Origin of the sequence: Desulfosporosinus acididurans (genome assembly GCF_001029285.1) — a bacterium.
Taxonomy (GTDB): domain Bacteria; phylum Bacillota; class Desulfitobacteriia; order Desulfitobacteriales; family Desulfitobacteriaceae; genus Desulfosporosinus; species Desulfosporosinus acididurans.
Window position 1 is genome coordinate 346029 of record NZ_LDZY01000001.1, and the last position, 57671, is coordinate 403699.

Here is a 57671-nt window from a genome sequence, read left to right on the forward strand (position 1 = left end):
TAAGCAATACTAATTCATCTTTAACAGAATCAAGAACAAAATCAAGCGGCGAATGTCTTCAATATAGGCCCGTCCCGTGGATTCCCCGTTGTTAGATTGGGCATAAAAACAACAGCGATCTCTCGCTGTTGTTTTTATGAATCCTTAATAACGTGTCTAATTGACTCGACGGGCACCCAAATAACGGCTTGCGTAATAGTTATCACTCAGACTTGTAACCCGAATCCCTTTATTCGAAGCATGAACAAAGCGTCCTCCTCCAATATAAATACCCACGTGAGATGCTCCTGAAGCGTAGGTGGAGAAAAATACTAAGTCACCTGCCTGTAGCTGCCCTCGACTGATACCGGTTCCAGTTCTAAATTGCTCTGCGGCAGTTCTCGGCAATGAAGTGTTCGAGGATCGATAGACATATTGAGTAAACCCTGAACAATCAAAGCCGTTTCGACTTGTCCCCCCAAAACGATAGGGAACACCCTGCAGGCTTAGAGCATTATTGATTAATTGAGAGGTAACCGAACGCGATACTTGTTTTTGGGACGCAGCAGCGACTTGAATAGCTTTTGATCGTGCCGCTGACACCGGGACAACTCTTGATTGCAGTTTATCAGCCGATTTTGTTACGTTATTTGGTGTACTTGAAGCCGATAAAACGGGTTTTGAATCGTTACTATCCTGAGAAGAGGTCAGGGAAGCAGTGTGCCACTGCAACTGTGTGCGGACGATGTTAGTATAGGGCCCAGTCGGAATGGAAATTAAAGTTGTCTTGGCTGCAATTTTACCCGCCGCCGGAACTGACAAACTGCCAGCCAACATTAAACCTGCCAGGACTGTGCTTCCTAACCACATCCGTCCAGATGAGGAAATTAGCAATGAGAGTCCACCTTTCATTTGCTTACGAGGTTAGTTGACGGATTCGGGCTAAAGGTGTAAGCCCTACACGAGAAATCGTGATTCACCCCAAGAAAATCCCCCGCTCCTAACATAAGTTCGGATTCAGCATTTTATATTAGTCTATTCGCCTATATTAGGCTATTCGCCAGTATGTCTAAAAATCCCTGCAATAATTCATGGAATTATTATCCACTATCAGACTCCATGCCGCTAGGCAGCACCACTGATGGATAAAAATTGTGTCCATACTGTTTCTATGACTGGCGAAGGTAGGTCGAGATAGTAGGACAAATAAAAACCGCCTCTCAATTTGAGAGACGGACTTTATTTGGACAATAGGAGGCTAAAGAGTCAATATTGAGGCTTAGGTCAAGTAGGTTTTCCCACTAAGTTCCTTCGGTTTCCCTAAAGGCGATTTCTCCTTTTCCCCAGCCTGGGATGTCGCCATCACCAGAACTTGATCACCACTTAGTCCTCACTTCAATCCTCTTTAGTTAACGTTCTAGAAGTTTCCTTAACACTCCTAGACAATCTAGCCTCTTTTGCAGAAAAGCATTTCCGGCAGTTTGAAAAGCATCGGCCAACACCCTCCAAACCTCTTAAAGCCTTCCCAACTTTTCCACCTCAAGGCAGGCTACACTGCACTAAGTTCCTTCCTAATGCAGGTTCTACCCTAAGCCATAGCTATAAAAGCCACGCACTTAGGCCTCCACGGAAAAGGGTAGCGCCCGCATGCCATTGCGGATCCCCCTCATTCCTTAACTCCCAGCAACAGCCCTCGACTGGGCGTCGAAAGCCACCACCAGGAACTTCATCGGTATGCCCTCGGCGGATTATTAGGCCCGCCTTCGATTGCCAATCGTGCACTAGAATAACGCTCCATAGCCCAAAGCAAAATTAATTGTTGTGATTACATTGCCTATTGTACCTGATTATCATAACTTTGTAAAAAACCTTTTAGCCATTTATACCGTCGCTTGATAAAGTAAAAAGATAATTAAAGATTCTTTTGTCATCTAATCTAAGTTTTTCTGACAAAATCAGTTATTTAGACACCAAAAAGGCAAAACTATCAGTTGGATAAACTTGTAATTGGGGCAGGTATTCTGCCGCCGCGATTAATAAAGGTTTTTGAGGAAAATGGATGAACATTCATGACCGGAGCTCCGCCCAATAGACCTCCAAATTCCACACGTTCCCCAGCTTTTTTACCAATAGCAGGAATAATTCTGACAGCAGTTGTTTTTTTATTAATCATCCCAATGGCAGCTTCATCAGCGATAATTGCCGAGATAGTTTCAGAACTCACATCCCCTGGCACGGCAATCATATCTAATCCAACAGAACAGACACAGGTCATGGCTTCTAGTTTATCCAGATCCAGAGCCCCAACCTCCACAGCTTTAACCATTCCAGCATCCTCTGAGACAGGGATAAATGCGCCGCTTAAGCCTCCCACATGAGATGAAGCCATAGCGCCGCCTTTTTTTACCGCATCATTTAACATGGCTAAAGCAGCCGTCGTTCCATGCGTTCCACAACGTTCAAGGCCCATATTTTCCAAAATCTCTGCCACACTATCCCCAATAGCTGGTGTTGGAGCCAAGGACAAATCAACAATTCCAAAGGGAACTTGTAAAGCTTTCGATGCTGCTCGACCAATCAGTTCGCCCATTCGTGTAATTTTAAAAGCAGTCTGTTTAATAAGATTGGAGAGTTCCCCAAAATCTGCATCAGGAAATTCCTTAACAACTTTTGCCACAACGCCCGGACCGCTTACCCCAACATTGATCACGCAATCTGGTTCGCCAACACCGTGAAATGCCCCTGCCATGAAAGGATTATCTTCCGGGGCATTACAGAAGACAACAAGTTTGGCTGCACCAATTCCATCTTGAGCAGAAGTTTTTTGAGCGCAATTTAAGATAACTTCTCCCATTCGTTTGACTGCATCCATATTTATTCCGGCTTTAGTCGTTCCGATATTAACCGAAGAACATACAAAATTTGTTTCACTCAAAGCCTGAGGAATAGCATCAATTAAAGCTAAGTCTCCCTCTGTAAATCCCTTCTGCACTAGAGCAGAAAACCCACCAATGAAATTTATTCCCAACGTCTTGGCAGCTCGATCCAAGGCCTTGGCAATTCTCACCATTCCTTCCGAGGATAAATGAGCTGCCGCGATAGCTATGGGTGTAACTGAAACACGTTTATTGATTATGGGAATTCCATAACGAGATGAAATTTGTTCTCCCACAGTCACTAAGTGACTTGCTTTTTTAGTAACCTTATCATATATTTTTCGTTCTAAACTATTTATATCCTCTGCCACACAATCCAACAAACTAATTCCCATAGTAATAGTTCTAATATCAAGATTTTCTTCATGAATCATCTTGATAGTTTGTTGAATTTCTTCACGAGCAAATGTAATCGTCATAAACGATTTCCCTCCACAATTACCTTCTTTAAAATTCTTTTGTGCTAAATGCGATGCATATAGGTAAATATATCCTCGTGCTGAACTTTTACTTGTAACCCTTTAGTGAGTCCCTCTTGTTCAAGACTATTGGCTAATTCAACTAATTCCAACGTTGCCGATTTTAAATCGACTACCATGATCATTGTAAAAAATTCCTTGAGGATTGTCTGACTAATATCTAAAATATTCACGTTATATTCAGCAAGTTTCGTTGCAACCCAAGCGATGATACCAATCTGATCCCTGCCGATAACCGTAATTATGGCACGTCCAGACTCTTCGCGAATCATTGTCATAAGTGTTTTCCTCCCTATATTACTTTAATAAGCTTTCCGGGCAGACTTACATAATTATTTTAGCGTAACAATCGTTCATCAATATCCAAGGTAAATGCCGAGAACCGATTATGCTAAAAGAGAGCCCCCGAGAGCTCTCTTTGAAAAACACATATCAGGAACAACCGCCGCCGCAGCTTCCACAACCGTCACTGCTAGGGTTGGCTGTGCGGATTTCGAATCCTCCGCCTTGCTTAGAATCAATGAAATCAATTGTAGCACCCTCTAAATAAGAGGAAAGTTTCTTGTCGGTGAGTATTGATACGCCGTAACCTTCATCAAGTATGTCATCTGTTGTCTTTGACTCATCCAGAGTCATGCCGAAATTCGGCCCACCTCAACCAACACCTGCTAAATAAAGTCTAAGAAATGCATTTTCTTTATTTTGACTTTTAAGCACTTCTTTAACTTTTTGAGCTGCGAGTTCTGTAATCTCTACCATAAATCTCACTCCTTTTTTTCTCGCTAGTCCTAAATATACCATATTTTTAGCGTTTGACCAAGGGAAATTAAAATAAAACCGAAAGGCATAATATACAATCGAAAACCTAGACTTCTTCCCCGCTTCCGGACACACGAAAATCCTTTAAAAATTGTCGTACTTCGACTTCCAAACTTTCTGGAAGGTCCTGCGTAATAGCTTGCCAATGTTTTACTTCAAAGTTTAATTTCTGGGCCCAATCTCCTTCAGGCCAAGAAATAAACGTTTTTTTTTCTGTCAACGTGTAAGTTTTTAGAACAGCTATAAACCCTATGAGAAGTAAAACACGCCAAAACCAACGCATTCAAATCAATCCTTCCAAATAAGCTAATATACATAGCTTATCCAAAAGGAATAATTTAAATCATTTCTTTATGTAATTTATGCCAAAATTCTTCCATATAGGAAAATAATGGCTTAAAATAATTTAGAGCCGACTTGGTAAACAAATGCTCATGGTAACTTCGAATTTTCTCTTGATAGAAGGATTCACAGGAATTTTCCCCCACAAGGGGCCAACCTTGTACTCCACCTAAGGTAAATAGGCGGCCCAAACCGATGGCACCTACAAAATCCAATTTATCCGCATCATATAATATTTTTGCCTCAAGGGTTTTAGGCTCATACCCCTCTTCGCGAGAATGTGCAATAATAGCTTCTTTTACCCTTATAATAACAGTCTCAGGATATCCTGCTTTGTGAAGAATGTTATCTGCAAGTCCTGCGCTGCTTTGGGCATGGGTTTTTTCTACAGCACCTGATCTTCCAATATCATGTAATAAAGCCGCAAGTTCTATAACTATTACATCTGCGCCTTCTGCCAGAGCCAACTTTTTACCCCACTCTCTAACCCTTAAAGCATGGTCTAAGTCATGGGCCCGATCTTTGCGCGCATAGAAACCTTTGGCAATTTGGACAACCTGTTCAAAATTTCCTTGACTTGTTAGAAAATCCATGTTGTCCACCCCCATTCAGCGTTCAATACCCCTGGCGTGTACTATTGCCATTAATATTACTCCTCAAAATCTTGCGTTGTCAAGTAAGGAGACCCTCTAAACGACCAATGAGTTCTTCAAAAACTAAAAGGGCTTCGCGAACCGGTTGCGGCGTCTCCATATCAACGCCGGCTTTTCGCAGCAATTCTATGGGATAGTCTGAACTGCCGCTGCTTAAAAACTTAAGATACTTAGCTAAAGCTGGTTCGCCTTCCTTTAAAATTGCTCTTGCAAAGGCTATAGCTGCCGAAAAACCAGTAGCGTATTTATAGACGTAAAAGGAATTATAGAAATGGGGAATGCGAGCCCACTCAAGGGCAATTTCCTCGTCTAATATTATATCTTCTCCATAATAAGCCGCATTTAAGTCGCGATAAATTTCAGAAAACTGATCTGCAGTCAAAGCTCCACCTTCTTCGACAATTGCATGGGTCTTCTTTTCAAATTCGGCGAACATTGTTTGTCGGAAAATTGTACCTCTGAATTGCTCAAGATAATGGTTTACTAAATAGGCAAGAGTTTTGGTGTCTTTAGTTTCATCCAGAAGATGCTCCATCACGAGAGCCTCATTCAACGTTGAGGCCACTTCAGCAACAAATATTTTATAACCTGCATAAAGATGAGGTTGAGTATGATTAGATAAATAGGTATGCAGCGAATGACCCATTTCGTGAGCTATGGTAAACATAGAATCAAGAGTATCCTGATGATTCAATAAAACATAGGGATGAGCACGATAAGTGCCCCAAGAATAGGCCCCACTCGTCTTACCTTCATTCTCATATACATCAATCCACCGATTGTCAAATCCCTCTTGCAAAACCTTGAGATAATCTGCTCCCAAAGGTTTTAAACCTTTAAGAACCATTGATTTAGCCTCATCATAGGAAATCTTCATCGTTGTTTCAGGTACGATAGGAACATAAATATCGTACATATGTAATTCTGTGAGATTCAAAGCTTTCTTACGCAGTCGAATATATTTATGCATTTGGGGAAGAAAATCATGAACAGTATCAATTAGAGAATCGTACACCTTTAATGGGACACGATCATCGTCTAAGGATGCCTCTATTGCTGAATGATAATTACGCGCTTTGGCAAAAAATACATCTGACTTGATGTTGGAATTTAGAGTTGCTGCCCAAGTATTACGCTGCTTGCCGTAGGTTTTATAGAGAGTTTCAAAAGCAGCTTTACGCACGTTTCTCTTTGAACTTTCCATAAAATGAATGAAATTCCCTTTCGTCAACTCGACCATTTGACCTGTTTCATCTTCAATTGCTGGAAATTTCAGATCTGCATTATTAGCCATTGTAAAAATTGCACCCGGCGCTTCGGCTAATTCGCCAACTCCAGCCAATAATTTCTCTTCACTTGAGCTAAGAATATGGTCTTTCTTACGCAGAATATCTTCAAGAGCATGATGATAGAGTTTTAACGTTTCAGATTCGGCCCGAAATTCATTCAGTCTTCCCTCGGGCATTGCTAACAATTCAGGAACAACAAAAGCAACTGCACCGCTTACCTTTACTGCAAGAGATCCTGCACGGTCCGTCATTGCTTGATAATTTGCCTGGCGATTATCCTCATCCCTGCGCATTCGGGCATATGAGTAAACTTCTTCAATTCGTAAACTGAGGTCATCCATCCAATCAAAACAAGAAACTAAAACACTCGAAGAATCTCCAAGGTGACCTTCGAATTTTTTACCTTCATCTAAAAGCCTTTCGATATTGGCATACTCCTGTTCCCATAAGTCATTCGTCTTGAATATATCTTCCAGTCGCCATTTTGAGGTCTCAGGAAGTTCTTCTCTGAGCTTAAGTCGTCGCTGTTCCACAAAATTCCCTCCTTGATGTTCGTCACACTTATTATATACATACCCAACAAAAATACCATTTTCCTAATTAAGTTTATGTGAAAGGTCTTAACCACTTCTCGAATTAGGAAATCGCCCACGTCGTATATGGCTTTCTAGCTAAATTTACGTTAAAGTATTTTGAATCATTGGTGATTTCCCGTTCCCAGTTAACCCAGTTTGGAAACGTTAAGGGATAACCCACTTCAGGTATTTCAACGTCAACCGTTATTAAGCCCTGATTTTCCATTTGATATACATCAACTTCCCAGATCAGGCTTCCATAAGGCAGCCTATACCTGATTTTTTCGATTGGAGGGGCAAGAGATATCCTCTTTAGAGCATCCCGCTCTTCTTGAGTTGAAGATGGATTGGATGTTTCAATCTCCTGACGGCTGCCATCAGACCGTAATTCTTTAACGGTTATCGTAATAGAATCCTCAAGAAAACGGTAGCGTATTGACGGCAGTTCTGATAAATATCCTTGAATTATGTATTGACCTCCGTGCAATTCCGGTAAGTTCTCTTGTATCACCAAAAATTTCCGTTCAATTTCCAATGCCAACGTTACATCTCTCCATATTCAGCATTTTCTTATAGTCAGCACTCATTAACAGGATAAAAGTGAAGCAGGCAGCGTACGTTCCACTGCCTGCTTCTTCACCTTGTCCACTGATCCCCTAGAAGGTTCCCCAACCTTCTGATTCAATTTTACTAAATTCTTTCTCTCTGCGCAAGTATCTTATTAAACAAAGTGACTATTAAAATACTTTTATTGTACGACTTGCTGGCATGGTTTATCTGTATTATGATAAGAGATAATGAGGATATTCTCGAAGTCTGTTTCATCTTTTAGAAAGAGGGGACAGATGATTTTTTATAGAGGAAGGAGACAACATCATGTCTACGATGGGTTATCTGGGCCCAAAAGGAAGTTTTTCTGAAGAGGCAATCCATCTTTTTCTAACAGACCATTCTGAATTTAGCCTATCCCCGCCGCAGTTGATCCCCTTTCCCACCATTTCGCGCCTGCTTCTTGCTTGTGAAGAAAAGAAGATTGACTGGGCTTTTATTCCTTTAGAAAATTCAACAGAAGGACAAGTTGGCGTAACCATGGATATCCTTGGCCAAACAGAACATCTCTTTATCAGCTATGAATTTGTCCAACCCATTGACCAATGCCTCCTAACTCACGAGCCGATGCCTTTGCAACAAATTGAACGCATTTACTCTCACGAACAGGCACTTGGCCAATGTCGAGATTTTTTGGAAACGCATCTTCCTCAGATTGAACAAATTACTTGTCTTAGCACGGCAGAAGCTGCACAAAGAATCTCTTCAATTCGAGAAAATTGGGCCGCTATCGGTCCGCGGCGAGCTGCCAGCCTCTATAACCTCCACATTCTCGCGGAACGTATTCAAGACGTCGTTCTTAATCCTACCAGATTCGTCCTCGTAGGCCATCGCCTGGCAGATATGTCTGATGGAAACGACAAAACTTCATTGCTCATCGTTGCCAATAATACTCCGGGATCCTTATATTCGATCCTAGGCGAATTTTCCAAGCGCCTTATTAACCTTACGAGAATTGAGTCTCGTCCCTCTAAACGAAAACTTGGCGAGTATGTCTTCTTCATTGATGTGGATGGCTATGTGTTTGCTCCCCCCATCCAAGAAGTTCTCTGGGCCCTACGGGAAGAAAATATCTCCGTTAAATTGCTGGGTTCCTATCCCAAAGCCCTTCCTGATGAAACTATTTTTTAGGAGTCTTAAGCAGCAAAGAACCTTTTAGTATGATAATGATACTAAAAGGCTCTTTTTATATCTTCACAGTCATCCTTCTTAAACTTAGTTCCCAGAAAATATTTACTTGATAAATAATCCTTGTAACATTTCTACAATCTTCTCCGGTTGACAGGAATCAACGATCTTTGCTTTCTTTTTATCTAAACCCTGTAATCCTTGAGGAATTTCCCAGTTTGTTAATTGACTCAAACCTTTCAAGGCCTGCCATTCATCTCTCTGCTTCCCTTGAGTTCCCTCTAAGGCAATTAAAACATTAGATGCAAATTTAAACGGACTGGCCGTTGATGCGATGACAGTGAAGGTCGTGTCATGACTCGAAGTACAATAGTCTTCATAGACTTTCATACCCACAGCAGTATGAGGATCAAAAACATATTGATATGCTTTAAAACTATGGGAAATCGTGGCTAAGGTTTCATCTTCATCTGCCCAGCCGGCAAAAACAATCTCCTGGCAATTTTTGAGAGTTTGGGGATCAACCTTAAAGGATCCCAGGTTTTTCTGATCATACCAGCTGTTAATGAGGTCAGCGTTTCGTCCGTTCATCTCATACAAGAAACGTTCAAAATTACTGGAAATTAAAATATCCATAGATGGAGAAATTGTTTGATAAAATTGACGTTGGCTTTGATATTCGCCCGTTGCAAAAAAACTAGTTAAAACGTTGTTTTTATTGGATGCACAAATAATTTTGGCAATAGGTAAACCCATGCGCCGAGCATAGTATGCTGCCAAGAGGTTTCCAAAATTCCCGGTTGGCACAACTACATTGATTACTCCGCCGGGAGCGACCTTTTGCTGTTCAACCGCCTGTAAATAGGCCCAAAAATAATAAACAATTTGCGGCAAGAGCCTCCCCCAGTTAATGGAGTTAGCCGAAGAAAACACTAACTTGTTTTCCCACAACTTGGCTTTCAAAGCTTCCGAGGCGAACATTTGTTTAACCGCGGTCTGGCATTGATCGAAATTACCTTTGACAGCAATAACATGGGTATTAAATCCTTCAGTAGTGGTCATCTGCCGCTCCTGCACAGGACTTACTCCTCCTTGAGGATAAAATACGGCGATATGCATACCTTCACGATTTTTAAAACCTTCCAAGGCAGCTTTTCCTGTGTCTCCCGACGTTGCAACTAATATTAAAACTTCCGCATCAAGGCCTATATGTTTTAGACTAACGTTCAATAAGTCAGGTAATACTTGTAAAGCCATATCCTTGAAAGCCGAAGTTGGACCATGCCAAAGCTCAAGCACTCCAAAATTGCCCACTGAAGCGAGAGGCGCTGGATTTTGCCCGTCAAAGGTTCCATCATTGTAAACATTCACAATTTTATCGAGAGTTTCTTCAGGAAAATCCGGTAGATAATCCGCCATAACCCGTTTGGCCACTTCACGATAGGACAATCCTTGAAGTTCTTGCCATTTTAAGGCGGGAAACGTCGATGGGACAAATAGACCTCCTTTGGGTACCATACCTAATGCTATTGCTTGGGAAGCACTTTGCCCCGATAAATTACCCCGAGTGCTTTCATACATTTCATTTCCCTCCTTGACTTTAATTTTGTTTTTTATGTACCATCTTATTCGCAGTATATTCGCGGTAAGCGGCCAAATTCCTTCTAAATTGACAAACCTAGCTGAGTTCCTATTATTAAAGGCAATTCTCTGCTTATTTCTTAAAGGAAAGTTGAGACATTATGTGGAATATTATGTGGAATATCAGAATGACAACTTCATCACTTGAAAGGCGGTGCCAGAATGTCTGATTACTCAATTCGCAGATATCGTCAGAGTTCGATCCTTGGCCTAATCGGAGCTGCAAAAAAGCTCTTTCCGGATGAACAGCTTAAAATCTCCCACTCTATCCTTGATGGAGTCTATTGTGAACTTGAAGATTCTTTAATGTCATCAAGGGAAGTCATGAGACTTGAGGAAACTTTAAAAAACTGGGTTTTAGCGGATCAGCCCATCTCTTTTGAGTCAAATCGAGATAACTCATATCATTGCCGCTTGGACAATCTAGAAATTAAAACACTTTATCCTCCTCTTAATCGTTCAGGTTCCTTAAAGTACTTCCAATTGATTCATTTCCCTCCGGGTTTTATTTTACTCTTTCCCAATGCTAACCATCCAGAAACCCTAGCTCCCTTTGTGCCACCGGAAAAACTGTCGTCAACCTTTTCAGAAAGTCAGCGTTGGCTGGAAAATTTACATCTCACTAAAGTAGACGATGTCAACTCGATCATATCTGCGGATGGTTCAAATGACCTTATATGCTTAGCAGAAGCCCTACACGAAAAGAAGATCTCTTCTATTGCTGACCGAATTTATGAACATCGGCGTAATGTCCGTATCATTCTCATATCAGGTCCTTCTTCTTCCGGAAAAACAACCTTTGCTCAACGATTGTCAACACAGCTGCGTGTCAGCGGCTTACGGCCAATCGCTCTCTCTTTAGATAATTACTTTCTTTCGCGAGAAGAAACTCCGCGTGACGCTAATGGGCAATATGATTTCGAATCGTTAAGAGCTCTAGATTTACCTCTCCTTGCAGCCCATATTAATGCTCTGATTCACGGCGAACATGTCGAAACCCCCATCTTTGATTTTGTCAGCGGTCATAGGTCTCCGGTTGGCAAGCCATTACACCTTAGCCCTGACGAAATCCTCGTTATCGAAGGAATTCACGCTCTCAATCCAAGTTTAATACCCTCGCTGGACAGAAACCAAATGTTTAAGATCTATGTCAGTGCCTTATTCCAGTTAAATATTGATGACTATACCAGAGTCCCAACAACAGAAGTCAGACTTATTCGCCGTATCGTTCGTGACAATCAGTTTCGCGGTATTGATCCTGAGCGAACACTGGCACAATGGGAGAGTGTTCGACGCGGGGAAAACCAAAATATTTTCCCCTATCAGGAGGAAGCAGATGTTATGTTTAACTCGAGCCTTCTCTATGAATTGAATGCCCTTCGACCCTATGCTGAACAGCTTCTGCATTTGATAGCTTCCAATTCCCCTCACTATCAAACAGCGGCTCATCTCTTAACCTTGCTTTCGTTTTTCAGTCCCCTGGATGTTACTTCAATTCCTTTTATCTCGATTCTCCGAGAATTTTTAGGTGGAAGTATATATAACGTTTAACCTCTATTCTAAAATAAAGGTCGACGCTCAATTAAATCATAAATAAGCTCTTAGACATCCCGGCAAGAAAACTCCGCACACATTCTGGCGGAGTTTCTTAATGACACAATCCTAATTCGTTTCTTCAAAGCGTTTGACTTGATTTAACCTGCAGCTCTTCTAAGCAAAGTTTTACATAAGCCATTAAAATTTCCGCACTTTTTCGATTCGTCGCCAAGGGAACATTGTGTACATCACATACTCTTAACAAAGCCGCAATGTCCGGTTCGTGAGCTTGAGCCGTTAAAGGATCACGCAAGAAAATAATCATATCCAGATTTTGGGTCGCAACGAGACTGCCAATCTGCTGATCTCCTCCGATCGGACCTGACAACAGCGCTTGCACAGGCAAACCTACATGCTGTTGAATTAATTTCCCCGTTGTTCCGGTGCCTGTTAATTGACATTGAGCTAAAAGATCCTTATACGTTTTAGCAAATTCTATCATTTCTGCTTTTTTTTCATCATGGGCGATTAAGGCAATTCTCAAAATATCCACCTCATTCTTGGTAAATAGTCTTTAACCCTTATACTTTAATCAGCACGATGTTCAGCTTTACCTGAACGAGTTCACTTGATGTAGTTCTTTTGTCGCGACTGAAATGCAGAAGGTCAACTGTCGTCTTTCAGCAACACGGCAAATTTCCCAAGGTTCTTTTGTTAGACGAAGTTTTTCCGCTCGATCACACCGTTTAATAGCATACTCCAAACGCAGAGCATTCCCCCAAGAGTTGACCTCCCAAGCCTGAACCAAGGATACTGGGCCATGAGACGCAGTATATTTTGCCCCTTGCCTTCCAGAACCCTTCCCATTATGTTCGCGCGCTCTTCGTTCGAGATCCGTAGTTGCACCAGTATAGATTGTATCATCTCCACATCGAGCAAGATACACCCAATACCCCATACCTTATTCCTCCGGCCAACGCTCAATAATTGGACGGCTAGGCAGTAATTTTTCCTCATAACAGAGATCTAAATATTTATGCAGCCCTGACAATAATGCAGGGTCTAAATCATAATGAAACTGTGTAAAGTAATCCTTCCAAAAATCAATGGATCCGCCGAGCATCACCTGGCAAGCCTGAACGATATCCTCCATTTGCTTCAAGGCTTTAGATTTTGCCTCCAACAGCAGATGATAAACATTCTTAATTTCTTCAGCCTGCTGAGTCAACAACTTTTTCGGAAAAGCCCAGACAGCATAAGTCATAGAATGACCTGTTTGTTTTAACCATTCAGCCCCCAAATCGTAAATCAAACAATCCGGCTTCGCTTGTGCTGACCGAATTGCAGAATCGGCTATCAATAGAGCCGCGTCTGCCTGCAGGAACATATCGCTTAAATTTGAAGGCAAGGTTACATACTTGGGAAAGACTCCATAAAAGCGATGGAGTAGGATCTTCGTCAGATTAACCGAGGTTGCTGACATATCTGTTAGCGCAACGGTCAGACCATCCAGATTCTCTAAAGGAACTTTAGAAAACAAAAGAATTGACCCAACTCGTCCCTTCGTGGAAACCGAAAGGTTAGGCAGAATAAAATAATCTTGCCAATGCTCGCCATAAGAAAATGCACTGATTGGCGCCATATCTATCTGACCCTTAGCCAACATAGCATTATGCCCAGTAGGTTCTGCTGTAACCGAGGTCAGAAGTGGATGTTCTTTAGGCAAAAAATGAAACATCGGTAACATGTTTGTATTTGGGTTATGTCCAATTCGGATCATATCATCACCCCTATATAGGTTCTACCTTAGCAAGTTAAACGTTCTTAGGAAACTCATTCAGCAATTATTCTATTGTGTAATTCACCGATCGCCGGAATTTTAACAACGACCTCATCTCCAGGCTGCATCGGGCCAACACCTTCTGGGGTGCCAGTAAGTACAACATCACCTGGGAACAGGGTCATAACTTGGGAGATAAAGCTTACAAGCTTAGGTACAGAGGCCATAAAATATTTTGTATTTGAAGATTGCTTGATTTCTCCATTCAGGGAAAGTTGAATATCCAGGTTGCTTGGGTCAACATCCGTCGCAACCCAGGGACCAAGCGGGCAAAACGTATCAAAGGATTTTCCGCGAGTCCATTGACCATCCTTTTGCTGTAAATCCCTTGCCGTTACATCATTGGCGCAGGTATATCCCAAGATGGCGTCAAAGGCTTCCCCCTCATTTACTCCTTTAATGGTTTTCCCAATTACTATAGCAAGCTCGGCTTCAAAATCGACTCTTTGACTAATTTTGGGATAAATAACATTGTCTTCGGGACCTATAACACTGGTTTGAGGTTTCAAAAAAATAACAGGATCGTTAGGTGCCGAAGAATCCTTTTCTTTAAGATGTAATGATTGCTTTATTTCTTCGACATGTAATGAATAATTTAAGCCAACACATACTACTTTACTAGGTTCAACCGGCGCTAAGATACGAACTTCTTTTAGTTCCGCCCATTGATTAGTCAATTGCCTTTGAGAATCCAGAAACGTTCGATCAAGTAATTGAATTCTTGTGCCTTCTAGAACTCCAAATCTAATATCGTTCTTCTGATCCAAAAAGCGTATAAATTTCATAGTTCCAACCCTTTCGATTCTCAGATAGATTTACTTTCCTATTTCTTTCACGCTGCAAACCACTTTTTGTTCCCTAACTTTTATCTAACTAATAGGAAGTTCCCCTTCAAAACACTATCTATGTGTTTAGAAATATATTCTAACATGAAAGGCCTTTAAAAAGAAGATTAAAGAATATTGTCATATTAGAGTTCAGTACTCTTGAACATTTTACAAACCGATGGGAGAGGACACTCCGGGCAATTCGGTTTTCGAGCAAAACAAATGCGTCTGCCTAAGAAAATAAATAAATGATGAAGATCCGACCAACGTTCACGCGGAAATACATTCATTAATTCTTTTTCCACTTTTTCTGGGGTATTGCCTTCCGCTAAACCTAACCGATGAGCTACTCTAAACACATGAGTATCTACCGCTAAGGCCGGAACTCCATAGGCGTTACTTGCAACAACATTTGCCGTTTTACGTCCTACACCAGGGAGCTTTCTCAATAAATCAATAGTGTTGGGAACTACTCCTGAGTATTTTTCAACCAATAGTTGTGAAGCAGCAAGAATGTTTTTGGCCTTGTTATGATATAAGCCCAAAGACCGAATTTCACGTTCTAGATTATTTAAACCTAAAGCAAGAATGCTTTCAGGGGTATTTGCGCTTTGGAATAGCGCTGCCGTAACTTGATTCACCCTCTCATCTGTACATTGAGCCGATAAAATCGTTGCGATCAGCAGTTCATAAGGTGTATGAAATTCAAGCTCGCAGTGAGCATCAGGGAACGTTTTTTGCAAGGCAGTAAAAATAAACTCCAAATCAGAAGCTTCCATTATTTTACCCATTATTTTATCCATTATTTTTCCCTTTCTTACCTCCACCCGACGTCATGAGACAATTCCATAATCCGCAGAGTTAACTTCCATATTAGCTTTACAACAACTTCGCTTATCCCATCAGTAGGCCTACAATGTGCCAGGCTACTTGCCAAAGGATAAAATATGATGACGAATAGTCTCTCTAGCGGTATACTAAAGAAGCCTTCGGCAAATTGGTTAAAGAGAGGTATTTATATGTGGCTTAATCTTCTAATTATCAGCGCTCTGGGTTTTTTTGCTGCAGCAGTTGATGCAATTGCTGGGGGCGGAGGACTCATTAGCCTTCCCGCATTATTAGTAATTGGAGTCCCTCCTCATCTTGCCCTTGGAACTAATAAATTTGCTGCCTGCACTGCTTCCCTAAACAGTTCCATAACCTTCGCACGTTCAGGAAAAGTACATTTTCCTTTAGTTAAATGGCAGATTCCTTTTACCTTTATCGGTGCTTTACTGGGAGTCTGGGCTGTTCTCAGCGTCAGCTCTCAATTTCTTAATAAAGCTGTTTTAGTCTTAGTCCTGATTGTCGGTATTTATACGATACTACATAAAAACTTAGGCATGGAGAACAAATTTCAACAATTGATACCTGCAAAACTTATAGCCGGCTGCTTCTTTGCTTTAGTTTTAGGTTTTTATGATGGTTTCTTCGGGCCAGGAACCGGATCCTTCTTAATCTTCTCCTTCATATCCCTCTTCGGTTTCGATTTTGTTGCCGCATCAGCAAACTCGAAGGTATTGAATTTTGTTAGTAATTTTGCCTCGTTGATACTATTTGCATGGAATGGAAAAATTCTTTTCCTCTACGGAATTCCAATGGCAATTTCTATGATTCTTGGTTCACTCTTAGGAACAAAACTTGCAATTCGTCGCGGTGCGGCTCTTGTAAAACCCATTTTTATCACAATGTCACTTTTAGTTGCTGTTAAATTAATAGCGCAATATCTCTGAGATAGTGTACTCATTCCACTAAAGCTACACATCGAAGCTTTCACTTGTAAAAAGTCTTAAGATTGGATAAAGATCTGAATTTTCTCAACCATACATTGTTCGCAGGTGAAAATAGATACTCCCTAGTCAAGGTCTTAACCTTCTAACTAGGGAGCTTTCTATAATCCCTCAATTATCTTGAAGGATTATAGAGACTATTTAAAATCTTCATTGAAGATATCGGGGCGAACCGGATAGCCATCCGGTTGTTGAGCAGGGTGATTAGCATCAGCCACTCCAAATAGTCTTATTCTCAACCAATTTTCACCTGTAAGTGCGCTGACGAGAAGATAACCCTTCGTATCATTTTGAAAACGGAAGTCAAGCAAGCCATAGGCAACCGTTGCATCTTGACCCTTAGCAACATAGGATACCGGCAAAGAATGCATATGCCTTTCCACTACTTTCAGATTTGCCTCGCAAACCGCTTGAAATAAGGTACTGGAGTCTTGACATACGCCTCCTCCATCACCCTTTATCTCTTCCTGACCCACAAAAATATATGCTGGTCGATATCCTGCCGCCTCGGTACGTTCCCCAACTACTTTATTATAGGAAAAAACCTTTCCAGGAGCAATTAAGTAATTATTGATGGCATTAGCCGCTAATCTTACATTTTTGGTTCGAGGAGCATCTTGAGGGTTGAAATAGGTAGTATAATCTCCTAAAACATCTTTTATCTTGTCGATTTCGACTGGAGTAGGCTGGACCGGGATTTCTTGAACTAGTGCTTCAACTTGTTTGTTTACATGATCATTGGTAATTTTATGAAAAGTCGCATCAATATCTAGAGCTTGACCATTTTGGCCTGAAGTTTTTTCGAAATGCCGATTCAAATAAGAAATTGTTGCAGGAATCATGGGTTTATTAATTTGAGCCCCTATAGCCTTTAATTGAGAAACGATATCATCTTGATCTAATTCGAGAACTGGATTCAAAACAGGTTTATGCATTAAACTTTGTAATACATCCAAGTACCATACCCCGGAAACGGGTGGGAATATCTGGTTTAACCAGTTATCAATTTTAGCGTAAAAACGTTCTAATTTTAAAGGAAAACTCTTCCCTTGATAGACAATAACATCGGGAATTTCCTTTTTTAATTCGGAAGCTATTTCAGCTCGATTCAAACCAGAAAAATTCCGGCCCCAAATTATTAAACCTGAAGGTGCGCGATCGTGTGTACTCGCATAAGTTGCAACGCTCCCCAAACTTAAAGTTACACATAATTGAACGAGTAACACAGTCAGAATGAACCCAGCCCTTTTCATTGTTTTTCAGTTCCTTAGTTTTTCTGTAAATGAGATGTGATTTCCATAAGGGTGCTGCGTGAAGTGATAAACGATATCATCTCCGGAGTAATCCGTTCACCCGCTCGCAAGACATTTCCGTTATCCAAAGCAATATCTTTCTCAACCATTTTGCCGATAAAATATTGCAGTTGGCGTTGTTCAAAAAGGTTAAACCCTTTATCCCCTTCTTCAACTTTAGCTGAAGTTACCTCTTGTACACCTGTAGCGGGAGTTACCTCTTGTACACCTGTAGGTTCAGTAATGCTGTTGACTACAGGATCAACGTTGCTAAGTTGTTGCTTCTCTTTCTCCCCTTCTGCAGAAAATCCTTCAATAATGAGTAACTCTTTTCCTAAAGTTATGACTTTCTCGGCTCCGATCTCATGGACCTGTCCATTAGACTCGAAGATACAAGCAGAAATCCGTCCTGTTTCTTCATCGAGGAGTATTTCCGTTACTTCTCCAATCAACTGTCCTTTTTTGGTTAATACTTTTGTGCCTATAACTCTTGTATCAAGATTTAATAATTTTTGAGCCTCCGTATTTTGAGCAACATCTTGAATAACACCAGGGTTGGGAATTGTCATTGCAAATTCACCTATACCCAGAATATCTTTAAAGGCGATAATTTTCGCTCCCAAAAAATCTGTAGGCTGATCAACAATCACAAAGTCTAATGTTTTTTCTTGGGGATTAAGAACGATATCTTTTACAGCTCCTGCTTGAGTACCATCGGCAATACTAATAATCCTTAATCCAATAATTTCTTTCGTAGGTTTCATTTTAAAAACCAGCCCCCTATTAATATAAATATTTCTCGAGATCTTCTTTCTTTAACCAGACCTCAAATTGAAATTGTAAATCCGAACTAAATTGCGGTCTATATTTCTGGGCGTAACCCATGATCCTAGAAATTGCGTAATAAGATTCCCCAATATTTTTCCAGAGCCAATAGCAATCAAGGATTAAATAAAATGCTATATCTGGCTTAGGTTCTAGACATAACGCTTGAAGAAAATAAACAGCTGCCTGAGCAAAATTCCCTGCAAATTTTTCGTTAAAGCCTAAGTTAAGAAGCTCATCTAAAGTTAATTGATCTAAATGCTCATCTAAATTTGCTTCTTTAGGTATCTCTTCTCCCATAACAGATTTTTCAGATACCTCGGTTTCCATTATCAGCTCTCCGAGGGCCTCGACTTCCTCTACCGGTTCTTCCGGCACCTCGGTTTCCATTATCGGTTCTTCGAGGGCCTCGACTTCCTCGACTGGTTCATCCGGCACCTCGGTTTCCATTATCGGTTCTTCGAGGGCCTCGACTTCCTCTACCGGTTCTTCTGGCACCTCGGTTTCCATTATCGGTTCTTCAAGGGCCTCGACTTCCTCTACCGGTTCTTCTGGCACCTCGGTTTCCATTATCGGTTCTTCAAGGGCCTCAACTTCCTCGACTGGTTTTCTTTCTTTCAGCACGTTGATCAATTCTATCCTAGAACTCTCTATACTATCGGTACTTTCAAAGGTGATGAATTCAGAAGGCTTTTGAATTTGTTGAGAACCGCTTTCCTTCCTATTACCTTCTGATTCACTAAAACTTTGATAGTCATTAAAAGGTTCTTTATCATCATGAGGCCCATCGTTATCATTGATTTTAAGTCCTTTTAAACAAATACTTTGGTCTAGTAAATTCATAGGATTAAGATTAATTTGTTCATTTCTGAGGTCTCTATTCTCTGTTTCAGCATAGGCGTCTTTCTGGGAATTCGTATTCTGCTTTCTCACGATTTTCATAATACTCGGCCAAGCAGCGCCCGCGAATATGAGAATCGTGGTTAAAATCAACCATAGCCCTATTCGTCCAGACTGAAGGACAAAAGGGAAAACCATAACATCTCCACACAATAAGAAGGCTATTAGAATAGCACTTCTTTTGGTCAATCCCCAAGTATTTGCTCGAAAAGTGATAAAGGCTATGAATGGAAGACTTCCCAAAAAAACAATAACTTCATATGCCAGAATACGGGTCCCCCCTCCATCTGTACAATCCTTAATTAGATTCGACAGAAAATTACTTTCTCCTTCTTCTTTCAGCTATAGTTTGCTGGCATTCCAAGATAATAGCGAATTAATGTCATAATTTAAGATTTAGAAAGAAAAAAACCCCGCTGCTTTAAGAATGCGGAGTTTTGGATTCATTCATTCTCTTATATTCTACTTTAAATTGCCATAATTACCTGTATCAGGCTTCTTGAGTCTGTGAAACAAAACCGCCATCAATAGGAACTTTACGGATAGATCTTAAAATTTGTACACCAGATGTTACAACTACTGCGGTACAACTTAAAAGAAAAGAACCGATCATTACTGTTCCTACCCAAGTTAACATATACACACGCTCCTATAAATATATTAAATAGTTCCATGTTTCACTTTAATAATAACAGATTACCCCCAAAAAGAAAAGTGATTGTATTCACTTTCTCAAAGTTTTACTCTTTTAAATATTTACTAAAATTTAACTTTTTGAAATTGTTTTTATATTTTTAAATTAAATATTACTCTTAATCTATTCCCACACAAGTCCTTTATCTTCATATTTAACTTGATTTCTAGTGAAATCAGCTAACCATTTCAAGAATAAATCCGTTTGATTTTCCGGAACAGAGATTATGAAATGAATGAGCTCCAGGAATTCTTCATCGCGGATACGCCAATTCCGTTGCTCAAATTGATACTTCAATGAAGAATACCATTCGTAAGATAGAGATAATTGATATTGATGAAAAAGGGTCAATTGAACTAATTGACCCCCCTCAAAAACCTGTTTGGCAGTGCTGCCGTATGCTCTTGTCAGGCCTCCCGTACCGAGAAGTACTCCCCCAAAATACCTAACAACAACCAGTAAAACGTTCCAGAGGTTCTGATGTTTAAGAATGTCTAATACCGGACGCCCACCAGTACCCTGCGGCTCTCCGTCATCAGACGCTTTCTCTAAATTACCCTCGTGTAAACGATAAGCATAAACATAGTGTCGGGCATTTGGATAGTCTTGGCGAATTCCTTCCATAGCCTGATTAATTTGCTCTAGGGAATGAACAGGGGTTCCGATACCGATGAAACGTGATTTATCAATAGTTTGCTCAGATATTGTCTTTTGGGAAAGTGTATAAAAACCTTCCATTATTATATCCTCTGGTTTCGTTTTTGTGCCTTACTCAAAAAAGGTTCTGCTTCAATGATAAAGCGTTCATGTTTGCCAGAACCAATCTGTCCAGCTTCATCACTGGCTTCCACCCTAAAAACTAACCGCCTGCGATCAATTTCAATCAACTCAGCAGTGGCGGTTATTTTACAGCCTATAGGAGTTGCAGCAGAATGGGTAATCATTAAGGACGTCCCTACACTTGATTGCCCTTCAGACAATTCAAAAGCATTCATTGCAGCCTGCTCCATAAGGGCTACCATGGCGGGTGTGGCAAATACTTCCAATCCCCCGCTGCCCATAGTCTTCGCAGTATTTGCTAAGGTTACAGTTGTTTCTGCTTGTCCTCGTGAACCGATATTAATTGTCACTCGTCAAAACATCCTTTCCTCGGCGCTTTACGTTTATTTTATCATAAAATAAAGTAGTGTGTGAAATTGTCACAACACTACTTTAGCAGTGATCTCTTATTTACATTTTAGCTAACCAATAGCCAATGTATCCTACGACTACAATTCCAACCACATGCAAAACCCACCAACCTGTACGAAACGCCCCCCATGTCCCTAAATCCATTCGATCACGCAAATCGGCCATTTACGCTTCATCCTTTCCGTTTAGTTCAAGTTCTGATGGGCGCCTTGAGAAATATCGCTTAGAGCATCCCCTGCTTCATTAACATGAATTTTTTCAATAGCCAAGTCTCCAATAGCAACAATACCTACTAATCTATCTTGATCCACGACTGGAAGTCTTCTAATTTGATATTGAGACATTAAATCGGCTGCCTCATGAACGTCCTGATTGGAGGAAACACTAACAACATTCTTACTCATAACATCTTGTACTACAGCTGTGTTATAATCTTTGCCGACTGCTATTACATTCAAAACGATATCTCGGTCTGTGATCATACCAATTACTTTATTGTTATCACAAATTGGAATTGATCCAACATCATCTTTTTTCATTAAACGTGAAACTTCTGAAACCGTAGTTTTTGGTCCTACCCAATCAACAGTTCTTGTCATAACATCACATACCTTCATAGTTATGCCCCTCCTAAAAATTATTATTTGAACGAGATTAGTATGTTCATTCTCATTAAAACCATGCCCGATTATCAAGAATAATCATTACTTATTTTTTACAAAAAATAAAAAGAGCCGCAAAACACAGCTCTGTTAGCTCCCCATATTGTTCAATCAAGGAAGCAGATTTTAACTATCAAATTTTAGAAACTTCCAAAGCACAGTCTACAAGCGTGGTTTTGTTCCAGCTATAATAGCCACCACACCGCCAGCCAAATTGATGTACTTAGTATCTCTCAAACCACATTCGGAGAAAATTCTAGTAAGTTGTTGCTGTGCAGGAAATTCTACTGCTGAGTCATGTAAATATTGATAAGCACTTGCCTTCTTGGCCCAAATTTGCCCCATCAACGGAACTAACTTATCAAAATATAACCAATAAGCTTGTTTAAAACCGGGGCATGTTGGCTTAGCCATATCTAAGGAAACGACCTTCCCGCCAGGCTTAACGACTCGGATCATTTCCTGGATGCCTTTTCTTAGATTTGGTAAATTTCGCAGTCCCCATCCTACCGTAACCCCATCGAAAGTACTCTCTGGAAAAGGAAGTTCCATGGCATCTCCCTGAATAAATTGAATTCGCCCTTTTTCTTCCGATTGAGCAAGTGTCTGTTGGGCTACATCAAGCATTTTTTGCGAGAAATCTAAGCCAATCACCTTACCTTCTCTTCCGACCGTTTTACCCAATTCCAAGGAAAATTGTCCAGTCCCGCAACAAACATCAAGAATAGTCATACCTGGTTTGGCGCCGACTTGCTGAACTGCAATCCGCCGCCAACGTTTGTCCATTCCCAAGCTCATTAAGCTATTCATCAAATCATAATGCCCAGCAATCGAATTAAATGTTTCTTGAACATAAGCAGCTTTATCTTTACCTGAAAAATCCATATACTTACTCCCATTCTTAACTTCATACTCTCCATAGTATTAGATATTCCTATAAATAATACGCGATGGAATAGGTGTTGTCTAGCTGTCCAGGTATTAGCAGTGCAATTGGGGAACAAAGTGAACTCATCCAGCTACTGCTGAAGCCCATAACTAATGTGATCGCGGGAACCGCTTCCACTTGAAGAAGTGGCAATCTTACAAGTGGATCAAAATCCGTTTTCGTAAAAAAAAGAAGGATTTGCTTAGGCATTTCCTTCTTGAAACTTCTAATGCATTTTTAACCAAAATATCCGCCTTAATTGCCATCTCGGATTCTGAAAGCCCCGCACATAAGATCGAAGGCGGTATCTTCCAAATCTTCCAGAGCTCTTGGCTTTTTAGAGATAACCCAATCACTGACCATAGCATCGAGAGTCCCAAAAAGCATTTGACGTCCAACCACGATGTCAGGCAACGCAAATTCGCCATTTTTAACTCCTTCAGTCAAAACTTGCTCGATGCAATGAAAATATTCGCGCAAGGGTCCGGATATTGCTTCTCTAATCTTTGGATTTGATTGCCTCAACTCAATTTGAGTAAACATAGCTAAGGATCGATTTTCCTGCATATATCGCAAATGGGTCTTAATAATACGTAATAATCGTTCCTTTGCGGTTTGACATTTTTCAATTTCTTGAAGGACCTCGATTATAAACTTCCCCATTCGTTCTGTAAATAGACTAATAAGAATATCCTCTTTATTCTTAAAATAGAGGTAGATTGTTCCATCGGCAACTCCGGCCAGTTTAGCAATTTTAGATATCTGACTATTGAAAAAACCATATTCTGCAAATGCCTCAGTTGCCGCATCAAGAATGGCTTGATACTTTTCTTCTCGGGGTCTACTCATCAGGAACTAAGCTCCCTTCAATCAGTAGTAAACTCACCAGCCAATAGTTAGATCATACCATATTTCTCAATATTCATAAATACTTCATGGTAACTTAACTACGGCTTAGAGATTTACCCCGTTCAGTAAGTACCCAGAAGGAGTAAGTTTCAGGAGAAGCAAATCCGCATCCTTCGCAATGACTACTGCACTCATTGGAACTACAGCCCGCACCGCAAGTCTGTCCATAGATTTGCTTGCGAATATAGCCCATATGTTCCATTTGTTCTAGGGCACTTTCAAGTTCTCTCGGCGAAGAATTTAATTCTTGAGCCAGCTGCGTCATTGATAACGATTCTTGACGGGCTAAGACATTTAAAATTCCGGTTAGCATCGAGACCACCTCCAGGGAGAAATAATCAGTTATTGAAAGCCCATCGCTTGACCTCCGTGAAAGATAATCCACCCTATAATGAAACTCAATATCAAATTATAAGCAATTCCAAAAGCTGTCCAGCGCAGACTGCCTGATTCTTTATAGGTAGTCACTACCGAGGCTAAACAGGGAATATAAAGCATATAGACAACTAAAAAAGTATAAGCCCTTAAAGGAGACATAGCCCCTGTCATTGCCTGAGCAATTGATTGTGAGGCATCAGCTGCCACGCCATACAAAATTCCAAGAGTCGATAGGGTCGTTTCTTTGGCTGTAAAGCCAAAAATAATAGCCACCATAATCTTCCAGTCAAACCCCAGAGGCTTTCCGATAAATTCCAGCCATTCTCCCATTTTACCCGCCCAGGTTGAGTTCATTGGCACTCCTTGAGGGAAAGAGCTTAACAGCCAAACTACAATGGAAGCAGCTAAAATAAACGTCCACGCCCTCTTAAGAAAAGTATAAGTTTTATGCCAAGTCGGCCATAGAACATTCCGTAAGGTAGGAAGATGATATAAAGGCAATTCCATAACGAAGGCCGAACGTTCCTTCTGATCTACGACTTTTCTCATAAATAAAGCAGAAATCATAACAAGGAGCATACTTATCAGCAAGAGGCTTAACATAATCATCGCCCCGCGGGTTCCCGGAAAAAACGCCGCAACTACAGCGCTCATAACCCCTAAGCGCGGAACACATGGTATCAAAGGGTTGAGCAGCATCGTAATCAATCGATCCTTAGGATCTTCGAGAGTTCTTGTAGCCATAATTCCAGGTACATTACATCCGAAACTGGACACTAAAGAGAAGAATGACTTGCCATGTAATCCCATTAATTGCATGAGACGGTCACCTAAAAAAGCTGCCCTCGCTAAATATCCACTATCTTGCAAAAAGGAAAAGAAAGCAAAAAAGATTGCAATTTGCGGCACAAAAGCCAACACTGCGCCAACTCCCGCAAAGATTCCATCTCTTACCAAACTTGTTAAGAAAGCAGGTGCCTGGATCCATTGTAAGAGGCTCACTAAAAAATCAGCTGCCCAGGCCATGCCCTGAGAAACGGCCTCTCCTAAAGGTGCACTGGCGATGAAAGAAGCCCAGAATACAAGGGCAAGCACTAGGATCATGACGGGGTAACCCCAAATCGGAGAGAGGATCCAACGATCTAAGGAATCAGTAAGAGAAGGTTTTCTCAGATCTTCTTGAATTAAAAACCGAGGCAAAATTTGAGATATATAGTTATATTTAGCATCAGCAAAAGCCATTTCAAAATGGTCTTTAGTCCACCCTTCTTCCTCGTAAGATTGCAGCAAATCATTCCCCGGCAGCTCAATGATATTCTTGAGTTTATAGTTTAAAGCATCACCCGAATCACAGCATGTTTCGCGTTTCTTATCTTTTGAAGATTCTGGGGCAGAGACTGACTGCCATTCTTGCCCAATCTCAGGATCTCTTTCCAGGCGTTTAAGAGCTAACCATCGTAAGGGATATTGAGAAGCCCAAGAAATATCTTTTAGTAGATTTTCCATGGCCTGAATTTTTTCTTCGAGTTCAGAAGGATAGGGTACTTGGCGAACCAAGGGGTCCTTCTTCAGAAGTCCGACTCTAACAGCCTCAGCTAAAAACTTGTCGATGCCTACACCTTTTGCAGCTACGATCTCAACCACTGATACATTTAAGGCTTTTGTCAACTCAGCAGCATTTAAACTAATTCCTGAAGACTTTGCCAAGTCCATCATATTAAGTCCAATAACTACACGAGGTGCTAACTCAAGAATCTGGAGAACGAGATAGAGATTCCTTTCAATATTGGAAGCATCCACCATCGCCATCACTACATCAGGTTTTTCACGAAGAATGTATTGCCGTGTAACGATCTCTTCTTGAGTATAGGCCGTTAAACTATACGTCCCAGGCAGGTCAACCAATTCAATTTCCAAATTATCTCTGTGAATAGTACCTGCCTTACGTTCAACGGTCTTCCCTGCCCAATTTCCGACCTGTTGATTGGAGCCTGTCAGGGCATTAAAAACTGTACTTTTCCCAACATTGGGATTGCCAACAAGAGCAATTTTCATGGCATAGCCGCCCTCCTTTAAAAAGCATTGTTTACTATGTCAAAGCGGCAAAATCCACTAGCGACTAGCTAAGGTATGTTCAATAGCTTTATGCTGCTCTCCAGAGACGACTATTTTAGCACATTCTCCGCGACGCATTGCCAGATAATAGCCCTTAAGGCGTATCTGTAAGGGACCCCCCATTGGAGCACAACGAACAACTTCCAGTTCGACTCCAGGTACAATTCCCATATCCATCATCCGGCGACGTAAAGCACCTCCACCATTGATACGCTCAACACAAGCCCGTTCACCGGGTTTTAATTCCCCAAGACTGCGTTCCATTGTTGATCCCTCCTCCGCAATTGATAATCATTCTCATCAAAATGCGTCATTTAATTGAGAACCTATCTCATTTGTTAATAGCATACTCTTCTTTTACAGCCTTGTCAATATGGATAACTGTCCTAGTCTATTCATCTAAACTATATCACTTATTTGTAAAATTGATAGCTCCGACTGCCAACATTTGTTTTAAAGTATTCGGAGCCACGCCTTGCCCTAAGGCAATGCTTACGAACAAACGTACTTTTTCTGTCGATAAATCGTCAGCAAACCAAGCCCCGATGCGTTCCAGATCTGCTCCGCCGCCAGAATACCCGTAAACGGGAGAAGTCCTGCCAAACAAACAACGTGAAGTTATCACGACAGGAATGCCGTTGTTGATAATCTCCGAGATTTCCGGAACAAGATGGGGCGGTAAATTACCTCGTCCAAAAGCTTCAATAACCAAGGCATCTGTTTCATCATGAGTCATTAAGCGTAAAATATTGTTAGGCATTCCTGTATAAATTTTACAAATAGCAACTTTCGCCAATTTTTCAGGGACACCGAGTTTTATGGTTTGTTCCGGCTTACGGTGCCAGAGAACATCTCCGGTATCGATGGTCCCTAAGTCTCCCTTTTCCCCGGAATTAAAAGCATCAACATGATTCGTATGAAGTTTTCTGACATCTCGGGCAGCGTGAATTTCTTCGTTAAGTGCAATCAAGACTCCACGGCCCATGGCCCGAGAATCCAGCGCAATACGCATAGCATTGGTCAGATTCCGAGGACCGTCCGAATCAGTTTCCGAAGCATCTCTCTGGGAAGCCGTTAAGATCACTGGACGAGGATCTCTGATCGTAATATCCAAAAAATAAGCCGTCTCTTCGAGAGTATCTGTTCCATGAGTAACCACGATTCCTTTTAAGGCAGGATCAGTTAAAAAGTGTTGTTCAATAGCAGAGGCTAGATTTCGCATTTGCTTTAAATCCATATTGCAGCTTGCCATATTGCTGAAGTCTAAGACGTCCCATTGGGCATGCTTCGTCAATTCCGGGATACTTTCCAATAATTCATATCCGCTGACAGCAGGCACTGCTTTTCCTGCCTTATCTTTGCGCATGGCAATAGTCCCGCCCGTGGCAATAAGAAGAACTTTATCCAAGACTATCCCTCCTTAGATGATGACCCAATATTTAACTCACAGAGAGTTCGTTGAAGTCTGGCAACATGATATTTCTTGGAAATATCATCTCCATACCAATAGCAATCCAAAATATCCGCATCTTTTACAAGTTCCTCCAGAGGTGATCCGATGTCTTCCTTTTTCGAATGATTAATAATTGCTTGAACAATAGACTCCTGAGTTACTGAGGAAAGATTTCCTTCCCGAAGGAAACGACGAGCTAGCTCTTCCCCTTGGGGAGCATGGTTTTCTTGACGCCCGGTAACCCAGCGCCCGCAATCATGTAAGGCACATGCTAAAGCAGCTTGTTCACTGTCAACGTCTCGTTTCTGAGCTAACATCCTGCCAATCTGAGCACAACTTGTGGAATGAATCCTCTCCCAAATGATTGGATAATCTCTCTCCATTTTTTTAAGCTCTATCTGATCTAAGAGATTATAAATTTCTTGCAATGCTTTAATGAATTCAATATTCACGGCGGTCTTCACCTTCCTTAAATTTACAGATGAAAAAGTAAGATTAATTTTCTAATTTCTCATATCTTATCCTAGGAGTGTGCTATAAAGGAGGAGGGTATCTTTGAATTGGACACCAACTGCACAGCGGCTCATGGAAAATCGAATGTGGGTCCTTGGCTATGTTTCTGAAGATTATCCGGGGGATTTACGAGCGATTGATTCCATACGCCAACAAGGATCGCACATAGATGTATATGCTGATTTTGCCTTTCAGCTTCAACCAAGCGGTTATTTCACAGGCCAGATCAATAATCTCGCCATTCGGGAAAGTTTGGCACGCAACATTGCTCCTCTTATACTTTTTCATAATTTTAATGGAACCATTTTTGATCCAATACCTATCCGTACCATTCTTTCGTCAGCGACTTCGCAAAAGAATTGTATTCAGCAGATGCTCAATTTACTTCCGTCCTCCGCAGCAGGTGTACATGTTGATTTTGAGGGAGTCGAAGCTTCCTATCGCATTCCCTTTGTAACTTTCCTGGACTCTCTTAGAGCGGCGTTACATGACAGGGGCTTATTATTAACGATTGCTATTCCAGCTAAACGTTCAGAGTGGGAAGCCCCTGGGTATGACTTTGCCGGAATAGGGAAACTATGCGATGCAATTACCCTGATGACCTATGACGAGCACTACGCAGGAGGATCTCCCGGCCCTGTTGCCAGTTTACCATGGATGAACGAAGCTCTCGATTACGCGATTCGTTACCTTCCTCAGAAAAAAATATTATTAGGGATACCGGTTTATGGTTACGATTGGTCCAATGAAGCCACCCAGATGGTGCCGATGCGCGACATTCCAAATTTGGCTGCTAAGACCAATGCTCGCATGCTTTGGTCTGATACAGCTGTAGAACCATATTTCTATTATTGGCTGGGCAGAGCACGGCATAGTGTTTGGTTTGAAAATGAAATTTCTGCAAAAATCCGACTTGGATTTGTTAAAAGTTATCGTTTAAGAGGTATTGCCATCTGGCGCCTCGGGTATGAGACCAGTCGATTCTGGCAAGGAGTAACCACTAAACTTAAAAAATAAAGAATTTTATCCAATAGAATAGGCATCCTCGAAGGGATGCACTTTTTCTGCTTGTTCTTTTGTCGAATTGGACTTATTATTGAAATAATTAATCAATAATAAGGAGATAACAGTAATGTACGCAGTAAAAAATCACCTTGAAGTCGTCGTCCGACAAATGCTTGAAGATTATCTGCGCGATAACCCAATCGATTGCTCATGCGAAAAGTGTCAAGCAGATATTATGGCCTTAGCTTTAAACCAACTTCCGGCACGCTATTGTGTATCGCTGCGGGGGCAAATATTAACAGAATTTGAATCTCACACCCTTCCAGGCCAAGCGCGTATCATGGCCGAGATAGTCCGAGCAGCCCAACAAGTAAGTGCATCCCCTTCGCACGGGTTATAACTAGGCAAAATTACATTAATTATGATCAGACAGAATTAATGATAATGATTACGGCTATGAAGAATACCACAAATACGACGACAACTCTAAAAGGGGAATTAACCACTGATTGAATACGAACTAATTCAATTCCGAGCATACCCTTACCCCCTTTTATATAGTGTATGCTCTTATCAGTTTTCAGTGTTTTTCAACAGTTCCTTCTCTTAGCAAATTTACAAGTGTCACCCTGAAACAGCTTATTTCAAATCTACGAGTAATTATAACATTAAACTAGACTTAAATAAAATTATTGTCAAGGGGAGAAAGGAGGTCTTATTGTGCTAACAGCAAATGAACTTCTTCGTTTTTCTCTGTTCTCATCCTTAACAGCCGAAGACGTTTTCCCACTTCTTCCCCATCTTCAAGAACGTCATTACCGGCGAGGGCAGCTGCTATTTGTTGAAGGAGAAATTGGCAGCTGCGTGTATTTTGTACTTTCGGGACAAGTTAAACTGACCAAGAGAACACCGGAAGGCGATGAACAGATTCTTGACTGGTATGGCCCATATGATAGTTTTGCCGAGATTTTACTTTTGGAGTCCGGTCCATATCCTGCAACTGCTGAAGTTCTTCAAGATAGTGTCCTCTTTGTCCTAAATAATGAAATAATGCCTCAGATTCTCGAGATTAGTCCTTCTCTTTCCTTAGCCCTGATTCGCACTTTAAGCCGCAGATTAAGATTAGCTCAAGAATTTATTCGCATCTTAACCAATCGATCTACCTCAGGAATTTTAGCAGCCCTTTTTTTGCGACTGGCACAGCCTGCAACAAGTCCGGGAAATCACATTTTTGTTGATGCTTCTATCACTCATCGTGATTTTGCCAACATGATTGGGACTAGTCGAGAATGTGTTAACCGAGCTATTAACGGCTGGAAAAAGGCCGGAATACTTAAACTGGTTGATGATCGTTTGGAAATTATCAAGCCTCATGAATTAGCAGAATGGCCCTAATTAATTTCCAAATCCTGAGCACTCTCAGACTCAAATTGATTAACAATATGCCAACATTCTGCCCAACTAATATTTAAATGACGACGCCAAAATATCATAGCTGTCCTTGTCTTTTCGCAGACGCGATCATTCAGCATCGTCTGATTGGGTATTTTTCCGCCCCAGGCTTTAACCCATTCAAGATAACCGTGAACCAGTTCGGCTGATTGGAGTTTCAAATAGCGAATGGTATAAAGAGTCGTCAGCCAGTGGGTGGCTTCCTCTTCAACTCCTCTAGCAAAAACTTGTCCGTCAAGGTCCTCACCGGCAATAATCAAGAGCAAACAAAGAAAGTGAACCCGAACTGCCTGGCGCAATAATTCAGGATTAATCTGATTAATTTCGGCAAATCTTCCCAAAGGTTTGAGATAAAGTTTAACACTCGGATCTCGATGGGAACAGACTCCAAAGGCTGATAACGAAACCGGAAAGATATCTTCTAATCCGCTCTCTTGCAATTGCCCTAATAAATCCTGGCCGGCTTGCACCAAGCGTTGTTCTTTAACCCGCAACTGATCAGTGGTTTCTTTTAGAAAGGCCTCAGCATCTTTCGGCCGTTCCGGAAGATCATCTGACCATTCCCTTAACCGCGAGCGTCTGGGCATTAAGAGTTCGATCATCGAACCTGTTTCTTGATGCAATCGTTTGAACCCTTGCCGAACACGCTCAGGATCTCGGTACAACCCTCGCATCAAAGTTTCGGCTGCACGGGGAATTTCCAAAGATTCCTCAAATTTAACCAAAGCTGCTCCGTTTTTTTCGGGAAATTTGAGCCCCATTGACTGCTCTATCTCTAATCTCAGCGAAGACACTACCAAATCCCTCCTTAGCCTTGTCTCTTGTTTCATCATATGGATTCAAACGCTGATTCAGACCAATCGTTGCTAAAGTTGACCATCATTAGCCCTTTTGTTAAAATAAGTAAACAAATTTACATCAGAAACGAGCTGACATATATGTCTGAGCGTAAATATCACGAATACAACCTTGACCCGTTTCAGGAACAGGCCTTAGAAGCAATTGACGCCGGAAAATCAGTCATTGTGGCCGCTCCGACAGGCACCGGTAAAACGCTGGTAGCTGATTATTTGATCGAAAAGGCCATGAATGAACATTTGCGAGTTATCTACACAGCGCCAATTAAAGCCTTAAGCAATCAAAAATATCGGGATTTTAAAGAACAATTTGGTGAAGATGCTGTTGGGATTATGACTGGTGATGTGGTCTTGAACCCAACGGCACCTCTTCTTATTATGACGACGGAAGTTTTCCGCAACCAAGTTATCACCGAAGATCCAAATCTTGAATTTGTTTCTCATATTGTCTTTGATGAAATTCACTGGCTCAACGATGAGGAACGAGGGACAGTCTGGGAAGAGTCAATCATTCTTGCTCCTGCTAAGATGAAACTTCTGGGGCTTAGCGCAACGATTGCCAATGCTCAGCACCTTGTAAACTGGATCGAATCAATCCGCCACGAGGAAGTCGCCTTAATCGAAGAACACAAACGCATTGTTCCTCTTGAATACTTTTATTTCACTAAGGATACAGGACTCGTCGATTATAATCACCTTTGGAAATTCTATCGTCAAAAACTCAAACAAAACAATAGCGAGGAAAATCCTTTCAGCCCAACGACTCATTTGGACCTAATCCGCACGATACAGCGTGACCACCTCCCAGCCCTTTTTTTTGTCTTTAGCCGCAAACAATGTGCACTTAAAGCTATGGAATTAGCTGCCATTGCTAATTATCTTAAATCTCCGGAACGCAGAGTTGTCGAAGAAAAATTTCTTCAGTACTTTGGCCCGGAAAACAATTGGTCGTCGTCGACACGACAGTTAAAACGCTTATGTTCTAAAGGGATTGCCTATCATCATGCGGGATTGCTCCCTTCCCAGAAGGTAGTTGTTGAAGAACTCTTCTTAGAACGACTTATTAAGGTACTTTATTGCACGGAAACATTTAGCGTTGGCATCAACTATCCCGTAAAGTCGGTCTGTTTCGATTCCCTTAATAAATATGATGGCCGCAATTTCCGACCTCTGGCTAATCACGAATTTTTTCAAATGTCAGGTCGTGCCGGTCGGAGAGGAATTGATAAACAAGGGTATTCTTTCGCTATTGTTGATTTAGCCTATATGGAAAAAAGTCCTCCTCCCAAGTTTCAATTAAACAAACTGGAACCTTTAACAAGTCAATTCCGCTTAAGTTATAATACTGTTCTGAATCTCACGGCAACTCTTACCCCTGAGCAAATTGGAACCTATTTTCAAAAGAGTTTCGCAGCCTTTAGTTATCGCTTGAACTCAGACCACTTTCATTCAGAGTTGACCAAAATAGAAAAAGAACTTGAAAAATCCAAGAAAAACTTATGTGAAGAGGTTGGATCCTTCAAGTGCCCGATAAAACATCGCCCGAAACAGAAAGAGTTAGAAAGGCTGCGCAAAGCCTATAAGGCACTTGGCCCCCGCAAACAAAACCGTGCCTATGGACGGGAAATGGCCCGCAAGATTCGCTCCTGGGAAAAAATATTAGCACACCCTCCCCTAAATTGTCCTTCTGAACAACGAGACAGTTGCGAAAATTACAGTAAATCCTTCCTGATGTTAAAACAAAAACAAAAAGAACTTCTAAATGCACTCGAAACTCTTCCCGAAGAGAACGCCTTTCTAAGGGAATATGAGTATAAAAAAAATCATCTTCGTCAAATCGGATATTTACGCGGTGATGAGCTGTTGCCTCGAGGAATTTGTGCAAGTCGAATTTATGTCCAAGAACTCCTAGTCACCGAATTAATTTATTCCGATATTTTTCACCAGCTCGATGATGACCAAATTAATGCTTTACTTTCTAGTATTGATTTTGAAGCTCGAAAAAATGATGTTTTTCAGCGGGGTATTGTCTTTGATTCAACACCCGTTAAGGATATCATCACTTACATTCAGAGCATTTGCGGGCAAGAATCTGTGCGTTATGACCCTCGTGTAGCTGTCATAACTTATGCTTGGAGTCAAGGACAATCCTTTAGTGAAGTACAAACCATGTGTAATCTCGATGAAGGGGATATCATCAGTGTTTTTCGTCGGACTATTGATTTATTGCGTCAAATGCGTGATGCCGTAAACGATGCCAATTTAAGATCTCGCTTTAAAGTTTGCATGGATAAACTTGATCGAGATGAGGCCGCAGTTATGGAACTATAGATCAGCGACACTCAAGCAAACTTAACGATAAAAGCGCACAATTAAAAGGGGCTGTAGACAGTCCCTTTTTTCGCCACACCGCAAGTGAACATTCTTTAAATTTATTAGATTAGGATCTTGTTTAGAGAGATATTATAAGTTTTTAACACGTAATCCATAAATTCCTCAGCACAATGACAGGGTTCACGATGATTACAAAACCCCACCTCAAGTTTGCCAACTAAGTGATGCTGCAGAACATGTACGTTTACATATAAATGACTTACCTTTCGATTAACGGCAATATAACGCTTAACAGCTATATAAAATAAGAATAGCAAGCATAAGCTTAAGCTCATTCCGATATTAGGCAATAACCACGGAATACTTAAGATACTTCCTCCCACAATCAACATCAAAAACATAAGAATCATTTCCTTGAGTTTTGCACTTTTCCATTCATAATAACGCCTTAAAAACTCAGAAAATAATTCAGCAATGCGTGCAGATGTTACCGGAAGATCTATCGGGACCGTTGTTTTGGGTAATATGAAAAGGTTATATATACCCAAGATTATCACCCCTCTAATCTACTTATCTTTAGAAAAAATCGCTTCACTAACCTTATTATAACCCTTAATATTCTATCCTTTCCAAAGAAATTCCTTCAGGCAATAGTTATGTTCCTTTACTTCCAATCATGAAGTTAACTAAATCTATTGAAGAAGAACCTGTTAGATCATGCATAATGGATAAAAAAAGCCTCTGAGTTGTTTCCCAGAGGCTTTGCCATTTCTCAGCTCCTGCAACGAACCACTCTGCTTTACAGAGGTGCATTGACTGAGACATCCCTTCTTGGTGCTGCAGCACATTTTAGAAAAGGAACATTCTTTAAACTAAGATATCAGGAACTTTCGTCTCCTTTGTCCTTACAATTTTATTTCTCTTTGAGGCTCAATATCCAGCCTGCACCATACCGGACAAAGAATTCACTTCCCTATATAACTATTCGAACTGACGGTAAGAAAGTCCTTGCACGAAAAAAATCATCTTTTCACCAATTTTGTTATAGCGAACAGCATCTTAGTTCTTCTTTGAATTTTTTTTGCGCTTCTCAAATAACAATTCAGCTGTATGAACAACTTTAATATTGGGGTTTCTTTTATCTAACCCCCCCGAAATTTGCATCAAACATCCCGGACAGTCCACAGCAACAACCTTCGCTCTAGTTGCTTCAATATTATTGAGCTTACGTTCCAAAATCGGTTCAGATAGCTCTGGGAATTTGATTGAATAGGAACCTGCAAATCCACAGCAGCGATCAGACTCTTTCATTTCTATAAGTTCTACTCCGGCTGTATCACTAAGAAGTTTTCTCTGCTCAGCATAAACTCCCATTTTTCGTTTCAAATGACAGGAATCGTGATAAGTTACTTTAAGGGGCACCCCGTCTCCCCCCGGCTCTAAACCGCCAAGATCTGAGAGCAATTTGGAAAAATCAAAGGATTTACGGCTTAATTCTGCAGCACGGGCAGCTAGCCCTGGATCATCCTCGACAAGTTCTTGGAAACTGTCTTTAAGGGCATGAGTGCAAGTTGGGCAAGCACTGACCACGTAATCAACGCTTTCCGCATTCAAAGCTTCAATATTCATGATGGCCAATTTCCGAGCGTTAGTGCGGTCACCCATATAAGTCGCCGGGGCACCGCAGCAAGATTGTCCCTCAGGAAACACGACTTCATATCCTTTTTCATTGAGAGCGCTGATAACACCTTCGCCGATTCGCGGATAGACAAAGTCAATCAAACAGCCTGAGTAAAAGGCAATCTTTCCTTTGGGTTTCTTAACATCTTGTTTGATTGTTTTAAACACATCGCGAAATGGAATGTCTGCAACTGCCGGCAAGCTCTTCTTCTCAGTCATTCCCGATAAAAAGAGCGGTAAGTGGCGGATAACCGGCTGCCCTTTCGTAAAGGGTTTTTGGGCTTTAGAGGCAACACGTAATAGGGAATGGAATAGTCTTCTATTGGAGACAACGTCTAAGGCAAACTTTTGCGTAAAAGGAAGGCCTTGCTTTTCCCCCATCCGATTGCGTAATTCCAGAATCATCTCAGGAATATCTAAATTTCCAGGACACACTTCTGCGCATTTCCCGCATTGAAGACATAGATTCTGAGGATTTTTAGCATCATTTTCCGAGTTTAAGAAATTCGTTAAAATTGTTCCTATTCCACCTGTATAAATATGACCATAAACATGTCCGCCTACAAGTTGAAAGGCAGGACAAACATTAAGGCAAGATGCGCAGCGAATACATTGGAACGTCTTTTTAAACTTAGGATCATTATACATTTTACGCCGCCCATTATCCATGAGGATAATATGAAACTCCTTATCCTTTACGGAACCATCTTCATAATAGGCAGGAGTTGGTCCGGTAACCATTGTTACGTAGCTAGTGATCTGCTGGGCAGTTGCACTTCTGGGTAAAGCTTGCAAAATATGCGTAGCATCTTCAAACTTAGGAACAAGTTTTTCGATTCCTACGAGAAAAACATGAACTCGAGGCAAGGTAGAGGTAAGTCGGGCGTTCCCTTCATTAGTAACCATCATCAAAGTGCCTGTTTCCGCGATGGCCATGTTCGCTCCCGAAATTCCCATATCTGCTTCCAAGAACTTTTTGCGCAGTTCAACACGAGCTGTTTTAACCAACTCTGTAATAACAGGTTGACTTAATCTTTGCAAATGCCCCGAAAAAATATCAGCCACTTCTTCCTTAGTCATATGGATTGCTGGCATAACCATATGAGATGGATGCTGCCCGGCAAGCTGAAGTATCCATTCGCCCAAGTCAGTTTCTTGAACATCTATCCCTTCAGCCATTAAAGCTTTGTTTAACAAAATTTCTTCTGAGGCCATTGATTTTGATTTAACAATATGCTTTACGCCTTGTCGTTTCGCTAACTCACTAATATATTTTTTGACGTCCTCTCCTGTAGCCGCCCGGAAAACTTTTGCTCCTCTGGCAGTGGCCGCTTTTTCAAATTGATCAATCATCTCATCCAAATGACTTGCTGCATAAGACTTGACCTTAACAATATTTTCACGAATCGAAGGGAAATCATAGCCTTCATAGGCTTTTTCCCGTGCCGTAATATAAGTATCTCCAAAGCGTCCTAGCGCACCACGTAAAACATTATTATCCAGCGCATCTGAAATCTTCTTTTTAAACTGTTTATCTGCCATTTTGGCCACTTCCTCTCCCTGTTAATCAACAAAAACAACAATAAGTTGTTGTGGACCATGTACTCCGATTGTTAAAACACGTTCAATATCGGAGGTTCGGCTAGGTCCTGTGATAAAACCCACAAATCCAGGTATTCGAGGAAGACGATGAATTGTTGACATTGTTTCTGCCAGACTTGGTAAGAGCTTTTCGGTCCTTATCACAGCAACGTGAATCGGAACGAGAGTAGAACATAACCGTTGGTCGACATTGGCATCATCATCAGCCTGGACTAAAGTACCTAATTCGGCAATAGCATAAGAAACTTGAGTAATCCCGGCTTGAGCGTCAGGGGTAACTTTTCGGAAGTTATCACTCATAACGTCTATGTTCATGAATTTTAACTGTTGAGCAAAATTGCCTTTCTTTGATACTTCTCCTTCTAAAAGTGCAACATTCTGAACACCTTTGTCCTTGAGAATAGTTCCTATCAATTTCCCGGCTTCCTCTTCAGTCTCAACTCGATAACATTCCCCTGATACGGCTTCCAGTTTTGCTTTAAATCCATCATATAATTCAGCAGAACGAGCATTTGCCATAGAGGCATCCTCCTCAAAGTAATATTCTCATACGATATTCTGGCTAGCTTCCAAGATTATCAGCACATGCTGGTCAGACCATCATACCATTTAATTTATTTTAAAATAGTTTTCGCTAAAAAACAATACCTAGTTCGAAAATTTCAAATAATTATGATTAACTTCTTTCGAGTTAGTGTATGTATTTCCTCATTAAATTAATAGAGACCGAGTATGGATTACATACTGTTGGTATTTTGCACCTTAATGGGGAAATTCACCTACAATGATCCTCAAATAACAAAATCCACAATAAATTACACATTGATTTTCGACAAAATATGCGTTATGTTAAGATAAGTAAGTCTAGTAGGCTTCACTCTCTAGACCTTGCGCATCTGAGGGTTTCCGGACGCGGAAATCCTCTGAGCCATTTCAATCGATGTTGACTATTTACATAAATTGCATCGTCAAACTACTTGCAATTTTATTTTTTTGGCATATAATTAGGTGTTGTTGGGGGTATAGCTCAGCTGGGAGAGCGCTAGATTCGCATTTTAGAGGCCAGCGGTTCGATCCCGCTTACCTCCACCATAAATTTAAGTATTAGGATTCCGAGGTTATGTCCTCGGAATCTTTTTTTTGCATATTTTTTAAAAGTCGAGGGTCTATTTGTCCACAATCCCTCGTAGTATGTTATGGGAGGATGGAATGCAGGAAGTTCAAATTGATAGGGAAGTACTATATGTACAAAAGATCCATTTCTTTATGTTTCTTGCAACGATAACCTTATTTGTTTTTACTGCTGCGATAGGGATTTTTGGAATTAACATTGGCCTAATAGTGTTGTCAAGCGGCCTGATTATATCCTACATGGCAATGGTTCAAAAAAAACACTTTTCTCCCCCCAAGAGAAAAGTCACAGCTCAGCGTATGGCACATTCTATTGCCCAAGATACTAGTCCGCTGTCCTTATCTTGTTTTGCCAGTCAGCTTTATTATTATTTTCATGAGCCAACTCAGGCAATCTCACTTTTAGAAAAATTTCTTGGGTCTCAGGACCCACTATTATGTACCACTTTGTGCGATATTCTCCTTAAAGAAGGAAGACCTATTCCCGTCCTCTATATAATTCGAGATAACCCTAACGCACTTTTCGACCCACTCATGCTAGCTACTCAAGGCGTTGCCCTGCTCAAAATAGGTAAGATTCCCGAAGCGATTAAACTCTTCGAACGCAGTTTACACGCTGCCAAGACAAAAGGATTTCCCAATAACGGATCCCCTTGGCTGACACGAAAACTCCTATCCTTAGGCTATATTGCCGGTATTCATCATAATTTAGGGGATTGCTATTTTACTCTAAAAAATCTTAAACAGGCAAATTATCATTATAAAGCAGGTAATCTTTTATTATTTGATATTTCCCTTTGGCGTTATTACCCGTCACAATCTGTTTATTCTACGCAAAACCACAATATTTCTTGTTAGTTCTTCATTCTTTCTATTTTAATTCATTTACCCAACTCCCAATTACAACAGAATTTTTATTGATAGTTGTTTATAATAAATTTGTATAAAAGGATTATGCAAATTGAGACAATACTAAACTGTTTTCGAAATGGAGGGTGAAAAATGCTGTCAACTCACTGGGACGAGATTCTAGGATTTATACGAGAATTTGAATTATCTTCGCGCGAATATCTTCAATCTAAAGGCTTAAGTGAATATGAAATGACCAACGCTTACCTAGATCTTCAGTGGGATTTTCTTCATACCATTCTCCAACAACGATCAAGAGGACGATTCCAATCGTAATAATTTGCATATTGTTATCAAGGAATAGTGAGTATACAAAAATCCATCGTTCAGTTGAAACTGACGCGATGGATTTTTTACATAAAAGATAATTATATCAATTAAATTTAATGGATAATTCGTTACGACTAAATTATCCGGCTAACAGCTATCTCATCACAATTAGGAAATTTTATACAATTTATACATTCTCTCCAAACTTTTTGCGGCATTTGATCTTTACTTACCTCTTCATAACCACAAGATTTGAAGAATTCGGGTTGATATGTCAGGGCAAATAGCCTGGAACATCCTAGGTCGAGGGCTTCTTCCTCAATTGCCTTAACAATTTTTGTGCCTATTCCCTGTCTTCTGTGATTATTGTCAACCGCCAGGGCACGTATTTCGGCTAAATCACTCCATAAAATATGAAGTGAGGAAACTCCTACTATTTGCCCATCTTCTTCTGCCAACATAAATTCTCGAATATTCTCAAAGAGCATATTCCTCGATCGTGGAAGCATTAGTCCCTGCTCAGCATTATTATTAATTAACGACATCATCTCTTCCACATCGGCTATTTTCGCTTTTCGCAATTTCATGATCCTATCTCCTTTCTTATTGCATAATTATACAACAATGTTTATATATTTTCATCTTAAAATTCTTTACCTCAAGCTCTCCTTTTTTTTACAATTTTCTACCTGAGCTTTATGATACACTATTTCAGGGTTTATTGTTAATCCCGGAAGGAGTAATGTCTGTGTTTTCCCGTAAATTCCGTATACTCCATCGCCAAGGTGCCTTGTTAATATTGTCCCTTTTTCTTATTTTTAACGTTTTAGTTATTTCGTTTACTCACCTCAACATTGCCTTTGATTTAATCATTGTTCTTCTCCCCTATACAGTAATCATAATTTGGTTTGACCTTTTAGCCAGTTCTTGGGGAAAAGGCTGGATCATGACCACCACTTTGCTTTTGTTTTTTTCATTAAGCTATACCAAATTTCCGTCAATTAAAATATATATCATCCATGTAATGTTTCTCATCCTATTACTGGGAACAATGTTCTTATTTGATCGAAGTCAGATCCGTCTCAAAACTCTCCACCAACGGCATATTAAAGCAATTCGTGTTTTACTTCACCAAAAGACCTCCATCATTCCAACCATTGACTATACGCGAGAAGCAATTATGATTCTCGATAATTCAGGAACAATTCTCGAATCGAATAACCTTTCCTGTCATCTTTTAATGCTGCCAGAATCATCACTAGTTGGCCGTCAAGTTTTCGAAATATTGGCAATCCCATTAAGTATTAAGTCAATAAATTCTTCTGACTACGGAGAATTTACCTGGAAGGCCTCACAAGAGGGTATTAAACATTTACGCTATCAAACACAACCATTGCTCGATAATCATAAAAAGCCCTACGGAGTACTTCTAACACTTTACGACATCAGCGAAGAAAAAAAACGCTCGGAAGCATATGTTCAATTCGCCAAGCTTTCCGTAATCACACAGGTATCCGCTGGATTAGCTCACGAAATCCGCAATCCACTGACAACGATCAAAGGATTTATGCAATTAATTAAACCCGAAGAATGGCCTGAATCCTTCCGCCCTTATCGAGAGCTATTCCTTGAAGAAATCCAGTCCATTGATCGGATTCTAAATAAATTTATTTTAGTTACATGCCCATCGGCTCCACACATGAAACAAATTAATCTTATCGAAACACTCAGAGCCATATTAAAATCCATTGAACCTTGCGGTAAAAATAGAGGAATTTCAATCATTTTGGATTCCAATGTAGACCCTGTCTATGTGTTAGGAGACCAAGAACAACTCTCAGAAGCCTTCCTCTCGTTGTTGAACAATGCCATTGAAGCCTCACCCCAAGATGGAAAGGTGATCGTTCGGCTAACTATTATTGATCAATACGTTCGGATAAGTTTTATCGATTATGGCCATGGTATTCCAGAAAATCTACGTCAGCGCGTACTTGATCCCTTTTTCACAACTCAAATAGGCGGAACAGGTCTTGGCCTGACAATTGCTCAGAGAATAGTCCTTGCCCATCACGGTAAGCTCCACTTTAAGGATTCCACTCAACAGTCTGGAACAGAAGTAATGATTGATTTGCCTCACTTGAAAAATTGTACAGATTCTCTAACAGCTTAACTTATTCATTAAACAGAGGCGCACGGTTATTCAGCTCATAGATCCCCTTTTCTTTCCAATTATCTGGCAGCGTCCAGATGGGGAAGTCATCAATACTTTTTATCCAGCAATACCAGCGTCTTAGTTCGTCCTCCATCCCAGGCGTGGTTAACCAATGTATACGACCATCCCATACCAACAAATTGCCCTGTTCATCCTTAGCATTTTCGAGCAAACTGCTGCTATCAAGTACACTGGACAAAATAATACTTTTAGAAGCTTTCATAAGCGGCTTTTCAAAGATTGGACAAACAACACTTAGTTGACCATTACCTTGGAAGAAATACCACTGCTCTAATTCTGAGACTGAATTCTCACTGCGTTCTTTCGGCAGCCAGGGCCAAGGCCAAGGACTTCCCCAAAGAGATTTTAGAACTCCGTCACCTTGGTGAAGCCAGAGCGCAAGAAGATCCTGTGATCGTAGTTTTCTCTCAGCTTCAAGATTTTCCAAGTAATTTAGAATACTATAAATCGAACTGCTAAATTCGCTGTTAAGAGAACCGGAGGCGTCCACCCAGCCTTGTTTTTGCCATTTTAAGCATAGATCTTGATCTTTTAGCCATTTTACCCGACTGCTTAGTTCGAATTTTTTACCGATTCTTCGAACTTCGGCTATTTCAAAATTCCCCCAGAGGAAAGCAATATGTTGTTGCTTAAATTCTGTACGGATTCTTTGACTGCTTAGCTCTATAAAAAACTTATTGACAATCATTAATTGTTGTCGAGCAACAGGATTTAATCCCTGTGCCCATCGTTTCCAATCCGGACGTTCTTCACCAATTGTGTACCGTAACCGGATATTCTGCCGTTCCTCGGGAATCAAGTACAAACTCGGAGTGAGTTTTTCACGCCAATAAACTGCCCGGGCAGTAATACTACCGCCGATTTTAGTAATACTCTTTAAAAAGGCCATAGAAAAATCAGGAGCAACAAAATATATAATTGTCTTCGCCCCATTACTCAATCTATTACCCCATAACACACCTGCAAGCAGAAACTCTTCTTCACGTGAAATTGAAGAACAGGCAACAATTCCAACTCTAAGCGTCGTCTCCCCGCCCATAAAATAGGAATATTGGGTTGGAAGACGATTTGCTTTCTTTTTGTCTTCTGTACATTCCACCCAATTTTGTGCAATAAATACTTCCGGATGAGCTTCCCAAATCGTATCCCAGGTGATTTTCACAATGAACCTCCCTTAGCTTTTCTCCTTTAGCATATTTACGCACAAAAGTCAAAATTCATGACAAATTTAAGGCAATACTTAACTCATAGGGAAAGGATTCCGGTTATAGTAACCACCTCTCCAAGCTTTGATAAGTTCAATCGTTTCCTCAATCGGAAGAGCTTGGCGCACATGTCCATCTCTGCCTTCCATAGTTTCCGCCAGAAATAAAGCATTCCAAATACTTTCTGCCGTTGCTTCAACAACAGCCCGGAAAAATTCATCGAGATCCCAATCCGATATGAAATTGCTGTCTTCAAAGGGAGCAGTGGAAACCATAAGACTAAAATCGCCGCTCCCCGTCATAGAAACAGACCCTGTCCGGGCCATTCCCAGACTCGCTCGGCGTGCAAGCTGCCTCAATTGCCATCTCGTTAAGGGGGCATTGGTTAAACCTATAAGAATTAAAGATCCGGGTATATATCCCTTGGCTTGAATCGTCAACAGCTCTCCTATTGGTACCCCTGAAATAATCAAATCTTCTAATTGCCCGAAATTTGCCAAAGCCAACATCCCAAGAGTATAAATTCTGCCTTTGCTTTTGACTACACGGGAAGAACTCCCTATTCCTCCTTTAAGTTGAAAGCAAGACATCCCTACACCGGCTCCAACATTCCCCTGACCTATCGGCCCTCCTCCTGCACGCTGAAGCGCTAATAGCCCGTCCCAGGGTCTAACATGTCTTCCACGTATGTCATTCAAAAACGAATCGTCACACTCCATAACAACCACATTTGGAGTTCTGGCATCATTTCCGATCTCTGGATTTTGCTGCAGCATATATGTGATTACCCCATGAGCCACATCACTTACACTCAAGGTGTTTGTCAGCATAAGCGGGCAATTTAGATAGCCCATCTCTTGAATAAAGGGAACTCCCATTGATTTTCCATACCCATTGATCACTTCAATTCCAGCCCAACAGGGATGAAGATATAGATTATCCGAACGAGGAATAATCGCCGTAACACCGGTTCTTACTGGACCCTTGCCTGATGGAAGCAGCGGGCCTTCTCCTTTGACAAGAGAAACGTTACCCACTTTTACTCCCGGAACGTCGGTAATATCATTAAATGTCCCTACTGGCATTTGCCCTAGCCAGAGGCCAAGACTTCTAGGATTAAATCGTTTGCACATAAAAATCCCTCCGCTGTTACACTATGTGAAACAACGGAGGGATATGAGAAACCTCAAGCTTCTTTTTGCTCTTTTTCTAAAAGTCCATCCAAAAAAACGCTTAGAGCAGCATTGACTTCGGCGTGTAAATTGCCCGAACCTGAAACGAACCAGCGCATGAAATGCTGAACTACCATTCCTTCAAGACTTTCTGCCAAGAAGGCCGGATCAAAATCGCGGTTTATCTCTCCATTCATTTGCCCCACATTGAGAATTGCCAGTAAGGCATAATGCAAGCTCATGTCATATTCTGCTCCGTCACGATTACGAATCGTAACCCAAGCAATCTCACGATCTCTCACCATAAAATCAGTCCAATCATGAAGAAGACTCTCTAAGCGTTGACGTATATTCAGGCCAGGATTGTAACGACCAATATCGATCAGATTTTGACAAGTACGTCTGGAAAATTCCAGGACAACTGCTTCTTTAGTCGGAAAATAGTTGTAAAACGTTCCTTTTCCAACATCCGCCTGTTGAGTAATCTGTTCAATAGAGGTTGCTCCAATGCCTTGTGATCGAAAAAGTTTCATGGCATTGGCATAAATTTTTTCTCGCGTTTCCTTTTTCTTACGTTCTCTGCGAGATAAATCGGCCACGATTATTCCCCCTTTCCCCCTTAAATTCAGATGCGAACACTATTTAATCGTTTATCTATTCGCCATATTCCAAATTTTTCCTCCTCTAGAAAGGGGGGCTATCGTATAAATATTTAATAATTCTCTTTTCTGAAAGCTGATTCTGCTCCCAGTTTCCAAACTGTTAAAATTCTCCAAACTGTCCGCTCAATTTGAACTTCTCCCTTGGAGAATGCTTCTTCTAAAGTCCCCGGGCCTTCTGAAACGCTGAAACAACAATTTACTCCATAATCCCCAAGAAGATCCGGCTGACCTTCTACCGCTCCTGAAATAACTACGACAGGAACCTTATATTTAACGGCTAAAGCTGCAACTCCTACAGGTACTTTTCCATAGGCCGTCTGGAAATCAGTCATTCCTTCACCGCTTAAAACCAGATCAGCATGTTTAATTTTTTCCTCCGCCTTCGCCACATCTAGAATCATTTGTGAACCCGGGCGTAATTTGGCGCCCAAAAAGCCAACGAGCCCAGCACCTAATCCTCCCGCAGCTCCGCCTCCCGGCAATTCCAAAAGGTTTGTACCGGAGAGCTTACTCAGCTTCTCACCAAAATTCAATAATGCAGCATCCAAAATCCTAATGTCTTCAGGTTTTGCTCCTTTCTGAGGTCCATAAACCGCGCTTGCTCCTTCTGGTCCGCAAAGGGGATTTTGCACATCACAGGCAACCTCACATTGGACCTCTGCCAGACGCGAATCAAGTTCTGAGACGTCTATGTCCTGAAGGTTTGCCAAGGCAGCTCCTCCTGGGGGCAGTTCTTCGCCTTGACTGTTCAACAATTTAACACCCAAAGCAGCAGCTAACCCTGCGCCTCCGTCATTTGTGGCGCTGCCGCCAATTCCCAGCAATATTTTTTTAACACCTCGATCCAAAGCATCCCTAATTAATTCCCCTGTTCCTTGAGTTGAGGTGATACGGGGATTCCTTTCTTCTGCACGCAATAGAGGCAATCCAGAAGCCGCGGCCATTTCGATAATTGCTGTCTTATCATTTTCAATAAGACCATAAAATGCTGATATTTGACGTCCTATGGGATCTTTAGCCTTAACCTCTATTTTTCTGCCCTTAACGGCATTTAAAACCGCTTCAACTGTTCCTTCTCCCCCATCCGCCATGGGAATCAGATCTATTTGTGCTTCCGGGAAAACCCTTCGGGCTCCTTTCTGCATAGCAAGAGCTACCTTTGTAGCATTCAAACATCCTTTAAATGAATCCGGGGCAATAACAATTCTCATTATTCTCACTCCTTATAGTTATGATAGTGAGCGTTTTCCAATAATCACTCCAACTTTAATAATCATGATAAGACTGACAAAGTCTAGAATAACCATAGGCCAATTTACCAAAGGAATTCCATAACTATAAGCAACTACATATGATAAGGAATTAAAAATAAAGGCGGCAATATATGCCGCAGCAAGGCTTTCTTGCCGCGGACGATACCCTACCAAAAAACCAAGGGGATAATAGATAGCAAAATTAAGGGCTAATTGAGTAAGGATACCTCCTGAAACAAAAAACTCGCTCCAAAAAAGGTAGAGCAAGCCTAATAGGAGCATGTATCTCCAGAAAGCATTATTCATATATACCTCCGCTGCAACAGGAAAGGACTTTCCCCCTCCCCCCATTTCTAACTATAATTTGGTGCTTCTTTTGTAATCGTAACATCGTGAGGATGACTTTCCCGTAATCCTGCGGCGGTTATTCGAACAAATTGAGTCTGGGTCCTAAGGGCTTCAATTGTAGCAGTTCCACAATACCCCATCCCTGCACGCAACCCCCCGATCATTTGATAAATTGTTTCGGAAACAGGGCCTTTATAAGGAACTCGACCTTCAATCCCTTCCGGAACCAGTTTCTGATCTTTTTCTTGGAAATACCGATCGCGGCTTCCCTCTTTCATGGCTCCAATAGAGCCCATCCCTCGATATACTTTAAAGCTCCTGCCTTGATAGATTTCCATATCTCCCGGGCTTTCTTCGGTCCCAGCGAAAAGACTTCCAATCATAACAATTCGAGCCCCGGCCGCTAAAGCTTTCACGATATCGCCTGAGAACTTGATTCCGCCATCGGCGATAATTGGAATCCCATACTTATCTGCTTCTTCTGCGCAATTCATAACTGCCGTAATCTGGGGAACACCAATACCTGCCACGACTCGAGTTGTACAAATTGATCCTGGTCCGATTCCAACTTTAACCGCATCGGCACCAGCCTTAATTAACTCTCGGGTAGCCTCCGCAGTAGCAACGTTTCCAGCGATCAACTGGGTTTCCGGGAAATGACTTTTCAAACGTTGAACTGTTTCAATAACCCCTTTGGAGTGTCCATGAGCTGTATCGAGAACAAGAACATCGGCTCCTGCCTTAACTAGAGCATCAGCTCGTTCTATAGTATCTGCGGTAACCCCTACCGCAGCTCCTACACGCAAACGGCCTCTTTCATCTTTCGTCGAGTTTGGATATTGTATCGCTTTTTCAATATCTTTAATGGTTATTAGTCCTTTAAGAGTTCCTCCCGCGTCCACAAGCGGCAGCTTTTCTATCTTATGCTGAGCTAAAATTTCTTTCGCATGCTCCAGAGTTGTTCCAACAGGCGCCGTCACCAAATTCGACTTTGTCATAACGTCACCTATAAGGCGATCATAATTTTTCTCAAAGCGCAGGTCCCGATTTGTCAGTATCCCAACTAATTTCCCATCAACGGTAACCGGAACACCTGAGATCCGATAGCGTTCCATAAGTTTTAGAGCTTCCGCTATTTTATCATTTGGTTTCAAATGGATAGGATCTGTAATAACCCCATGCTCCGAACGTTTAACTTTATCGACTTCCAAGGCCTGCTGCTCGATGCTCATGTTTTTATGAATAATCCCAATACCACCTTCTCGAGCTATAGAAATCGCCATCCGCGAATCGGTCACCGTATCCATTCCTGCACTCATTAAGGGTATATTGAGTTTGATCTTTTTTGTAAGATAAGTACTGACATCAACATCCCGCGGAAGGACGTCAGATTTTGCAGGAACAACAAGGACATCGTCAAAAGTTAGTGCTTCTTGAATAATACGATTGGACTGCATACTTAGCTTAGCTTCCTTTCTCCAATAGTTTTCTAACTAGTATATCAGATATTCCTGGGATAAAATAGTGTAACAATTATTTGATGTCAATTGTCAGTGTCATAATTACTGAATAGGTTTCCCTAATTATTAGAAAATACTCTTGAATACTTGTCAGGCCGACTCCAGATCCTTATTATGGAGAAAGGAGGAAAACAGGCATGTTTTATCGTATTCGTCAATTTGTTCAAGCATTTTTCCCTCTGATACATCCTAACGAGCTGCTTTGGGCAAGGCAGATATTACCTCCCCGGGCAAACTCACTTTTTCTAAAACAATCAAAGGCCGAACAACGACACGCTCTCACAGTAGCCCAAAGTCTTTTGCCTTATCAAACTGCTCTTTCTTCTTCTGAGTATCAGGATCTAATAACGGCGGCACTTCTTCATGATTGTGGTAAATCTCTCGTTAAGGTTCGTTTATGGCAGCGAGTATTCATTGTTTTAATGCAGCAAATGCCCGGATCTATCTGGACATTTCTGCAGAAAGGACCTTCCTTAATCGCTGCTCCTTTGAACATGGCTGAACATCACGCTCACTGGGGGAGCAGCTTAGCTCAAACTATTGGCTTAAATCCCCGAACATGTAAGCTGATTTATGAACACCATACCCCAACTACCAAGCTTGGGCAGTTATTGTACAAGACCGACAATGAACACTAAAAAGCACGAGTAATTGTAATTTTACTCATGCTTTTTGCACTGAGGTTTCAACTTTTTCCTTAAGCTCAACAATCTCTTTGTTTTTGGAAAATATCCAGTTGGCAAATCGCTTATTGTCCCTTTGCAAACGAACATTCTCCTTCTCAAGATTGTGTACAAGTGCAACCTTTTCGCGCTCAACCTTCTCTAATAAGTTCATTAGAACACGCCGGCTGACTCTTAAATGTTCAACACGCTGTTCCAACTCTCCAACGCGAGCCCGCAATAATTGTATTTCGTCCGTAGAATCCACTGGCACCCCCCCCGACTTGTTCTCTAACTATTCTATGCCGGAGAGTAGAATTTTAACCCTGATATTTACTTGAGACGTTAATTACCTTTCGCTAAGACAAGTATTTGTTGAATTACCTCCTCTGACGCTCCCCAATGCCCGAGCTTTACTCCAGGCTTCCGCTCCTCACCATGAAAATCTGATCCACCCGTCATAACTAAGTGATATTTTTCGGCTAACGAACGATATCGAAGTTCGTCTTCTTGATTATGTTCCGAATGAGATACTTCAATTCCTTGAAGGCCAGCCTCAATCCAAGGCCGAATTCCTTCTTCAAGACGATTGATCCCTGGATGAGCAAGAACGGCAACTCCATGAGATTTCCTGATTAGTTCAATCCCCTCCTCAGGGGTTATCTTATGAAGCGGGACATAAGCTGGAGCACCTTTTCCGATGTAACGTTCAAATGCTTCCTTGATAGTGTTGACATAACCTTGTTCCATAAGTGCTTCGGCAATATGAGGCCGACCGATTGATTCACCTCTAGCGAACTTTTGAATTTGCCTAGCTTCGATCGAAATCCCCAAATATTGCAATCGATCCAGAATTTCAAACATTCTTAGTTTACGTGCATCTCTCAAGTTTTTCAACTGATGCTTTAAATCATTCGATGAACCATCAAGCTCATATCCTAAAATATGCACTTCCTTCCCATTCCAATCGGTATTCAATTCAATTCCTTTTAAAAGTTGAATTTGATGGACGTTTGCTGCTTGTTCTGCCTCTCTCCAGCCCTGAATGGTATCATGGTCGGTGAGACCAATCCCTTTTAATCCTAAAATTGCGGCAGAACGAACAAGCTCAGTAGGTGTTAACAGCCCATCCGACGCCGTTGTATGGCAATGTAAATCAACTTCGCAGAGTCCCCTTGCTAGGTCCAATACTTCTACTACCCCTTTCCCTAAATGTCTTTAATTATTTTAGCACGTCTGATAATACTCGCATAAAGTTTCGGCCTGAAATCTGTTTGATTTCTTTTGACGTGAAACCGGCTTTTGTTAAATCATCCAAGAGATAAGAAAAGTCGCTTACATTTTCCAGTCCGTCTGGAGTTTCATCAATGCCATCGAAATCTGATCCAAACCCTACTGTTTCAACACCGGCAATATCGGCAATATAGGATATATGTCGAACAACATCTTTGCGAGTGACAGGGCCGCTCTCTTTTAGAAATCCAGGATAAAAATTAACTCCCACAATGCCTTTATTCTTTGCCAAAGCTCGTAACTGATCATCTGTTAAATTGCGTGGATTGGGACAAAGGGAATAGGCACAAGAATGCGTTGCCGCTATAGGGTATTTTGATAGTTCTAAAACATGCCAAAACCCGTTCTCATTCAAATGAGAAACATCAATCAGCATTCCTAATTGATTCATTCGCTGAACAGCTTCCTGCCCCAGCTTCGTCAGCCTGCTTTTAGTCTCATGTTCCCAGACTCCGTCCCCAAGAGCGTTGCGATGGTTCCAGGTTAGACCAAGTGACCTGACCCCAAGACGATAAATTATATCTAGCAAAAATAAATTTTCACCAACTATTTCCCCGCCTTCAACACTTAACAAAACTCCTATCTTTGTCGGATCAGGAATTCGGCTTAAGTCCGATTTTTTTTCAACTAAAAACAGCTGATCAGAATTATCCTCCACAAAATCGCGAATGGTTTCAATAAGTTCAAATCCCCGTATCGTTGCCATTAATGGTTTAAACTTAGTTTCAATAAAGGCTGCCATGAACTGAAGAGAGATGTCAGCGCTTTTTGCTCTTGGAATATCCCAGTGGCCGCCCTCATTAGGAACAGACACCGACCTCCCTTGGTTACTCAAGTGGCCAATACTGTCACAATGCCCGTCAACAATAAAACATTTATCCAATCACAACACACCCTCTCAGATTAAAAATTTACACAAATAAACACCTGTTTGCTTGTACTCACAAACAGGTGTTTTTTATTAACCTAGCGTGGCTGAACAATCAATTTAATGGCTGTTCTTTCTTCTCCATCGATAACAACATCTGTAAAAGCTGGAATACAAACAAGATCGACTCCACCAGGCGCTACAAAACCACGTGCAATGGCCACAGCCTTTACCGCTTGATTCAAAGCCCCTGCCCCAATGGCTTGCAGCTCAGCTCCGCCACTTTCGCGCAAAACCCCAGCAAGTGCTCCAGCTACGGCATTGGGACTTGATTTTGCTGAAACTTTTAATACATCCATAATTCATCCTCCTGCTCGAATTCTTTTTACAGGTATTACCACCACTTTGAATATCTATTCGAGAAGGATCGGAGGAAATCCTCTTTTTTTAACTAAGTTTTCAGATTTTTATATTAAATTCCTTAATGTTCAAAGTCTCGTTGAATAGCTTCGATTTTTACAGCCTTTCCAGATTTCTCATCGATATCAATCACTACCGCATTAATTTGGATTGGCCCTGTTGCTAATTCAAACTTGGCTGGAAGCTGAGTTAAAAATCGATTAATAATAATCTCCTTTTTAATACCTAATACCGAATCTCTTGGACCCGTCATTCCAACATCCGTAATATAAGCGGTACCCTGAGGAAGAACTCTGAAATCCGTGGTTTGAATATGGGTATGAGTTCCAACAACCGCACTGACTTTTCCATCAAGAAACCATCCTAAGGCAACCTTTTCCGAAGTTGCCTCAGCATGAAAATCAACGAGAACAATAGGAGTCTCCTGCTTAAGCTGGTTAATCCAACGGATGGCTCCACTAAAAGGATCGTCTAAAGGTGTCATATACACCCGCCCTGATAAGTTTAACACGCCAATTTTGCAGCCATTAACTCGTATAAGCCCCGATCCCCGGCCAGGTGCTCCAACGGGATAATTAGCAGGTCGGATCATTCTAGTCTCTTGATCTATAAAATTCATAATATCTCGATTGTCCCATACATGATTCCCCATCGTAAAAAATTGTATTCCGTAATCAAAAAGTTCTGCGGCAATTTCCTTTGTTAATCCTTTTCCTGCTGCAGCATTCTCTGCATTTGCTATTGTAACATCAATAGTATATTCCTGCTGAAGCGGCTTTAAAAATCTCTTAATGGCTTCCCGCCCAGGCTTACCTACAATATCTCCGACAAAAAGTATACGCAACATTACACCTCCCGCTACAATCCATGGGACTTTTCACATATTCTTACCCTTTTTCTTCACAATAAAACTAACACAAAAATTATTCCTTGCAGGGCACTAGACAATATAGCGTCTAGTTATTAAAAACTAAAACACGTCCCTCGTCTCTCAAAGCTATAACATTTTTAGAAATATCCATATGTTTAATTGAAGAAAGTATTTGATTAATGACTTCTTCATGAATTTCCAACTCTTCTTCAGGAAGGCTTGTTTCATCATAAACCAGCTGTTTGGCAAACGCACCCTTCAATAATTCAACTAACAATCCTACTTCCTCTTGACTAATGCTTTCTAAATCTCGGACTACTTTTAAAACAGAAACATCTTCCTCACTGTGACAACTTATTTGAAAAACACGTATCGATTGACGTTTAAGATGATGATAGAGCTCCAAAGCAGGTCGAAGCACGTTCTGTACTGTTTCAAGCTCTAAAGACTGCCTAAGCATAAATGTAAACTTAAGGGCATGTTCCTCACACCAATAATGAACCGCTCCTAATTCAGGATATCTTGTTAAAATAGAAGTTAATAGATCCGCTCCCTCTGAATCTTCCTTTAAATCCTTATGTATTTTGCTTAACACCTTTGTCAATCCTCTCTATTGCTTTGAGCTATCATAGAAATTATTCGTCATAAGAATCTAATCTCCTGCATTATTCTTAATTTACACTTATGCTGAAGGAAAGGATTTCGCGGAAAGTTGTTATACTTTCTCAGAGGATAAAAAATCAGGCGACTCAAAGTCGCCTGATCATAGATAACTTGTTTATTTTGCAAAGTCAACTGCTCTCGTTTCACGGATAACAACAACTTTAATCTGCCCAGGATATTCAAGTTCTTCTTCAATGCGCTTACTAATCTCACGCGCTACTCGTGGTGCGAGTACATCATCAATCTTGTCCGGCTTAACAATAATGCGTACCTCACGCCCCGCTTGGATAGCAAAGCATTTTTCAACTCCCTCAAAGCTCTCCGCGATTTCCTCAAGTTTTTGCAGCCGCTTAATATAAGTTTCCAAAGTCTCACGTCGTGCACCCGGGCGAGCAGCCGAAACCGCGTCAGCTGCCGCTACTAGTACGGCGACAAGGCTTTTAGGTTCTACATCATTGTGGTGAGCTTCAATAGCATGTATAACATCAACGGACTCTTTGTATTTTCTGGCCAGATCTACACCAATTTGAACATGAGTTCCTTCTAGATCATGATCCACCGCTTTGCCAATATCATGCAAAAGTCCGGCTCGTTTTGCTAATTGAACATCCACTCCTAATTCGGCTGCCATTAATCCCGCAAGATGAGAAACCTCTGTGGAATGTTTTAACACATTTTGACCATAGCTGGTTCGGAATTTTAATCGGCCAAGCAGCCGAACCAATTCCGGATGCAATCCATGAACTCCTGTCTCGAAAGTAGCTTGCTCTCCCTCTTCGCGAATCTTTTGATCCACTTCTTTTTGAGCCTTTTCAACCATCTCTTCAATGCGAGCAGGATGAATACGGCCATCAGCGATCAGTTTCTCTAAAGCAATACGCGCTACCTCTCGGCGTATAGGGTCAAAACCAGATAAAATTACTGCTTCAGGTGTATCATCAATAATAAGATCGATTCCAGTTAATGTTTCCAATGTTCGAATATTGCGTCCCTCGCGGCCTATGATTCGCCCTTTCATTTCATCACTCGGCAGTGCCACAACAGATACGGTAGTCTCAGCCACGTGATCCGCAGCACAGCGTTGAATGGCTAGTGAAATAACGTTTTTCGCCCGCTTTTCGGCTTCTTCTTTGGCGCGAGTCTCAATTTCTTTAATCATTATCGCTGACTCATAGCGAACCTCTTCTTCAACTCTTTTCAGAAGGAGCTGTTTTGCTTCTTCCGAGGTCATACCGGATAAACGTTCTAATTCGGCTTGTTCTTTATCTACAAGCTGATTCAATTCTTCTTTGAGGGAATCTACTTCGCCTTCCTTACGATGCAAATTTTCCTCTTTCCGTTCAATTGACTCAATTTTACGGTCTAAACTCTCTTCCTTTTGTAACAATCTCCGTTCTAAGCGTTGGAGTTCATTTCGACGTTCGCGTGTTTCTTTTTCAACCTCATTGTGAATATGCATGGCCTCTTCTTTTGCAGCAACAATTGCTTCACGTTTTTTGCTTTCTGCAGCAGAAAGTGCATTTTCAACAATCCGTTTTGCCTCTTCTTCGGCAGTACCAATAACTTTTTCGGCAGTATTTCTACGAATATGCCAGCCTACCAAGGCTCCTAGAGCTAATCCAACTAAGATGGCAATTAAACCGGTCAAAAATATTCCAATCACATTTACACCTCCTTGTTTGTAAAAATTCAAAATTTAACAAATAAATAAAAAAACTGGTTCAAAACCAGTCTCTTAAGCAACCTTTAATACGGGAGTTCTTCCAGCCTTCTCCCCTTCCTACAACTCTCGTTAGTCAAAAACAATATTAAAAATGACTACCTCGAAATCTATAAGAAAACCATAAAGGTTAGATCTTAACAGAGACAGGTCTCTGTTAAGATTCTAATATCATTTGTAATTATTGTCAAGCTTGTCCTAAATGAGGCTATTCTATTCGCATTTTTGCCAGAACATTTTGCACTATATCTGAAGGGTATCCTCGTTGGATAAGTTTGCGGACAACCCTTTGCTGTACCCATAATTCTTGAGGCACCGTCTTTTTCTCTGAATCCTTTAGAGCCTTTTCTTCCCAGCGTTGTTCTTCTTGAACCCGCCACTTTTGCGCCAAGGCTAAGCAGAGTTTTGCTTCTTCATCCCACGAATAAACTTCCTCCAAGACCTGCTCAATTAAATCGGAAGCAATTCCGCGATTTCGCATATCCATGGTGACTCTTCGACGTGAATATCGGTGGAGACGACTCTTTGCATAGGTTAAAGCGAGTTCACGGTCATTAAGATAACCATAACCCAGTAATTTATCGATAACACTCTGAATTTGGCTGCTCTCATACCCTTTATCGTTAAGACGAGTTTCCAGCTCACGCTTTGTCAGGGCTCTTCTGGATAAGCTGTCTAAAGCAGCTTCCCAAGCGCTTTTAGGAGATTGATTATTCCTCAAAAGAATCATCTTCTATTGGCGTAGAAGGCGCTGAATCCATATTTGAACGAATCAGCTGTTCAAGTTTCTGGGCCATGTCCGGATGCTGTTTCAGGTATTCTTTGACATTCTCTCGTCCTTGTCCCAATCGTTCTCCATTGTAAGAGTACCAGGCACCTGATTTTGATATTATTTCCATATCCGTTCCTATATCGACAATACTTCCTTCTTTAGAAATTCCTTCTCCGTACATAATATCAAAATCAGCAGATTTAAAAGGAGGAGCCACTTTATTCTTAACGACTTTCACGCGGGTTTTGTTGCCAATAATCTCTTGGCCTTGCTTAAGAGCTTCTTGGCGGCGAATATCGATGCGGATGGTGGCATAAAATTTCAAAGCCCGCCCGCCTGTTGTCGTTTCCGGGCTGCCAAACATAACACCAATTTTTTCACGAATTTGATTGATAAAAACAACACATGTGTTGCTTTTACTGATCGATCCCGTTAATTTACGCAGGGCTTGAGACATTAAGCGGGCATGCAGCCCGACATGATTGTCACCCATTTCTCCCTCAATCTCTGCTCGAGGTACCAAAGCAGCCACTGAATCAAGCACAATAACATCAACTGCAGCACTGCGCACTAAGGCTTCACATATTTCTAAACCTTGTTCTCCTGTATCTGGCTGAGAAACCAGCAAATCTTCAAGATTAACACCTAAAGCCTTGGCATATACCGGATCTAAGGCATGCTCAGCATCAATAAATGCCGCCACTCCTCCGAGTTTTTGCGCCTCGGCTATGATATGCAGGGCCACAGTAGTTTTGCCGGAAGACTCAGGCCCATATATTTCAATAATCCGCCCACGCGGTACTCCACCAACACCCAGAGCCAAATCTAAGGCCAATGAACCTGTAGGGATAACATCAACCGACATCGTCGCAGATTCTCCCAGCTTCATAATGGAACCCTTACCAAACTGCTTTTCAATTTGGGCTAAGGCAACATCCAGAGCCTTTAGCTTATTTGTTTCGGCCATCTTCCATCCTCCTCAACGTGGTTAAAAACGCATTTTCGTATTAATAAAACACCTGTTCGCTTATCATTATAGGGGCGGACATCGTAACTGTCAATGTTTATGCTTCGATGCAGCAGGACAACTATCGACACCATTATATAACAAAAGCGATGATAATAATATAAAAAAGCTAAGCCCCTAAAGACTAGCTTTTTTATATTATCAGAAAGTATAACCTTCAGTTAAATACTTTCTTCCAGCATAAATGCAACCTATGGCTTCCCTTTCGCTAAGACTCAGCGAAGCCGGGTTTTCTTTATAGTATTAATGCTCAACTGAAAATCAGGTGTTTTCACGTGCTTTTGCCGGTTCAACACTAACTCTTCGTCCTTTAATCATAGCCTGATGCATGCAGCTTAAAACCCTTGAGGCATATTCTTCAGGAACTTCAACAAAGGTAAATTTGTCGTAAATATTAATCATTCCAATAATATTTCCCGGGATTCCGCTTTCTTCAGCAATCCAGCGTATGATGTCCTGAGGACGAATTTGCTGGACTCTGCCTATATTCATAAAGAATCGCACCATACCCGACGCTGCTCCGGTGTTTCCAAAGTGATTCACGTCCGGATCATTATCATCTATGCGGTCTTCAGAATTAGCTCCCTCAACGGCAAACTTTAATGCCGCTGCCGCAACATCCGTTGAATCGTATTCTTCAAGCAGATCTCCGACAATGGCTCGGTAATTTCCTAAACGATCGCTTTGAATCAATTTAACCAATTGATTCTTCAGATTTTCCGCTTGTCGTTCGCTAATATCGGCTAAGGAAGGGAGTTCCCGGCGGCGTATTCTGGTTTTAATCAAATTTTCAATAAGACGAAGCTGACGATATTCCTTGGGAGAGATCAAGGTTATAGCCTGCCCGCGTCGGCCGACACGTCCTGTACGTCCAATTCTGTGCACATAGGACACAGGATCTTGAGGAATGTCGAAGTTAATAACATGGGTCAAATTGCTAATGTCAATGCCTCTGGCTGCAACATCAGTAGCAACTAACATTTCCGTTTTGCCATCACGAAAACGCTTCATGACCCGATCCCGCTGCTGCTGGCTTAAATCACCATGGAGAGCATCCGCAAAATATCCCCGTGCTTCAAGCGCTACGACGAGTTCATCAACTCCTCGTTTTGTTCGACAAAAGGTAATTCCTTGTCCTATATCCTCCATATCGATAATTCGACACAAAGCATCAACTTTTTTACTTTCTCTCGTCTCATAAAAAACCTGATCAATGAGGGGAACAGTCAATTCATCTCTGCTAACCGTCACGGATCGAGGATTCTTCATATAAGTTTGTGCTAACTTGCGAATCGCCTGAGGCATCGTTGCTGAAAAAAGCATAACCTGGCGTCCTTCTTCGGGCACTGCTTTTAAAAGTCCCTCGATGTCCTCAACGAACCCCATGTCGAGCATTTCAT

At 41.2% G+C, this 57671-nt stretch carries 61 protein-coding genes, 1 tRNA gene and 1 riboswitch (1 of these 63 only partly in view); of the genes, 12 read left to right on the forward strand and 50 right to left on the reverse strand.

Features of this window, described 5'->3' with window-relative positions; translation table 11 throughout:
- Positions 1–156: 156 nt before the first annotated feature.
- From DEAC_RS01630 to DEAC_RS01665, 8 genes are all read right to left on the reverse strand, one after another.
- A complete protein-coding gene (locus tag DEAC_RS01630; RefSeq protein WP_047808265.1) occupies positions 157–873 on the reverse strand; it encodes a C40 family peptidase in 717 nt (238 codons plus the stop codon).
- Positions 874–876: 3 nt separating this feature from the next.
- Positions 877–1012: riboswitch (cyclic di-AMP (ydaO/yuaA leader) on the reverse strand.
- 954 nt (positions 1013–1966) lie between these two features.
- On the reverse strand, positions 1967–3334 hold the full coding sequence (locus DEAC_RS01635) for a PFL family protein (protein WP_047808266.1): 1368 nt from the start codon (positions 3332–3334) through the stop codon (positions 1967–1969).
- Positions 3335–3378: 44 nt separating this feature from the next.
- Positions 3379–3672 (reverse strand): ACT domain-containing protein, encoded by a 294-nt coding sequence (locus DEAC_RS01640; RefSeq protein WP_047808267.1) that lies wholly within the window; start codon positions 3670–3672, stop codon positions 3379–3381.
- Positions 3673–3826: 154 nt separating this feature from the next.
- The gene (locus DEAC_RS01645; RefSeq protein ID WP_083995806.1) at positions 3827–4153 is read right to left on the reverse strand and encodes a HesB/IscA family protein; all 327 of its coding nucleotides are present in this window, start codon (positions 4151–4153) and stop codon (positions 3827–3829) included.
- Between the two features lie 106 nt (positions 4154–4259).
- A complete protein-coding gene (locus DEAC_RS01650) occupies positions 4260–4496 on the reverse strand; it encodes a hypothetical protein (RefSeq protein ID WP_047808268.1) in 237 nt (78 codons plus the stop codon).
- Positions 4497–4551: 55 nt separating this feature from the next.
- On the reverse strand, positions 4552–5148 hold the full coding sequence (locus DEAC_RS01655; RefSeq protein ID WP_047808269.1) for an HD domain-containing protein: 597 nt from the start codon (positions 5146–5148) through the stop codon (positions 4552–4554).
- 79 nt (positions 5149–5227) lie between these two features.
- Positions 5228–7030, reverse strand: a complete 1803-nt coding sequence (gene pepF, locus DEAC_RS01660) for an oligoendopeptidase F (protein ID WP_047808270.1) — start codon at positions 7028–7030, stop codon at positions 5228–5230.
- Between the two features lie 103 nt (positions 7031–7133).
- Positions 7134–7613 carry a CYTH domain-containing protein gene (locus DEAC_RS01665; RefSeq protein ID WP_200903071.1) on the reverse strand — a complete coding sequence of 160 codons (480 nt, stop codon included), beginning with the start codon at positions 7611–7613 and terminating at the stop codon, positions 7134–7136.
- Positions 7614–7948: 335 nt separating this feature from the next.
- Between DEAC_RS01665 and pheA the strand changes: the two genes are divergently transcribed.
- Complete coding sequence (gene pheA / locus DEAC_RS01670; protein ID WP_047808271.1) at positions 7949–8812, forward strand: prephenate dehydratase; 864 nt, start codon at positions 7949–7951, stop codon at positions 8810–8812.
- A gap of 102 nt (positions 8813–8914) precedes the next feature.
- Here pheA and thrC read toward each other — a convergent pair whose 3' ends face one another.
- Complete coding sequence (gene thrC / locus DEAC_RS01675; protein ID WP_047808272.1) at positions 8915–10390, reverse strand: threonine synthase; 1476 nt, start codon at positions 10388–10390, stop codon at positions 8915–8917.
- A 222-nt stretch (positions 10391–10612) separates the two neighbouring features.
- Here thrC and DEAC_RS01680 point away from each other — a divergent pair, with 222 nt between their 5' ends.
- The gene (locus tag DEAC_RS01680; RefSeq protein ID WP_047808273.1) at positions 10613–12001 is read left to right on the forward strand and encodes a uridine kinase family protein; all 1389 of its coding nucleotides are present in this window, start codon (positions 10613–10615) and stop codon (positions 11999–12001) included.
- A 124-nt stretch (positions 12002–12125) separates the two neighbouring features.
- Here DEAC_RS01680 and DEAC_RS01685 read toward each other — a convergent pair whose 3' ends face one another.
- From DEAC_RS01685 to nth, 5 genes are all read right to left on the reverse strand, one after another.
- Entirely contained in the window at positions 12126–12530 is a 405-nt protein-coding gene (locus DEAC_RS01685) for a methylglyoxal synthase (protein ID WP_047808274.1), read from the reverse strand.
- A gap of 66 nt (positions 12531–12596) precedes the next feature.
- Positions 12597–12944, reverse strand: coding sequence for a GIY-YIG nuclease family protein (locus DEAC_RS01690; RefSeq protein WP_047808275.1), 348 nt, complete (start codon positions 12942–12944; stop codon positions 12597–12599).
- Positions 12945–12947: 3 nt separating this feature from the next.
- Positions 12948–13766 (reverse strand): menaquinone biosynthesis protein, encoded by an 819-nt coding sequence (locus DEAC_RS01695; RefSeq protein ID WP_047808276.1) that lies wholly within the window; start codon positions 13764–13766, stop codon positions 12948–12950.
- A 53-nt stretch (positions 13767–13819) separates the two neighbouring features.
- Complete coding sequence (locus DEAC_RS01700) at positions 13820–14611, reverse strand: fumarylacetoacetate hydrolase family protein (RefSeq protein ID WP_047808277.1); 792 nt, start codon at positions 14609–14611, stop codon at positions 13820–13822.
- Positions 14612–14796: 185 nt separating this feature from the next.
- Positions 14797–15456, reverse strand: a complete 660-nt coding sequence (gene nth / locus DEAC_RS01705) for an endonuclease III (protein WP_047808278.1) — start codon at positions 15454–15456, stop codon at positions 14797–14799.
- 216 nt (positions 15457–15672) lie between these two features.
- Here nth and DEAC_RS01710 point away from each other — a divergent pair, with 216 nt between their 5' ends.
- Positions 15673–16425, forward strand: coding sequence for a TSUP family transporter (locus DEAC_RS01710; RefSeq protein ID WP_047808279.1), 753 nt, complete (start codon positions 15673–15675; stop codon positions 16423–16425).
- Between the two features lie 194 nt (positions 16426–16619).
- Here the strand turns inward: DEAC_RS01710 and DEAC_RS01715 are convergent, their stop codons facing one another.
- The 15 genes from DEAC_RS01715 to DEAC_RS01775 all read right to left on the reverse strand — a co-directional run bounded on the left by DEAC_RS01715 (position 16620) and on the right by DEAC_RS01775 (position 28281).
- On the reverse strand, positions 16620–17594 hold the full coding sequence (locus DEAC_RS01715; protein ID WP_242847049.1) for a VanW family protein: 975 nt from the start codon (positions 17592–17594) through the stop codon (positions 16620–16622).
- A 155-nt stretch (positions 17595–17749) separates the two neighbouring features.
- Positions 17750–18538, reverse strand: coding sequence for a PRC-barrel domain-containing protein (locus DEAC_RS01720; RefSeq protein WP_047808281.1), 789 nt, complete (start codon positions 18536–18538; stop codon positions 17750–17752).
- Positions 18539–18557: 19 nt separating this feature from the next.
- Positions 18558–19442, reverse strand: a complete 885-nt coding sequence (locus tag DEAC_RS01725; protein WP_152671336.1) for a hypothetical protein — start codon at positions 19440–19442, stop codon at positions 18558–18560.
- A 547-nt stretch (positions 19443–19989) separates the two neighbouring features.
- Positions 19990–20136, reverse strand: coding sequence for a hypothetical protein (locus tag DEAC_RS23450; protein ID WP_161796406.1), 147 nt, complete (start codon positions 20134–20136; stop codon positions 19990–19992).
- 180 nt (positions 20137–20316) lie between these two features.
- Positions 20317–20931, reverse strand: coding sequence for a YigZ family protein (locus tag DEAC_RS01730; protein ID WP_047808283.1), 615 nt, complete (start codon positions 20929–20931; stop codon positions 20317–20319).
- A 2-nt stretch (positions 20932–20933) separates the two neighbouring features.
- Positions 20934–21323 carry a thioesterase family protein gene (locus tag DEAC_RS01735; RefSeq protein ID WP_047808284.1) on the reverse strand — a complete coding sequence of 130 codons (390 nt, stop codon included), beginning with the start codon at positions 21321–21323 and terminating at the stop codon, positions 20934–20936.
- Positions 21324–21423: 100 nt separating this feature from the next.
- Positions 21424–21549, reverse strand: coding sequence for a hypothetical protein (locus DEAC_RS24475; RefSeq protein WP_282432753.1), 126 nt, complete (start codon positions 21547–21549; stop codon positions 21424–21426).
- A 20-nt stretch (positions 21550–21569) separates the two neighbouring features.
- Positions 21570–22001: a CBS domain-containing protein gene (locus tag DEAC_RS01740; RefSeq protein WP_047808285.1), complete on the reverse strand. Its 432-nt coding sequence runs from the start codon at positions 21999–22001 to the stop codon at positions 21570–21572.
- Positions 22002–22208: 207 nt separating this feature from the next.
- On the reverse strand, positions 22209–22931 hold the full coding sequence (ubiE, locus tag DEAC_RS01745) for a bifunctional demethylmenaquinone methyltransferase/2-methoxy-6-polyprenyl-1,4-benzoquinol methylase UbiE (RefSeq protein ID WP_047808286.1): 723 nt from the start codon (positions 22929–22931) through the stop codon (positions 22209–22211).
- A gap of 298 nt (positions 22932–23229) precedes the next feature.
- Positions 23230–23823, reverse strand: coding sequence for a fatty acid metabolism transcriptional regulator FadR (gene fadR, locus DEAC_RS01750; RefSeq protein ID WP_047808287.1), 594 nt, complete (start codon positions 23821–23823; stop codon positions 23230–23232).
- Between the two features lie 94 nt (positions 23824–23917).
- A complete protein-coding gene (locus tag DEAC_RS01755) occupies positions 23918–24196 on the reverse strand; it encodes a FeoC-like transcriptional regulator (RefSeq protein ID WP_047808288.1) in 279 nt (92 codons plus the stop codon).
- A 29-nt stretch (positions 24197–24225) separates the two neighbouring features.
- A complete protein-coding gene (gene feoB, locus DEAC_RS01760) occupies positions 24226–26316 on the reverse strand; it encodes a ferrous iron transport protein B (RefSeq protein WP_047808289.1) in 2091 nt (696 codons plus the stop codon).
- Between the two features lie 57 nt (positions 26317–26373).
- Positions 26374–26640: a FeoA family protein gene (locus tag DEAC_RS01765; RefSeq protein ID WP_047808290.1), complete on the reverse strand. Its 267-nt coding sequence runs from the start codon at positions 26638–26640 to the stop codon at positions 26374–26376.
- Between the two features lie 145 nt (positions 26641–26785).
- On the reverse strand, positions 26786–27784 hold the full coding sequence (locus DEAC_RS01770) for an asparaginase (RefSeq protein WP_047808291.1): 999 nt from the start codon (positions 27782–27784) through the stop codon (positions 26786–26788).
- A 2-nt stretch (positions 27785–27786) separates the two neighbouring features.
- Positions 27787–28281, reverse strand: coding sequence for an HD domain-containing protein (locus DEAC_RS01775; protein WP_047808292.1), 495 nt, complete (start codon positions 28279–28281; stop codon positions 27787–27789).
- Positions 28282–28384: 103 nt separating this feature from the next.
- Here DEAC_RS01775 and DEAC_RS01780 point away from each other — a divergent pair, with 103 nt between their 5' ends.
- The 3 genes from DEAC_RS01780 (at position 28385) to DEAC_RS01790 (ending at position 30742) form a co-directional block, all read left to right on the forward strand.
- On the forward strand, positions 28385–29359 hold the full coding sequence (locus DEAC_RS01780) for a glycosyl hydrolase family 18 protein (RefSeq protein WP_083995808.1): 975 nt from the start codon (positions 28385–28387) through the stop codon (positions 29357–29359).
- A gap of 115 nt (positions 29360–29474) precedes the next feature.
- Positions 29475–29747 (forward strand): late competence development ComFB family protein, encoded by a 273-nt coding sequence (locus DEAC_RS01785; protein ID WP_047808293.1) that lies wholly within the window; start codon positions 29475–29477, stop codon positions 29745–29747.
- Positions 29748–30067: 320 nt separating this feature from the next.
- Positions 30068–30742, forward strand: a complete 675-nt coding sequence (locus tag DEAC_RS01790) for a Crp/Fnr family transcriptional regulator (RefSeq protein WP_047808294.1) — start codon at positions 30068–30070, stop codon at positions 30740–30742.
- On the opposite strand, the gene DEAC_RS01795 is transcribed toward DEAC_RS01790, so the two are convergent.
- Positions 30739–31593: a hypothetical protein gene (locus DEAC_RS01795; RefSeq protein WP_242847050.1), complete on the reverse strand. Its 855-nt coding sequence runs from the start codon at positions 31591–31593 to the stop codon at positions 30739–30741. The two genes, DEAC_RS01790 and DEAC_RS01795, sit on opposite strands and share 4 nt — an antisense overlap.
- Before the next feature lie 144 nt (positions 31594–31737).
- On the opposite strand from DEAC_RS01795, the gene DEAC_RS01800 reads away from it, so the two are divergent.
- Entirely contained in the window at positions 31738–33987 is a 2250-nt protein-coding gene (locus tag DEAC_RS01800; RefSeq protein WP_047808296.1) for a DEAD/DEAH box helicase, read from the forward strand.
- Between the two features lie 104 nt (positions 33988–34091).
- Here DEAC_RS01800 and DEAC_RS01805 read toward each other — a convergent pair whose 3' ends face one another.
- The 3 genes from DEAC_RS01805 to DEAC_RS01815 all read right to left on the reverse strand — a co-directional run bounded on the left by DEAC_RS01805 (position 34092) and on the right by DEAC_RS01815 (position 37791).
- The gene (locus tag DEAC_RS01805; protein WP_047808297.1) at positions 34092–34538 is read right to left on the reverse strand and encodes a hypothetical protein; all 447 of its coding nucleotides are present in this window, start codon (positions 34536–34538) and stop codon (positions 34092–34094) included.
- Positions 34539–35049: 511 nt separating this feature from the next.
- Entirely contained in the window at positions 35050–37212 is a 2163-nt protein-coding gene (gene ldhH / locus DEAC_RS01810; RefSeq protein ID WP_047808298.1) for an L-lactate dehydrogenase (quinone) large subunit LdhH, read from the reverse strand.
- 21 nt (positions 37213–37233) lie between these two features.
- Positions 37234–37791, reverse strand: coding sequence for a LutC/YkgG family protein (locus DEAC_RS01815; protein ID WP_047808299.1), 558 nt, complete (start codon positions 37789–37791; stop codon positions 37234–37236).
- 497 nt (positions 37792–38288) lie between these two features.
- Here DEAC_RS01815 and DEAC_RS01820 point away from each other — a divergent pair.
- The 3 genes from DEAC_RS01820 to DEAC_RS01830 all read left to right on the forward strand — a co-directional run bounded on the left by DEAC_RS01820 (position 38289) and on the right by DEAC_RS01830 (position 39588).
- Positions 38289–38364, forward strand: a tRNA-Ala gene (locus DEAC_RS01820).
- A gap of 285 nt (positions 38365–38649) precedes the next feature.
- Positions 38650–39261, forward strand: coding sequence for a tetratricopeptide repeat protein (locus DEAC_RS01825; RefSeq protein ID WP_345788147.1), 612 nt, complete (start codon positions 38650–38652; stop codon positions 39259–39261).
- A 144-nt stretch (positions 39262–39405) separates the two neighbouring features.
- Positions 39406–39588 carry a hypothetical protein gene (locus DEAC_RS01830; RefSeq protein ID WP_047808301.1) on the forward strand — a complete coding sequence of 61 codons (183 nt, stop codon included), beginning with the start codon at positions 39406–39408 and terminating at the stop codon, positions 39586–39588.
- Positions 39589–39716: 128 nt separating this feature from the next.
- Here DEAC_RS01830 and DEAC_RS01835 read toward each other — a convergent pair whose 3' ends face one another.
- Complete coding sequence (locus DEAC_RS01835) at positions 39717–40169, reverse strand: N-acetyltransferase (protein ID WP_047808302.1); 453 nt, start codon at positions 40167–40169, stop codon at positions 39717–39719.
- A 155-nt stretch (positions 40170–40324) separates the two neighbouring features.
- On the opposite strand from DEAC_RS01835, the gene DEAC_RS01840 reads away from it, so the two are divergent.
- Positions 40325–41752, forward strand: coding sequence for a two-component system sensor histidine kinase NtrB (locus DEAC_RS01840; RefSeq protein ID WP_047808303.1), 1428 nt, complete (start codon positions 40325–40327; stop codon positions 41750–41752).
- A gap of 1 nt (position 41753) precedes the next feature.
- Here DEAC_RS01840 and DEAC_RS01845 read toward each other — a convergent pair whose 3' ends face one another.
- From DEAC_RS01845 to guaB, 6 genes are all read right to left on the reverse strand, one after another.
- Positions 41754–42977 (reverse strand): hypothetical protein, encoded by a 1224-nt coding sequence (locus DEAC_RS01845; RefSeq protein ID WP_047808304.1) that lies wholly within the window; start codon positions 42975–42977, stop codon positions 41754–41756.
- Between the two features lie 78 nt (positions 42978–43055).
- Positions 43056–44153 carry a DmpA family aminopeptidase gene (locus DEAC_RS01850; RefSeq protein ID WP_047808305.1) on the reverse strand — a complete coding sequence of 366 codons (1098 nt, stop codon included), beginning with the start codon at positions 44151–44153 and terminating at the stop codon, positions 43056–43058.
- A gap of 53 nt (positions 44154–44206) precedes the next feature.
- Complete coding sequence (locus DEAC_RS01855) at positions 44207–44791, reverse strand: TetR/AcrR family transcriptional regulator (protein WP_047808306.1); 585 nt, start codon at positions 44789–44791, stop codon at positions 44207–44209.
- 113 nt (positions 44792–44904) lie between these two features.
- Complete coding sequence (locus DEAC_RS01860; protein WP_047808307.1) at positions 44905–46065, reverse strand: glycerate kinase family protein; 1161 nt, start codon at positions 46063–46065, stop codon at positions 44905–44907.
- An 18-nt stretch (positions 46066–46083) separates the two neighbouring features.
- Entirely contained in the window at positions 46084–46413 is a 330-nt protein-coding gene (locus DEAC_RS01865; RefSeq protein WP_047808390.1) for a hypothetical protein, read from the reverse strand.
- A 47-nt stretch (positions 46414–46460) separates the two neighbouring features.
- On the reverse strand, positions 46461–47912 hold the full coding sequence (gene guaB / locus DEAC_RS01870; RefSeq protein WP_047808308.1) for an IMP dehydrogenase: 1452 nt from the start codon (positions 47910–47912) through the stop codon (positions 46461–46463).
- Between the two features lie 200 nt (positions 47913–48112).
- Between guaB and DEAC_RS01875 the strand changes: the two genes are divergently transcribed.
- Entirely contained in the window at positions 48113–48613 is a 501-nt protein-coding gene (locus DEAC_RS01875) for an HD domain-containing protein (RefSeq protein ID WP_047808309.1), read from the forward strand.
- A gap of 25 nt (positions 48614–48638) precedes the next feature.
- On the opposite strand, the gene DEAC_RS01880 is transcribed toward DEAC_RS01875, so the two are convergent.
- From DEAC_RS01880 to DEAC_RS01925, 10 genes are all read right to left on the reverse strand, one after another.
- Positions 48639–48905: a hypothetical protein gene (locus tag DEAC_RS01880; protein ID WP_047808310.1), complete on the reverse strand. Its 267-nt coding sequence runs from the start codon at positions 48903–48905 to the stop codon at positions 48639–48641.
- A gap of 77 nt (positions 48906–48982) precedes the next feature.
- Positions 48983–49825 carry a PHP domain-containing protein gene (locus tag DEAC_RS01885; protein WP_047808311.1) on the reverse strand — a complete coding sequence of 281 codons (843 nt, stop codon included), beginning with the start codon at positions 49823–49825 and terminating at the stop codon, positions 48983–48985.
- Positions 49826–49859: 34 nt separating this feature from the next.
- The gene (locus tag DEAC_RS01890) at positions 49860–50813 is read right to left on the reverse strand and encodes a dipeptidase (protein WP_047808312.1); all 954 of its coding nucleotides are present in this window, start codon (positions 50811–50813) and stop codon (positions 49860–49862) included.
- Between the two features lie 83 nt (positions 50814–50896).
- Positions 50897–51157 (reverse strand): stage V sporulation protein S, encoded by a 261-nt coding sequence (locus DEAC_RS01895; protein WP_047808313.1) that lies wholly within the window; start codon positions 51155–51157, stop codon positions 50897–50899.
- 122 nt (positions 51158–51279) lie between these two features.
- Entirely contained in the window at positions 51280–52062 is a 783-nt protein-coding gene (locus DEAC_RS01900) for a TIGR00282 family metallophosphoesterase (protein ID WP_047808314.1), read from the reverse strand.
- Positions 52063–52174: 112 nt separating this feature from the next.
- Entirely contained in the window at positions 52175–52684 is a 510-nt protein-coding gene (locus tag DEAC_RS01905) for a hypothetical protein (RefSeq protein WP_047808315.1), read from the reverse strand.
- Positions 52685–52867: 183 nt separating this feature from the next.
- Positions 52868–54406, reverse strand: a complete 1539-nt coding sequence (gene rny, locus DEAC_RS01910) for a ribonuclease Y (RefSeq protein ID WP_427846256.1) — start codon at positions 54404–54406, stop codon at positions 52868–52870.
- A 274-nt stretch (positions 54407–54680) separates the two neighbouring features.
- Complete coding sequence (locus DEAC_RS01915; RefSeq protein WP_047808317.1) at positions 54681–55202, reverse strand: regulatory protein RecX; 522 nt, start codon at positions 55200–55202, stop codon at positions 54681–54683.
- Complete coding sequence (gene recA / locus DEAC_RS01920) at positions 55183–56211, reverse strand: recombinase RecA (RefSeq protein WP_047808318.1); 1029 nt, start codon at positions 56209–56211, stop codon at positions 55183–55185. Before recA ends, DEAC_RS01915 begins: the two co-directional genes overlap by 20 nt.
- A 321-nt stretch (positions 56212–56532) precedes the next feature.
- Positions 56533–57671: the 3' portion of a DEAD/DEAH box helicase gene (locus tag DEAC_RS01925; protein ID WP_152671338.1), read on the reverse strand. Its footprint extends 475 nt past the window's final position; the window shows 1139 of its 1614 coding nt (coding positions 476–1614); its start codon lies off the right edge, out of view; it ends in the stop codon at positions 56533–56535.

Bases quoted from the DNA above. Each gene is read 5' to 3' on its own strand.
- DEAC_RS01635 (WP_047808266.1), bottom strand. From the start codon at position 3,334: ATGACGATTACATTTGCTCGTGAAGAAATTCAACAAACTATCAAGATG.
- DEAC_RS01640 (WP_047808267.1), bottom strand. From the start codon at position 3,672: ATGACAATGATTCGCGAAGAGTCTGGACGTGCCATAATTACGGTTATC.
- DEAC_RS01650 (WP_047808268.1), bottom strand. From the start codon at position 4,496: ATGCGTTGGTTTTGGCGTGTTTTACTTCTCATAGGGTTTATAGCTGTT.
- DEAC_RS01655 (WP_047808269.1), bottom strand. From the start codon at position 5,148: ATGGATTTTCTAACAAGTCAAGGAAATTTTGAACAGGTTGTCCAAATT.
- pheA (WP_047808271.1), top strand. From the start codon at position 7,949: ATGTCTACGATGGGTTATCTGGGCCCAAAAGGAAGTTTTTCTGAAGAG.
- thrC (WP_047808272.1), bottom strand. From the start codon at position 10,390: ATGTATGAAAGCACTCGGGGTAATTTATCGGGGCAAAGTGCTTCCCAA.
- DEAC_RS01680 (WP_047808273.1), top strand. From the start codon at position 10,613: ATGTCTGATTACTCAATTCGCAGATATCGTCAGAGTTCGATCCTTGGC.
- DEAC_RS01690 (WP_047808275.1), bottom strand. From the start codon at position 12,944: ATGGGGTATTGGGTGTATCTTGCTCGATGTGGAGATGATACAATCTAT.
- DEAC_RS01695 (WP_047808276.1), bottom strand. From the start codon at position 13,766: ATGATCCGAATTGGACATAACCCAAATACAAACATGTTACCGATGTTT.
- DEAC_RS01700 (WP_047808277.1), bottom strand. From the start codon at position 14,611: ATGAAATTTATACGCTTTTTGGATCAGAAGAACGATATTAGATTTGGA.
- nth (WP_047808278.1), bottom strand. From the start codon at position 15,456: ATGGATAAAATAATGGGTAAAATAATGGAAGCTTCTGATTTGGAGTTT.
- DEAC_RS01710 (WP_047808279.1), top strand. From the start codon at position 15,673: ATGTGGCTTAATCTTCTAATTATCAGCGCTCTGGGTTTTTTTGCTGCA.
- DEAC_RS01720 (WP_047808281.1), bottom strand. From the start codon at position 18,538: ATGAAACCTACGAAAGAAATTATTGGATTAAGGATTATTAGTATTGCC.
- DEAC_RS01725 (WP_152671336.1), bottom strand. From the start codon at position 19,442: ATGAATTTACTAGACCAAAGTATTTGTTTAAAAGGACTTAAAATCAAT.
- DEAC_RS23450 (WP_161796406.1), bottom strand. From the start codon at position 20,136: ATGTTAACTTGGGTAGGAACAGTAATGATCGGTTCTTTTCTTTTAAGT.
- DEAC_RS01730 (WP_047808283.1), bottom strand. From the start codon at position 20,931: ATGGAAGGTTTTTATACACTTTCCCAAAAGACAATATCTGAGCAAACT.
- DEAC_RS24475 (WP_282432753.1), bottom strand. From the start codon at position 21,549: ATGGCCGATTTGCGTGATCGAATGGATTTAGGGACATGGGGGGCGTTT.
- DEAC_RS01740 (WP_047808285.1), bottom strand. From the start codon at position 22,001: ATGAAGGTATGTGATGTTATGACAAGAACTGTTGATTGGGTAGGACCA.
- ubiE (WP_047808286.1), bottom strand. From the start codon at position 22,931: ATGGATTTTTCAGGTAAAGATAAAGCTGCTTATGTTCAAGAAACATTT.
- fadR (WP_047808287.1), bottom strand. From the start codon at position 23,823: ATGAGTAGACCCCGAGAAGAAAAGTATCAAGCCATTCTTGATGCGGCA.
- DEAC_RS01755 (WP_047808288.1), bottom strand. From the start codon at position 24,196: ATGCTAACCGGAATTTTAAATGTCTTAGCCCGTCAAGAATCGTTATCA.
- feoB (WP_047808289.1), bottom strand. From the start codon at position 26,316: ATGAAAATTGCTCTTGTTGGCAATCCCAATGTTGGGAAAAGTACAGTT.
- DEAC_RS01765 (WP_047808290.1), bottom strand. From the start codon at position 26,640: ATGGAACGCAGTCTTGGGGAATTAAAACCCGGTGAACGGGCTTGTGTT.
- DEAC_RS01785 (WP_047808293.1), top strand. From the start codon at position 29,475: ATGTACGCAGTAAAAAATCACCTTGAAGTCGTCGTCCGACAAATGCTT.
- DEAC_RS01800 (WP_047808296.1), top strand. From the start codon at position 31,738: ATGTCTGAGCGTAAATATCACGAATACAACCTTGACCCGTTTCAGGAA.
- ldhH (WP_047808298.1), bottom strand. From the start codon at position 37,212: ATGGCAGATAAACAGTTTAAAAAGAAGATTTCAGATGCGCTGGATAAT.
- DEAC_RS01815 (WP_047808299.1), bottom strand. From the start codon at position 37,791: ATGGCAAATGCTCGTTCTGCTGAATTATATGATGGATTTAAAGCAAAA.
- DEAC_RS01825 (WP_345788147.1), top strand. From the start codon at position 38,650: ATGGTTCAAAAAAAACACTTTTCTCCCCCCAAGAGAAAAGTCACAGCT.
- DEAC_RS01830 (WP_047808301.1), top strand. From the start codon at position 39,406: ATGCTGTCAACTCACTGGGACGAGATTCTAGGATTTATACGAGAATTT.
- DEAC_RS01835 (WP_047808302.1), bottom strand. From the start codon at position 40,169: ATGAAATTGCGAAAAGCGAAAATAGCCGATGTGGAAGAGATGATGTCG.
- DEAC_RS01840 (WP_047808303.1), top strand. From the start codon at position 40,325: ATGTCTGTGTTTTCCCGTAAATTCCGTATACTCCATCGCCAAGGTGCC.
- DEAC_RS01850 (WP_047808305.1), bottom strand. From the start codon at position 44,153: ATGTGCAAACGATTTAATCCTAGAAGTCTTGGCCTCTGGCTAGGGCAA.
- DEAC_RS01860 (WP_047808307.1), bottom strand. From the start codon at position 46,065: ATGAGAATTGTTATTGCCCCGGATTCATTTAAAGGATGTTTGAATGCT.
- DEAC_RS01865 (WP_047808390.1), bottom strand. From the start codon at position 46,413: ATGAATAATGCTTTCTGGAGATACATGCTCCTATTAGGCTTGCTCTAC.
- guaB (WP_047808308.1), bottom strand. From the start codon at position 47,912: ATGCAGTCCAATCGTATTATTCAAGAAGCACTAACTTTTGACGATGTC.
- DEAC_RS01875 (WP_047808309.1), top strand. From the start codon at position 48,113: ATGTTTTATCGTATTCGTCAATTTGTTCAAGCATTTTTCCCTCTGATA.
- DEAC_RS01895 (WP_047808313.1), bottom strand. From the start codon at position 51,157: ATGGATGTATTAAAAGTTTCAGCAAAATCAAGTCCCAATGCCGTAGCT.
- DEAC_RS01915 (WP_047808317.1), bottom strand. From the start codon at position 55,202: ATGATTCTTTTGAGGAATAATCAATCTCCTAAAAGCGCTTGGGAAGCT.
- recA (WP_047808318.1), bottom strand. From the start codon at position 56,211: ATGGCCGAAACAAATAAGCTAAAGGCTCTGGATGTTGCCTTAGCCCAA.